The sequence below is a fragment of the Lentzea sp. NPDC059081 genome (genome assembly GCF_042738015.1).
Classification (GTDB): domain Bacteria; phylum Actinomycetota; class Actinomycetes; order Mycobacteriales; family Pseudonocardiaceae; genus Lentzea.
Genome location: NZ_JBHYGW010000019.1, coordinates 1 through 57,314, shown reverse-complemented (window position 1 = coordinate 57,314; position 57,314 = coordinate 1). Strand labels below are relative to the sequence as shown.

Here is a 57,314-nt window from a genome sequence, read left to right as displayed (position 1 = left end):
CGGCTGATGGTGCACGTGAACCGGCCGCACCGGCAGTACGAGTGGATCGTCACCGACTCCGACGACGTCGCCGAGGCGGCCAGGGTCGTCGCGGCCTCCGCGGAACCGAACTGGCTCAGCGTGCTGACCGACGCGCGGGACGAGGTGACGGCGGCGATCGAGGCGGCCGGTCTGGTCGTGGCGCGGCCCGACGAGACGTTCATGCGGCGCTCGCTGGCCGACCACCCGGTGGCCGGCCCTCCCGCGGGCTACGAGGTCGAGGTGACCCGCGGCCCGGTCGTCGGCGTGCGGGTGGTGCGGGACGGCGAGCAGGCGGCGAGCGGCCTGATGGCGGTCGTCGGCGAGAACGCGGTGGCACACCGGATCGAGACCGCGGAGGCGCACCGGCGGCGCGGGCTCGGCAGCGTCGTGATGGGCGCGCTGGCGCGGGAGGCGGTGGACAACGGCGCCAAGACCGGGTTGCTGTTCTCGTCGACCGACGGCGTGCACCTGTACAGCAGGCTCGGCTGGGAGCGGATCTGCGGGCTCGTGGTCGCGCGGAACGAGGTCAGCGCGTAGAAAACGCCCCCGGCGGTGTGCCGGGGGCGTTTCGCGGTGCGAGATCAGGAACGGGGCGCGTTGCCCGCCTGGTCGGTCAGCATGCGCAGGCCGGAGATCAGGCCACCAGCGAGGTCGCCCTCCTTGAAGGACGCCACCATGCTCATCACGGCGAGCTTGGCGCCGCGGTCGGGGAGACGGCGGTGCGACTCCTCGCCCGTCACGACCTCCACGACGCGCTCACCCGGCGACACGGCCACGAGGACGTGGTGCGACGGGCGGTCGGTGGAGCCGTGCAGCTCCTCCGCGCGCTCCCGTGCGGACGAGCCGAGCTCGCCCAGGTACACGCTGAAGTCGAGGCCGGTCGTGCGGCTGGAGAGCGTGAGCGCCTCGTCCAGCTGCGCGAGCTGGGTCGGCGTGAACGGCAGCTCCGGCGCGTGCGGCTCGTACATCTTCGCCGCGGACACCCGGCCGCTGTTCGTCACGACAGCACCGAGCGGCAGCGTCGCGGGGTCGACGACCTCGATCGCCTTACCAGTTGCCACGGGCACCTCCCTTGGCGGTCGAACCCGAGGCAGCGGGCTCGGCGGCACCGCGGTGGTCCGCGCTCAACCCGGCAGGGTTCGCGCTCCACCACACCGGGGCGTAGCCCCACTCCTGGCCGGGCCGGTACCGGGGGATCCGGGTGGCCTTTGGCCTCACCGTCAGCAGCGTGATCACGCCGTAGATCGCCAGCGGGATCAGCGCGAAGACGAGGACGGTCTCCACGATGGTCACGGCGGGTACGGTAGCCGAACTCAGCCGCGCGCGAGCGGCCGGGCCAGCAAGATCGAGGCCAATCCCACGATCGAGCCCGCCACGACGTAGACCGCGCCGAGCGACGTCGCCGCCGCGAGCGGTCCGGCGAGACCGGCGCCCAGCGGTGCGAGACCCCACGCCAGGACCCGGTAGGCGCTGGTCACGCGGCCTATCATCGGCCTGGGCGTGAGCCGTTGCCGCCGGGTCGCGGACAGCACGTTCCAGCCGGCCGACGCCAGCCCGCACAGCAGGCACGCGACGACCGCGGCCCCGACCAGCGGCACGAGCCCGAACATCGCGAACGCGGCGCCGAGCAACGCCAGGAACCCGACCATCACCCGGCCGGCACCCCACCGGGACGCGAGCCGCGGGGACAGCCAGGCTCCTAGCAGAGCACCGGCCGCCATGCACACGACAAGGCCGGGAACCACCGGTTCGGCGAGGCCCAGTACCTGGATGGAGTAGAGCGCCAGAACGGCGTTGATCGCGGCCGCGCAGAAGGCTGTGATTGCAACGGCAACTACCAGTGACCGCAGCCCCGGAGTGGACACCAGGAACCGCGCCCCCTCCAGCAGCTGCCCGCGAAGATCGCTCCGCGACCGGGCCGGCGCGACGTCCGGGACCCGGGACACCAGCACCGCGGCGATCACGAACGACGCAGCGTCGAGCGCGAAGCAGGCCGCCGGCTCCCACCAGAAGAGCACCGCGGCGGCCAGTGGCCCCGCGAGGTCCATGCCGATCGTCTCGACGGCGACGAACCGCCCGTTGGCCGCCTCCAGCTCCCCCGCCCCCGCCAGTTCGACGAGCAGCACCTGCGACGCCGAATCCGCGAACGTCTCGGCGGAGGTCAGCACGAAAGCCGTGGCGCACAAGACGACGACCGTCGCGTGTCCGGAGTGGACCGCCAGCGCGAGCGAACCGGTCACCCCGGCGCGCACCCAGTGCGCCGCGACGACCACGGTCCGCGGTCTCCACCGGTCGACGAGCGCGCCTGCGGGCAGCGCGACGAGCAACCAGGGCAGCGTGAGGGCCACGGCGACCGCGGACACCGCGAGCGGGCTGCGGGTGCTCGCGGCGGTGAACAACGGCAACGCGACGACGCGCACGCCGTCGCCGACGAGCGAGACGGCCCAGGCGGCGGTGAGCCGTCTGAACCCCCGCCCCCGCACGCCTTCGGCGGTGTGACGCATGTCATGTTCCATCGAAACGGAGACTACAGAGCGTGTCCATACCGGCCAGTAAGGGCAATGAGCGCTCTCGTGCGGCGCAGCGGTTACGCCCGGTCAGGCCTCACCCGGTCGGAGGCGAACGGGTGCCGGTTTGGGGTCTTGTTCCCGGAACACCCACCTCTTAGCTTTTCACCTATACGGGTCTTGCGCACCCGCCCCGAACGAGCTGGAGGACACAAAATGTTCACGATGACCCGCCCCCAGGCCGTGACCTTCACTCTTCCGAGCTACAAGGACGATTCAGTGCGTATCACTGCCAGTGACTCCGTCCGGATCACGGCGGACGACTCCGTTCGGATCACGGCCCGCGATTCGGTGCGCATCACGGCGGCCGACTCGGTCCGCATCACCATGGCAGACTCCGTCCGCATCACGGCGAGCGATTCGGTCAGGATCACGATGACCGACTCGGTGCGCATCACTGCGCGTGAGGACTCCGTGCGCATCACCGCGCGGCAGGACTCGGTCCGGATCACGGCGCGTGAGGACTCGGTGCGCATCACCATGGACGATTCGGTCCGGATCACGGCGCACGACGACTCGGTGCGCATCACCGCTCAGGACGACTCGGTCCGCATCACGATGGACGACTCCGTGCGCATCACCGCGCACGACGACAGCGTCCGCATCACGGCCCACGACGACTCCGTGCGCATCACGGCACACGACGACAGCGTCCGCATCACGGCCCAGCGCGACGACTCGGTCCGGATCACCGCGCACGACGACAGCGTCCGCATCACCGCGCAGGACGACGACTCCGTGCGCATCACGGCGCGCCGGAGCGACTTCTCCCTCGCGGCCTGACCACCGGCGAAGCGGCAGATCAGGCCGCGGGTTCACCCAGGTACGGCAACCACTGCGGATCAGCCTCGGCCACGCCGGCGAGCAACCGCCAGTGCGGGCCGCGCGGCGCCGCGGGAACGACGCGCAGCCGCCAGCCCAGTTCGGACAGCAGCTTGTCCGCCTTGCGGTGGTTGCACTTCGCACAGCAGGCGACGCAGTTGGTCCAGGTGTGAGGTCCCCCACGCGAGCGCGGCACGACGTGGTCGATCGTCTCGGCCCGCCCGCCGCAGTAGGCGCAGCGATAACGGTCGCGGTGCATGAGCCCGGCACGGGTCATCGGCACGCGGCCGCGATAAGGAACGCGCACGTAAGTGCTCAGCCGGATCACGGACGGCACGAGCACCTCGGACTTCGACGAGTGCAGCACGAGCCCGGAGGCGTCCCCGTGGACGACCTCGGCCTTGCCGCACACCACCAGCACGACCGCCCGGCGCAGTGACAAGGCCGTGAGCGGCTCGAACGTGGCGTTCAGCAGCAGTACTTTGCGTCTTCCCCAGGGGAAAACCGCCGGCGTCGGACCGGAACCTCCCCCGTCTCGATCCCCATCCGGCACAGCCCGCAGCTCGGGCTGGTTTCGGCATGGGGGGACCGTCGGCGCCCTCTCGCCTGGAGGCGAGCCGCCGATAGGGGTCGGTTGTCGGTCTGGCACGCGACCACCTCCACCGGTTCAGCCATAGGAGACCACACTTACCAGGAAAAAATCACGTGTGATAAGTGACGCGTCATGGATGTGTGATCAAACCAGGGGTGAACCTGCTCCCTATCGGGGATCGTTTTCAACAGCCGCTACCCTTGACAAGGTGACAGAAGCCCCTTCCACGCCACTGCCCGCGACGGTCTCGTACCCGGTCGCCGAGCGGTTGAACCTCGTCGAGCAGATCCACGGGCGCACCGTCGCCGATCCCTACCGCTGGCTCGAGGACGCGGCAGACCCCCGCACCGAGGAGTGGTCCCGGGCGCAGGACGTGCTCGCCCGCTCGTGGCTGGACGCGATGCCCGGCCGCGACCGTCTCGACGGCAGGTTGAGGGAGCTGATGCGCACGGGTTCGGTGTCCACGCCGACCTGGCGCGCCGGCAGGGCGTTCTTCACCCGCCGCGGCCCCGAGCAGGACCACCCGGTCATCGTGGTGCGCGAGGCCGACGGCACCGAACGCGTGCTGCTCGACGTGAGCGCGCTCGACCCGTCCGGCAGGACCACCCTGGACAGCTGGTCCCCCAGCCTCGAGGGCACCCGGCTGGCCTACCAGGTGTCCGTGGGCGGCAACGAGCACTCGCTGCTGCACGTGGTCGACGTCGAGTCCGGCGAGCTCGTCGAGGGCCCGATCGACCGGTGCCGCTACTCCGCGATCGGCTGGCTGCCCGGCGGCGACGAGTTCTTCTACGTCCGCCAGCTCGACCCGGCCCTGCTGCCCGAGGACGAGAAGCTGTTCCACCGCCGCGTGTGGCGCCACCGCGTCGGCACGGACCCCGAGACGGACCTCAACGTCCACGGCGACGGCCAGGCGCACACCTTCTACTACACGCTCAACGTCTCGCACGACGGCCGGTGGCTCGTGGTGAGCGGTGCGCCCAGCACCATGAAGCACGACTCCGTGTGGATCGCGGACCTGCACGGCGACGCGGCGCTCAAGCCGGTGATCCTCTCCGACGCGGGCGTGCAGTGCTCCGCGTCGGTCGCCCGCGACGGCCGCCTCTACCTGCACACCAACCACGGCGCGCCCCGGCAGCGGCTGTGCGTCGCCGACCCCGCGAACCCCACCGAGTGGACCGAGCTGATCGCCGAGGAACCCGACTCGGTGCTCGACGGCGTGCGCTGGCTGAACGGCGACCTCGCGGTGCTGCGGACCAGGCACGCGGTGTCCGAGCTGCACCTGCACGACGCCGCGACCGGCGCGCACAAGCGGGAGATCCCGCTGCCCGGCACGGGGTCGGTGCACGGCATGTCCGTCGTGGACCCCCGCACCGGCCACGACCAGGACACCCTGTGGTTCGGGTGGACGGACTTCGTGACCCCGCAGTCCGTCTACCGGTTCTCCAACGGCGAGACGGCGCTGCACGAGGCGGCGCCCGGCCGGGTCGAGCTGCCCGCGGTGACGACGCAGCAGATCGCGTACACGTCCAAGGACGGCACGACCGTCCACATGTTCGTGGTCAGCGGCGAGCAGAAGCCCGACCTGCCCCGCCCCGCGCTGCTCACCGGCTACGGCGGCTTCGCGATCGGCCGCGGCCCCGGCTACAGCGCCACCACCCTGGCGTGGGTCGAGGCGGGCGGCGTGTGGGTGCACGTGTCGTTGCGCGGTGGCGACGAGGAGGGCGAGGACTGGCACGTCGCCGGCATGCGCGCCAACAAGCAGAACGTGTTCGACGACTTCCACGCGGCGGCCGAGCGGCTGATCCGCGACGGGTGGACCACGCCGCAGCAGCTGTCGATCATGGGAGGCTCCAACGGCGGCTTGCTCGTGGGCGCCGCGCTGACCCAGCGGCCGGAGCTCTACGCCGCGGTGGTGTGCTCAGCGCCACTGCTCGACATGGTGCGCTACGAGAAGTTCCTGCTCGGGCGGCTGTGGGCCGACGAGTACGGCAGCGCAAGCGTTTCCGAGGAGCTGGGCTGGCTGCTCTCCTACTCGCCTTATCACCAAGTGGTAACGGACGTTGAGTACCCTTCCGTGTTGTTCACGGTGTTCGAGTCGGACTCCCGCGTGGATCCCAACCACGCCAGGAAGATGTGTGCCGCGTTGCAGCACGCGTCGTCGAGTGATCCGGCCAAGCACCCCGTGCTGATCAGGCGCGAGACCGAGGTCGGTCACGCGGGCAGGTCGGTCAGCCGGACGGTGTCTCTCGCCGTGGACCAGCTGACGTTTCTCGCGAATGCCACCGGCATGGAGTTGTAGTAGGAGGGCACGACCACGTGACGAGTCCCGTGGATGACGTCGCCAACAAGACCGCGCAGGCGGTGGGCTTCTTCGAGAAGTACGGCCCGATGATCCTCGCGGGCGCGATCAAGATCGTCGTGATCCTGATCGCCGCCTTCGTGCTGCGGGCCGTGCTTCGCAAGATCATCGACCGGATCACCATCCCCGGCAAGGAAGGCAAGAAGCCGGGGCTGCTCAAGCCGCTGCGGGAACGCGCACCGCAGGCGCTCGGGAACCTCATCTCCGAACGCCGCGAGCAGCGCGCCCGCACGATCGGCTCGGTGCTGAAGTCGATCGTCACGATCCTGATCTTCGGGATAGCGTTCCTGGAGATCATGATCGTGGTCGGGCTCGACATCACGCCCGTGCTGACGTCCGCGGGCATCCTGGGCGTCGCCATCGGCTTCGGCGCCCAGAACCTGGTGAAGGACTTCCTGTCCGGCATGTTCATGCTGCTGGAGGACCAGTACGGCGTGGGCGACGTCGTCGACCTCGGCCCGTCCATCACCGGCACGGTCGAGGCGGTCGCCCTGCGCACCACCACGATCCGCGACACCGGCGGCACGGTCTGGTACGTCCGCAACGGCGAGATCCTGCGCGTCGGCAACTCGTCGCAGGGCTTCGCGGTCGCGGTCGTCGACCTGCCGCTGAGCTACGGCGCCAACCTCGCGGAGGCCACCGGCGTCCTGGAGCGCCGGGCCGCCCAGGTGGCCGAGAAGGAGCCGCTCAAGTCGGACATCACGGCGAAGCCCGACGTGCTGGGCGTGGAGAAGTTCACGCCGGAGGGCATCACGCTGCGGGTCACCGTGAAGACGCGGCCCGGCCGGCAGTGGGCGGTGCAGCGCAACCTCCGTGCCCAGCTCATGCCCGCGCTGGAAGAGGCCGGGTTCACGGCCAAGTAGCCCAAACACGGATGCCGGGTGAGTTAGAACACGCATTCGAAGCGGTGATCACCCGGCGTCCTGCCAGTTCACCCGCCTATGGCAGGGCCAACACCCGGGGTGGTCTGCACGCGCCCACCCGCGTGAGTCAGGATGGTCGTGTGGGAAACCCCGTGAGCTTCTTCGAACAGGTCGGTGGCGAGGAGACGTTCCACCGCATCGTCGCGCGCTTCTACCAAGAGGTGAAGTCCGACGACGTGCTCCTCCCCCTGTACCCCGAAGAGGACCTCGGACCTGCGGAGGAGCGGCTGAGGCTGTTCCTGATGCAGTACTGGGGCGGACCCCACACCTACTCGGACAACCGGGGCCACCCGAGGCTGCGGATGCGCCACGTGCCGTTCAAGATCGGTCCGATCGAACGGGACGCGTGGCTGCGCTGCATGAGGATCGCCGTGGACGAAGCCGGTCTGGACGAGGCCCACCGCAAGCAGCTCTGGGACTACATGGAGATGGCGGCGAACAGCTTGATGAACAGCTGGTCGTGACCACCCATCACCCGTTCGGGTCCTTTGGCAGCGAGACGAATGGCAGGATGACCCCTCGTGCGACGATCCTCCGACCTCACCCCCGAGATCGCCGAAGAGGCCGCCTGGTGGCGTGACGCCGTCTTCTACCAGGTGTACGTGCGCTCCTTCGCCGACTCCGACGGCGACGGTGTCGGCGACCTCGAAGGCATCCGGTCCCGCCTCGGCTACCTGGAGCTGCTCGGGGTCGACGCCCTCTGGCTCACCCCGTTCTACCGCTCGCCGATGGCCGACCACGGCTACGACGTGGCCGACCCGCGCGACGTCGACCCGCTGTTCGGCGACCTGGCCGCGTTCGACCGGCTGGTGGCGGACGCGCACGAGCACAACATCCGGGTGACCGTCGACCTGGTGCCCAACCACTCGAGCGACCTGCACGAGTGGTTCCAGGAGGCGCTGCAGGCCGGTCCCGGCAGCATGGAGCGGTCGCGCTACATCTTCCGCGAGGGCCGCGGCTTCGACGGCTCGCAGCCGCCGAACAACTGGGTCTCCGTCTTCGGCGGCCCCGCGTGGACCCGCGTGCCCGACGGCCAGTGGTACCTGCACCTGTTCGCGCCGGAGCAGCCCGACCTCAACTGGGAGCACCCCGAGGTCCGCGCCGACCTGGAGCACACGCTGCGGTTCTGGCTGGACCGCGGCGTCGACGGCTTCCGCATCGACGTGGCGCACGGCATGGCCAAGCCCGAAGGCCTGCCGGACATGGAGATCAGGGTCCAGGCGCCGGGCGTGCTGTCCGACGACGCGCACGACCCGCGCTTCGACAACGACGGCGTGCACGAGATCCACCGCATGATCCGCAAGGTCATGGACGGCTACCCCGGCACCATGGCCGTCGGCGAGATCTGGGTGAAGGACGACGAGCGGTTCGCCGCCTACGTCCGTCCCGACGAGCTGCACCTGGGCTTCAACTTCCGCCTGGTCGAGGCGGCCTTCGACGCCGACGCCGTCCGCGGGGCGATCGAGCACTCCCTGGCCGCCGTGGCCCTGTCCGGCACCCCGGCCGCGTGGACGCTGTCGAACCACGACGTGGTGCGGCACGTGACGCGCTACGGCGGCGGCGAGCTGGGCGAGCAGCGGGCCCGCGCGATGGCGCTGGTCGAGCTGGCCCTGCCCGGCGTGATCTACCTCTACAACGGCGAAGAGCTCGGCCTGCCGAACGTGGAGCTGCCGGACTGGGCCCTGCAGGACCCGACCTGGGAGCGCTCCGGCCACACCGAGCGCGGCCGCGACGGCTGCCGCGTGCCGATCCCGTGGGAAGGCACCACGCCCCCGTTCGGGTTCTCGACGGGCGCGAACACCTGGCTGCCGCAGCCGAACGAGTGGGGCCACCTCACCGCGGAGGCGCAGCTGGAGGACCCGGGCTCGATGCTGTCGCTGTACCGCGAGGCGCTGGAGCACCGGAAGTCCCACGCGTCGTTCGCCGGCACCGAGCTGGAGTGGTACGGCGCGCCGGCCGGCTGCTTCGCGTTCCGGCGCAAGGGCGGCGGGCTGATCTGCGCGCTGAACACCTCCGGGGCGTCGGTGCCGCTGCCGCCCGGTCAGGTGCTGCTGTCGTCGGGGCCGATGGACGGCGAGCAGCTGCCGCCGGACACTGCGGTCTGGCTGGTCTGAGGTCGGTGCTGCGGGCGTTGCCTACGCCCGCAGCTTCTCCTCCGCCGCCAGCAGCGCCCCGAACACCAGCACCAGCGCGGCCACCTGCGCGATGGCGAGCCACAGCCCGATCGGCACCGTCGCGAGCGCCGCGACGGCCGCGATGACCCGGAACCGGTTGCTGCCGATCCTCAGCCGCCACCGGAAGTAGATCTCGCCGACCAGGAAGATCGCCGCGCCGCCGCCCAGCGCCAGCGCGCCGCTGAGGTACAGGTGCTCGGTGGCGTGCCCGATGGTCTTCTTCACGCCGACGGCCACGACGACGATCCCGAGCAGGATCGGGGCGTGCGCGAAGCCGAACGCGGAGAGGGCCGCACGCGCGCGGTCGGGTGCGGACATGGCGGCGAGGCTGTGTTCGGCGCGCAGGTCCTGTTCGCGGCCGAAGTAGCACCACCAGAGCGCGTAGACGAGCGCGAGGCCGAGCAGTGCGGCGACGACCAGTTGCAGGCTGAGCGGCAGGCCCGTCGCGCCGATGCCGATCGCGATGATCGACTCGCCGAGCGCCACGATGACCACGAGGCCGTGCCGTTCCACGAAGTGCGCCGACCTGATCCGGAACTCGCCGTGCCGCCGGTTCACGTACGGCGAGACGACCATGAGCACCACGGCCGCGGCCCACGCCGCCGCCCGTCCCACCGGGGGCAGGAAGCCGCCGGCGAACACCAGGCCGGCCGAGCCGAGGTTGAACGGCGCCAGCCTGGCCATCGCCGCCGCCGAACCCGGTCCGCCCGCCGAGATGAACAGGCCGGAGTGCACCAGGTTCACGATCAGGTAGCCGATGCCGAACGCGACGCCGGCGGCCCCGAAAGCGTTGGGGATCGCGAGCGCGATCACGAGGAACCCGCCCATGCCGGCCATCAGCAGCAGCCGCCGCGGGGTGGTGCTGGGCGGCACGGAGTTCGTGAGCCAGACGTACCCGAAGTACATCCACAGGATCACGAACAGCATGATCACGACCTGTGCGAACCCGAGCGGCGACGTGTCGTCGGCCAGCGTGCGGGTCAGCTGCGTGATGGTGAAGACGAAGACCAGGTCGAAGAAGAGCTCCAGCGTCGAGACGCGGTACTCGGCCTCTTCGTGAGCCTCTCCGGCTCTGTGCGTTTCGGCGGACACGCGCGACATGGTGCCACGCGCATCCGCTTGCGGCGCAGGGTTTTCCCGAACGGCGAACCTGCAGCTAGCTCCAGGTTCAGACGATCAGCGGCAGCATCGAGTGGCGGCGGCGCACGACCGCGCCGAACTTGGCGTCGATCCGCAGCCACGAGTCCGTCGCCGTCACGCGCACGTCCCCGTCCTCGGCGAGGAAACCCATGCCCGACAACGCGAACAGGCACCGCAGCGGGATCTTCACGTCCAGCCCGGACCCGGTGACGGTCAGCACCGTCTGGTCGAGCAACGAGGCGGGCGGCGTGCCCTGCGGCCCGGTGTTCTCCCGCGCGACCTCGACGCCCTCGTCCGCGATGTCCGACACGACCTCGACGGGCAGGTGGTCGACGAGCAGCCAGCCCTCGGCGGGCGGCAGCGCCGAACGCCACATCAGGTCCTTGGCCGGTCCGGGGTCGATGCGCTCGTCCCGCATGACCGCGAGCCCGGTCAGCAGCTCGGACCCGGCCACCGTCACGTCGGCCGGATTCGCCTGTCCCGCAACGGTTCGCGTGGCGAGCGTGTCGAACGGCGTGGCAACCCACGCGTCGAGCCGCTCCTCGTCGCGGTTGCGCAGCCGCACGACGGTCTGCGCGTCGAGCCGCACCGCACGGGCCGCGAACGCCCCGAGGTCGTCTCTCTCGGCCGCGTCGGCCAGAACCAGCTCAGGCACCACTACCCCCTGCCCGCCACCCGGCGAGGAAATCGCGCTCGGCGTCGGTCAGCCGACGCGGCCGCGCGGTCGTCACGTTGTACGGCGCCATCAACGTCTCCGCCCTGGTCACCACAGGGCTGTCCGGCTCACGGCTGCCGCGCACCACGTAGTCGAGCGTGAACGACGCGGACTTGAGCTCCCGCACCGACATCTCGACCACGATGTCCTCGCCGGTGAACACGATCGGCGCGAGGTAGTCGACGACGAGCTTCGCCACGACCATGCCCTCGGCCATCTCCTTCACGCCGTGGCGGGACGCCTCGGTGAAGAGCAGCTCGATGCGGGCCTCTTCCAGCAACGTCACCGTGTTCGCGTGGTTGACGTGGCCGAACGCATCCATGTCCGACCACCGCGGCCGCACATTAGTGACGAAGACACCCATGCACGGACCCTACCGCTCACGACCTCGGGAACCTTCACAGGACCTCCACACCAGGCTATTGAATCTCGATAGGTGGCTCTCGATACTCGATGCATGTCACGAGCACTGGTGATCTTCCTGCAGTCCCTGCTCGGTTTCGCGGTCCTCTGCGGACTGTTCGCGCAGGTCGTGGTGATCCCGACGACGGCAGCGGACGAGGTCGAGCTCTTCCCGCCCTACGAGTCCGTGCGGGTGCCGCTCGTCGTCCTGGCGATCGTCTTCATCGCGTGCCTCCAGGTCCTGGCGGTGGCGCTCGGCGCGATGTTGCAGAAGGCGGGCGACGGCACGGTCTTCGAGCCCGGCGCGGTCACGTGGACGAACGTCGCGATCGGCGCCATCGCCGCCGGCGGCGTGGTCCTCGCCGGACTGTTCGTCTACATCACGTTCGGCGACATCCCCTCGCCCACCGACGGCATGGAGACGCTGGGCCTCTGGATGGGTGCGGCGGCGGGAACGGTCGCCGCGGCCGGCGTTGCGCTGCTGGTGGTCGTCGGACGGCACTGGCTGCGCCGGGCGATCGCGCAGCGCGCGGAACTCGAACAGATCGTCTGACGTTCTACGGACACCGGGGCGCCGCGAAGGGGATTTCGCGGCGCCCCGGTCTGTTCCTCCGACTAGCGCACCATGCTGCGCACCTGGCGGGCGGCGACGGAGAGCGTGGCCAGATCCAGCTGGTGGACCCGGTTGATCTCCTCCAGCGCACCGCGCGAGCGGGCCAGGCGGGACGCGTTCGCCTGCTCCCACTTGGCGATCTTCTCGGTCGCCGTGTCGTCCTCGTCGCTCGCCCGCAGCACGTCGACCGAGATGGCCCGCAACGACGAGTAGAAGTCGTCGCGCAGGGCCAGCCGTGCCAGCGCGTGCCAGCGGTTGCCGCGTTCCAGGCTCGTCACCGAGTCCAGCATGTGGTCGATGTCGAGGTGGTCGGACAACGCGAAGTACAGCTCTGCCGTCTCGCGGTGCGTGCGCTCCGGACCCGCGCCGCCGGTCGGGCCGAACTCGCGTTCGGCCAGCTCGGCGATCTCGGTGACGTCGAGCAGGCCGTACATGTAGAGCAGCGCCGCGACCTTGCGCGCGAGCTCGGCCGGGACGCCCTGTTCGACGTACCGGTCGGCCTTGCCCGCGACCACGGCCAGTTCCTTGCCCTGCAACAGGTCGAAGGCGTACGGGCTGAGCTCCTCGACCACGCCGCGGAAGCGGTTGATCGTGGAGCCCACGGCGAGCGGCTGCGGACGGTTCGACAGCAGCCAGCGCGACGCGCGGTCGAGCAGACGGCGGGTCTCCAGGACCATGTTGTCCTGGACGTCCGTCGGCACCACGTTGTCCAGCGCCTCGATCTCGCGCCAGATCGACGGCAGGTCGAAGACCTGGGTGACCACGGCGTACGCGCGGACCGCGTCCGTCGCCGACGCGCTCATCTCCTCGGCGAGCCGGAACGCGAACGAGATGCCGCCCCCGTCGACGACCTCGTTCACCACGACGGTCGTGATGATCTGGCGCGCCAGCGGGTGGTTCGGGATCGCCGCGCCGAACCGTTCGCGCAGCAGGCTCGGGAAGTAGTCCGGGAGCTTGCGGGTGAACGTGTCGATCGTCGGGATGTCGCTCGCGAGCAGCTCCTCCTTCAGCGTGAGCTTGGTGAACGCGAGCAGCGTGGCGAGCTCCGGCGAGGTGAGACCCTCGCCGGCCTTCTCCAGCGCCTTGAACTCCGCCGCGCTCGGCATGGCCTCCAGCTTGCGGTTGAGCGCCCCGCGCGCCTCCAGGTCGGCCGTGAGACGCGCGTGCACCGACAGCATCGGAGCGGCGTGCGCCCGGCTGACGCCGAGGACGTTGTTCTGCGAGTAGTTGTCCGCCAGCACGAGCTCGCCGACCTCGTCGGTCATCTCGGCGAGGACCTCGTTGCGCTGCTGCTGCTCCACCGAGCCCTCGCGGACCAGGTGGTCCAGCAGGATCTTGATGTTGACCTCGTGGTCGGAGCAGTCGACGCCGGCGGAGTTGTCGAGCGCGTCGGTGTTGACCTTGCCGCCGGTGCGCGCGAACTCGATGCGGCCGCGCTGGGTCAGCCCCAGGTTGCCGCCCTCGCCGATCACCTTGACGCGCAGCTCGGCGCCGTCGACGCGGATCGAGTCGTTCGCCTTGTCGCCGACGTCGGCGTGCGACTCGGTGGACGACTTCACGTAGGTGCCGATGCCGCCGTTCCAGAGCAGGTCGACCGGCGCGAGCAGGATCGCCTTCTTGAGCTCCGGCGGCGACAGCTTCTGCACGCCCTCCGGCAGCCCCAGCGCGACGCGGGCCTGCTCGGAGATCGGGATCGACTTGGACGTCAGCGGGAAGATGCCGCCGCCCTCGCTGATCAGCGAGCGGTCGTAGTCGTCCCACGACGAACGCGGGACGTTGAACAGCCGCACGCGCTCGGCGAACGAGCTCGCCGCGACCGGGTCCGGGTCGATGAAGATGTGCCGGTGGTCGAACGCGGCCACGAGCCGGATGTGCTCGGACAGCATCATGCCGTTGCCGAACACGTCACCGGACATGTCGCCGATGCCGACGACCGTGAACTCCTCGGTCTGCGTGTCGACGCCGAGCTCGCGGAACGAGCGCTTCACGCTCTCCCACGCGCCCTTGGCCGTGATGCCCATGGCCTTGTGGTCGTAGCCGATCGAGCCGCCGGACGCGAACGCGTCGCCGAGCCAGAAGCCGTAGCTCTGGCTCACGCCGTTGGCGATGTCCGAGAACGTCGCCGTGCCCTTGTCCGCAGCCACGACCAGGTACGTGTCGTCGGCGTCGTAGCGCACGACCTGCGGCGCGGGCACGACCTCGTTGTTGATCAGGTTGTCGGTCAGGTCGAGCAGGCCCGAGATGAACATCTTGTAGCAGGAGATGCCCTCGGACATGAAGTTCTCGCGGTCGATGCCGGGGTCGCCCGTGGGCGGGACCGGGCGCTTGACGACGAAGCCGCCCTTGGCGCCGACCGGCACGATCACGGCGTTCTTCACGGCCTGCGCCTTGACCAGGCCCAGGATCTCCGTGCGGAAGTCCTCGCGGCGGTCGGACCAGCGCAGACCACCGCGCGCGACGCTGCCGAAGCGCAGGTGCACGCCCTCGACCCGCGGCGAGTACACGAAGATCTCGAACTTCGGCCGCGGAGCCGGCAGGTCCGGCACGGCCTGCGGGTCGAGCTTGACCGACAGGTACGGCCGGGCGTTGCCCTCGGCGTCGCGGAAGAAGTAGTTCGTCCGCAGCGTGGCGTTGATCAGCGACAGCAGGCTGCGCAGGATGCGGTCGGCGTCGAGGCTCGTCACGTCGTCGATCAGCTTGCCGATCTCGGTGACCATCGTGTCGGTGTGCGCGGCGCGGGTCGCGTCGCCGAGGGCCGGGTTGAACCGGGCCTCGAACAGCGCCACCAGCGCGATCGCCACGCTCGTGTGGCCGAGCACGGCGTCCTCGATGTAGTCCTGCGAGTACGGCGTGCCCGCCTGGCGCAGGTACTTCGCGTACGCGCGCAGCATCGCGGCCTGCTGCCAGGTGAGCCCGGCCTGCAGCACCAGCGAGTTGAACCGGTCGACCTCGGCCTCACCGCGCCAGACGGCGGCGAACGCGTCCTGGAACCGCACCCGGACGTTGTCGAGGTCGGCCTCGGACAGCTGCGCGAGCGCGGCCTTGTCGATGCGCAGGCCGAAGTCGTAGATCCAGCACTGCACGCCGTCCTCGCGCGCGATCTCGTACGGGCGCTCGTCGACCACGATCACGCCCATGCGCTGCAGCATCGGCAGCACGTCGGACAGCGTGATGCCGTCGCCCGTCACGAAGATCTTGAAGCGCCGCTCCCCCGGCTCGGCGTCCTCCGGCACGTAGAACACCATGTCGAGGTCGCCCTCGGCGAGCGCCTCGATGCGCCGGTAGTCCTCGAGACCCGTGGAGGCCGGGAAGTCCTCCTTGTAGGCCTCCGGGAACACCGCGGCGAACCGCTGGCCCTGCTCCGTGGCGGACTCGGCACCCAGGTCGTCGCCCCCGACGGCTTCGACCATCCGGTCGTCCCAGCTGCGGATCGCCTCGGCCAGCTTGGCCTGGATCGCGTGGACGTCCGGCTCCATCGTGCGCGCCGGGTCCGTGTGCACCGTGAAGTGCACGCGGGCGAGCGCCGACTCGCCGATCCGCGCGCTGTACTCGAGGTTCAGGCCGCCGAGCTCGGCGAGCAGCACCTCCTGCATCGCGAGGCGGCTCGTCGTCGTGTAGCGGTCGCGCGGCAGGTAGACCAGGCACGAGTAGAAGCGGCCGTACGGGTCGCGGCGCAGGAACAGCCGCAGCCGCCGCCGTTCCGCGAGCGCGATGACGCCCGTCGTCGTCTGGTAGAGCGTCTCCGCGTCCACCGAGAACAGCTCGGTGCGCGGGTAGTTCTGGATCACCTCGAGCATCCGCTGGCCCGAGTAGGACTGCAGCGGGAAGCCGGCGCGGTGGATCACCTCGCGCACGCGGCGTTCGATGACCGGGATGTCGAGCACGTCCTCGTGCAGCGCCGTGGTGCTGAAGATGCCGAGGAAGCGGTGCTCGCCGGAGACGTTGCCCTCGCCGTCGAACGTCTTCACGCCCACGTAGAAGGGGTAGACGCTGCGGTGCACGCTGCTCTGCGCGCTCGCCTGCGTCAGCACGAGCAGCTCGGGGCTCAGCGCCTGGGCGCCGTTGTCCGGCCCGGCGGTGAGGCTGCGGGCGGCGAGGCTGTCCTGGCGCAGCACGCCGAGACCGCTCGCGAGCACGGCCCGCAGCGCGGGTTCGCCGTCCTCGGTCACCAGCTCGTACTGCCGGTAGCCCATGAACGTGAAGTGCCCGTCAGCGAGCCACTGGAGCAGCTTCGCGCCGTCCGTGGTGGCCTCGGACGAGTCCTTCTCCAGCTCGTCGGCCAGCTGCAGGGCCGTGGTGACCATGCGATCGGTGTCCTCGACGACCTCGCGGACGTCGGTCAGCACCGTCTGCAGGCGGGTCTCGAGCTCGCGGGCCCGGTCGGGGTCGGTGATGAGGTCGACCTCGACGTTCATCCACGACTCGGCCAGCGCGTCGGCCGGCGGGTCGGCGGGGTCGGCGGTCGGCAGCACCTCGGTGCGCTCGCCGGTCACCGGGTCGCGGCGCACGACGACGATCGGGTGCACGACGCGCTGGACCTGCACGCCACCGCGGGTGAGCTCGGACGCGACCGAGTCCACGAGGTAGGGCATGTCGTCCGTCACGACCTGCACGACGGTGACAGGACACTGCCACCCGTCGGCCGCGCGCGTCGGGTTCAGGATGCGCACCGCGGCGCGTCCGGGGACGCGGCTCTCGGCGAGCTGGTAGTTCGACCGCACCGCACCGACCAGGTCCACCGGGTCGTCGTCGTTGACTTCCTCGGCTGGGACGTGGCGGTAGAACAGGCGGATCAGGTCAGCGAGTTCGGGGGCATTGGCGGCGGCCCGTTCGATCAGCTCGTCACGGACCTGCTCAGGACTGGCCGTCGGACTCCCGTCGGCCGCGGCAGGTACCGCGGGGAGGTCGTCGGTTCGGGTCGGGGCTCCAGTCGAGGTCATCTTCAGGCGACTCCACGCTATCCGGCACCTCTGTGTGCCGGGTCCGCCTCCACCCTAGATGGGACGGAGGCGTTCGCCGGACACCGGAGGGGCACTGACGGACCACTGAATCGAGGGCTGAATCGAGTCACTTCATCAGTGGCGGCAACACGTTTCGCATAGTGGACGCGGCCCGGCGTCCGCCGGCTCCGACGAGCGAGCCGCACCGGAAGTTCAGCCGATCCGTGGCACACCAGCGATCAGGGGCCCGGCGTCGTCGTGACCACCGGACCGTGTCGAACACCTACCCGCCCGCCACCGGTCGATCACGCACCGGCGGACGGGTTGGGCAAGGCTTGAGGTGTGGCGCTGGCCACCCTCACACCCCGGGCAGCGTCCAGCCCGGCGGCCCGTCGAACCTGACCGGACGAATCGGACCGGTCGTCTCGTTGTCCGACGCCGGGGCGACGGGAACGATCGGGCCGGTCTTCTCCTGGTCCGTCTCCGGCGCCGGACCGGCCGGGGAGCCGGGGAGAGGCGCGGGCACGGGCTGGAGGCCGGGGAGAGAGGCCGGCACCGGCCGGGGGCCGGTGAGCGGTGCGGAAGCGGCGGGATCCACCTTGGCGGTCGGGCCGAAGTGGTCCGACAGGACGTAGGGCGCCGGCTGCACCCCGAACTGGCTCGCCCCGAAGTAGAAGTCCGACGGGGCCTCGGCCGCGGGCCGGCGCAGGCCGAACGGATCGCTCGGCCGGACGGGCGGGTCGGCGCTGACCGGCTGCTCGGCGGACGGCGCGACCCTGGCCGCGAACGGCGAGGGCGGCGGTGGCTGTTCCCCGGCCGGTTCGGGCAGCGGCGCCTGGTCCGCGAACGGCGTCGGCAAGGCCGGCTGGTCCGCGAACGGGCCGGCCGGCGACGGCTGCTCCGCGGGAGCCGCCGGGATGCCGGACTCCGGGGTGACGGCCTCCGGTTCCGCGGCCGACCACTCCGGGACGCTGAGGTCCGCCGCGTCGACCTGCTCCTCGTCGGAGCGCCGGCCCGTCTCGTAGGCGACCAGCGCCTCGGCGAGCAGGTCGGCGAGGCTCAGCTCGCTCGGCCTGCGCCGGCTGCTCGGCCGGCCGGTGGGCGTGTCGGTCTCCCCGTTCGGCGGGGCGCCGGCGAGGCTCGTCGCCTCGTCCGGCCGGGCGGCCTCCAGCGGCGTACCGGTGGCGTCGGGCGCCGGATCGGGTCGTGCGGCCGGGTCGGCAGGCACCTGCGCCCCGAACCCGGGCTGGGTGCCGAAGCCCGGCGACCCGAACGCCGGGGTCCCGAAGGTCTGCGTGCCGAAGCTCGGCTGGGCACCGAACCCGGGCTGCGCGCCGAACCCGCCCGCACCGCCGAACGCCGACGGGCCCGCGTGGCCGCTCTGCCCCGGCTCACCCGTGGCCTGCTGGTCCGGCGCGCGGGACAGGCGAACCGGCACCGTGGGCACGTCGGCCGGGTCGTCGTCCACATCCGCGGAGCTCAGGAAGGTCGTCGACATCAGGTCCGGCTCCGGCGACCGCGGAACCTCGTCCGGGACCGGCACCGCCGGGATCGGGCCGGGGAGCGGCGGCAGCGGCTCGCGCTCGGGTTCCGGCTCGGGAAGCGCTTCCGGCTCCGGCGCCGGGACGGACACGAGCGGCCGCGGGGTGCTGAAGTCGAGTGAGCTGAAGTCGAGGTCGGGGAGCTTGCGCTCGTCGGGGTCGACGGCCGCCGGGAAGCCCTCCGCCGGGGTGTGCAGCGGGTAGGCGGGCTCGTCCAGGTGGGGACCGAAGTCCGGGGCCGCCGGCGGGCGCGCGAACGCCGCCGACAGGCCTGCGCGGCTGGACGCGTCCGGCGAACCGAAGTAGCTCGGCGGCGCGCCCGCGTCCGTCGAACCCGGCCCCGCCGCCGTGGCGAAGTAGCTCGGCAGCTGCGGTTCGGAGCTCTCGGAGCCGGTGGCACCGAGGTCGTTCCGCTGCTCCTCGCCCGCCCGGTCGGCGTCCGCCCGGTCGGCGTCCGAGCCGGCGAAGAACGAAGGCGAGGACGGGGAGTCCGCGCTCGGGTCGTCCTGGCGGAGGCGGGACGGCGGTTCCACCCGCCACGACGGGGTCTCCTGCTCGGACCCGGTGTCCCTGGCCCGGCGCCGGCCGCCCGCTCGCAGACCCTGCGCCTTCAGCATGTCCAGCACGCTCTCGGGCTGGGCGCGCGCGGCCTCGGCCTTCGCCGTCTCCTCGCGTTCGGCGGCCTGGCGGGCGACCTCCAGGTGTGCCGCCTCCTGCCGCGCCACGTCCCTGCGCACCGCCTCGAGACGGGCGGCCTCGCGGCGTGCCTCCTCTTCGCGGGCGGCTTCCAGGCGCGCGGTCTCCTGCCGTGCCGCCACCTCGCGGGCGAACTCCTGGCGCACCGCGTCCTGGCGGGCGGCCTCCTGGCGGGCCGCTTCCTCGCGCAGGGCCTCCTGCCGGGCGGCTTCCTCGCGCAGGGCGGCCTGGCGCGCTGCCTCCTCGCGAGCCGCCTCCTCGCGGAGAGCTTCCTGCCGGGCGGCTTCCTGACGGGCGGCCTCGTCCCGAGCGGCTTCCTCGCGAGCGGCCTCCTCGGCCGCCCTGGCTTCCCGTTCGGCCTGGGCGCGCTCCTCCTCGATCTGGCGGCGGGCCTCGCGTTGCAGCTCCATGAGCTGCTGCTCGACCTTGCGCTTGCGCACCTGTTCCGGCGTCAGCTGCTCGTCGCCGGCGGGCGGGGCCTGACCGGCGGGCCGTGCCTGCTCGACCGGTGCCGGCTGCTCGACGGCGGGCGGCGACTCCACCGGTGCGGGCGCCTCGGCGGGAGCATCGGTGATGACGGGGATCTCGGCGATGGTGGTCGGTGTGTCGTCGCCTATCTCCCCCGCGGCCACTCGGGCGGCGCGGCGGCGGCCGCTGACCATGGCGCCCGCGGACGCGATGAGGCCGGACGCGGGGACGGTGCGGTCGGACGACGAGGATGCTGGTGGCGGTTCCACGGGCTCCGGGGTCTTGTCTTCTGGTTCGCCGAACGGCTGGACCAAGCGCCACCGGTCGGCGGCGTGTTGTCGCGCTGCCGACAAGCCTTCCACGGTCATGTCCTCGGCCGCGCGGCGGACCCGGTTTGCTTGGAGGCCATCGCCTTTGCGCACGTGGACGGGTCGCCATTGGCGCAGCTGCTGCTTCAGGACGGCGGGCAGCACGCCGTCGCTCGCGACGGGCATGCCCTCCACGGGCCGCAGCAGACTCGCCAGCTGCTGGTGCAGATCCGCCGGCTGGCGGTGCACGCCGGAGAACTCGGCGGCGAGCCGGGCGCGCACGGCGTAGACGGCGCGGGCACGGCGGCGTTCGGCGGCGTGGGCGGAACGCAGGTTCGCGAGCGCGTCGGCCAGCTCACCGGACACCTCGTGCACGTGGGCCAGCGCTAGCAGGCTTTCCGCGAGCAGGGTGTCGAGCTGGTGGCGTTCGGCGCTCGCCGCCGCCTCGCGCAGCATCTCCCTGGCCACCACGACCCGGCCCGCCGGCAGGTGCACGCGGGTGGCCAGCGCCAGGCGCAGCCAGCCGGCCGTGGACGCCGACGGCGCCCGGACCGGGAGGTCGAGCAGCGGGGTGGCGACGCGGCTCGCGTCGAGCAGGCGGTTCGCGTCCATCAGCGCGAGCGCGAGCTCCAGCGTGAGCCGGCCAAAGCCCTGGCCGCTGTCCGCCGCCGGGTCGGTGAACCTGCTCAGCAGGTCGAGGCCCTCTCGGGCGGCACCGATCGCGGCGGCGATGTCGCCCCACCGCCGGTGTTGAGCCGCCTGCACGGCGCGGATCAGGCCGCGCAGCAACAGGCGGGTGTCGTCGTCGAGCGACGTGTCGGCCACGTAGAGCTGGTCCGCCTCGGCGAGAGCCCGCGTGGGCTCGTCGCCGCGGCCGACCGTCACGAGGCATTCGCTGGCCTGCACCAGGGCCGAGGCCCGCAGCTCCGCGGGCACGTCCGGTGCCTCCAGCACGGGGGCCACCGCGGCGAACCCCGTCAGCGGCGCGCCCACGGACCGGGCACACCGCGCGAGCTCGACCCGCAGCAGCCACCCGGTCTCGTGCTCACCGGCGGCCTCGGCCGCCTTCAGCGCGTCGATCGCCCGGTCGGCGACGCGGACGCCGCGGCCCACGCGGTTGCCCGCGAAGACCACCAGCGACTCCGCCCGCAGGCGGTCGGCTTCGTCGCGGCGGGCGGTGGCGAGCGCGAGTGCGCGCTCGCCGAGCACCAGAGCGAGCTCCGGTGCCCGCCAACGCAGCCGCCAGGCGGGCACGACCAGCGTGCTCACCTCGGCGTCCGCCTGCGTCTCGCCCCTCGCCGCCACGACGTCGCCGTTGCCCTCTCAGTCCCGTGTCAGCTTGCGGTACGTGACACGGTGCGGCCGAGCGGCGTCGGCGCCCAGGCGCTCGAGCTTGTTCTTCTCGTAGCCCTCGAAGTTGCCCTCGAACCAGTACCACTTCGACGGGTCCTCGTCCGTGCCCTCCCAGGCGAGGATGTGCGTGGCGACGCGGTCGAGGAACCACCGGTCGTGGGAGATCACGACGGCGCAACCGGGGAACTGCTCGAGGGCGTTCTCCAGCGACCCCAGCGTCTCGACGTCCAGGTCGTTGGTCGGCTCGTCCAGCAGGATCAGGTTGCCGCCGAGCTTGAGCGTGAGCGCGAGGTTGAGGCGGTTGCGCTCACCACCGGACAGCACGCCCGCGGGCTTCTGCTGGTCGGGGCCCTTGAAGCCGAACGCGCTGACGTACGCGCGGGACGGCATCTCGACGTTGCCGACGTGGATGTAGTCGAGCCCGCCGGACACGACCTCCCACACGTTCTTCTTCGGGTCGATGCCGCCGCGGTTCTGGTCGACGTAGGACAGCAGGACCGTCTCGCCGACCTTCACGCCGCCGGCGTCGGGCTGCTCGAGACCGACGATGGTCTTGAACAACGTCGTCTTGCCGACGCCGTTCGGGCCGATGACGCCGACGATGCCGTTGCGCGGCAACGTGAACGACAGCCCGTCGATCAGGACGCGCTCGCCGAAGCCCTTCTTCAGCTTGTCGACCTCGACCACGACGCTGCCCAGACGCGGGCCCGGCGGGATCTGGATCTCCTCGAAGTCGAGCTTGCGGGTCTTCTCCGCCTCGGCCGCCATCTCCTCGTAGCGGTCGAGACGCGCCTTGGACTTCGCCTGACGGGCCTTGGCGCCGGAGCGCACCCAGTCGAGCTCGTCCTTGAGGCGCTTCTGCAGCTTCTGGTCCTTCTTGCCCTGGACCGCGAGCCGCTCGGCCTTCTTCTCCAGGTAGGTGGAGTAGTTGCCCTCGTACGGGTGCGTGCGGCCGCGGTCGATCTCGAGGATCCACTCGGCCAGGTTGTCCAGGAAGTACCGGTCGTGGGTCACGGCGAGCACGGCGCCGGTGTACTGCGCGAGGTGCTGCTCCAGCCACAGGACGCTCTCCGCGTCCAGGTGGTTGGTGGGCTCGTCGAGCAGCAGCAGGTCGGGCTTGCTCAGCAGCAGCTTGCACAGCGCGACGCGGCGGCGCTCACCACCGGAGAGCTTGGTGACGTCGGCGTCCGGCGGCGGGCAGCGCAGGGCGTCCATCGCCTGCTCCAGCTGGGAGTCGAGGTCCCACGCGTCGGCGTGGTCGAGCTCCTCCTGGAGCTTGCCCATCTCCTCCATCAGCTCGTCGGAGTAGTCGGTCGCCATCAGCTCGGCGATCTCGTTGAAGCGGTCGAGCTTCACCTTGATCTCGCCCAGGCCCTCCTGGACGTTGCCGAGGACGGTCTTCTCCTCGTTGAGCGGCGGTTCCTGCTGCAGGATGCCCACGGTGTAACCGGGAGACAGGTACGCCTCGCCGTTGTTCGGCGTGTCCAACCCCGCCATGATCTTGAGCACGCTCGACTTGCCGGCGCCGTTGGGACCGACCACACCGATCTTCGCGCCGGGGTAGAACATGATCGTGACGTCATCGAGGATGACCTTGTCACCGTGCGCCTTGCGCACCTTTTTCATGGTGTAGATGAACTCGGCCATGGCGGCGATCGTAGAGCGGTGCCCAGAGGCTCCTGACCTCGGTCGCCGACTAGCAGCCGTCCACCCCCGGATCGAGCGTCACGCGACTCGGTGACCTGCCCGTTCCGTTCGAACGTGAACGACTCTCGGCGATCGGTCCTCGGCGGCCCCGACCTACGAGCTTCCCTCCTTCTCGCTTCGCAGTGCTCACATCTTCTCCGGCGGCACCGCCGGAACGGGGGGTTCCCGGATTTCCCGTGCGCGGGTGCGTCCGAACGGCGCAAAACTCAGAACGGCGCGGTGTGCGCGACCGGTTCCTCGCCGACCCGCGGTTCAACGACGGGAGCGACGCCGAGTGACTGCACCCGCGTCAGATCCAGCCCGACGTGGAGCGCGTCCAGGTTGAGCGCGATCTTCTTCGCGTCGTCCTTCTCGTAGTGCCGCAGGCGCAGCTTGCCCTGGACGATCACGGGATCACCTTGGGACAGCGTCGTCTTCACGCTGTCGGCGAGCTTGCGCCAGCAGGAGACGCCGAGCCACAACGTCTCACCGTCCTCCCAGTCGCCCAGCGCCGTGTTGTACCGGCGCTCGGTCGAGCTCAGGCGGAAGAACGCATTGCTCCTGCCGTCCTCGCCGTGTTTGTACGACACGGTGCCCGCCACAGTTCCAACGACCGTGACCAGCGTGGAATTCCAGGACATCGGGTTCGCCTCCGGGGGTTCGAGGGGTGCCGGTCCAGCTTGGCCGGGAGGCGGGTGGCGGGGGCCGGGCGGAGCGGGATCTGTGGATTACTCGCGGGTTGTGGACAGGTCGAGATCTTGAAGCCCCTGATCCACCGGAATTGTCGGACCCGCGTGCTAATGGCGCGCTCGAGCGAGCCAAGTGAGTGAGCGCCCACTCATTGACATGAGTGAGTACTCACTCATACAGTGGCGGACGTGTCAGAGGAACCACGCCGCCGCCGCGCCCCCGCGATGAGCCCGGAAGACCGCCGCGAGGCGATCGTCCAGGCGACGCTGCCGCTCGTCGTGAAGGACGGCGCGAACGTCACCACCAGCCAGATCGCCACCGCCGCCGGGATCGCGGAAGGCACGGTGTTCCGCGTCTTCAAGGACAAGGCGGAGCTGCTCGACGCGTGCATCCAGCGCGCGCTGCACTCGGACGAGGAGGTCGCGCGTCTGGAGGCGATCCCGTCGGACGTGCCTCTCGAGGAACGGCTCACCTCGGGTGTGGCGACGTTCAGCGGTTACCTCGACCGCATGTGGGGCGTCATCGGCGCGCTGCGCGAGTCCGGCTACCAGCCGCGCGACGAGGACCACCAGAAGCACAAGGGACCGCCCATCGGCATGCAGCAGCTGTCCGACGCCGTCGCGGGCCTCTTCGGCGACGCGGATCTGCGCGTCAGCCCCGACCTCGCCGGACGGATGCTGCTCGGCGCCGTCTTCACCAACCGCATGGGCTCGGGCTTCGGCCAGACCGTCGCCGAACCCGCGGACATCGTGGAGCTGTTCCTGCACGGAGCACTCAAACCAGGGGGATCAGATGACTGAGCTCATGATCGAAGCTCACGACGTGAGCAAGAAGTTCGGCGACGTGAACGCCCTCGACGGCGTCAGCGTCACCGCGAAGAAGGGGTCCGTCCTGGGCCTGCTCGGCCACAACGGTGCCGGCAAGACGACGTTGGTCAACCTCCTCACCACGATGCTGCCGCCCACCAGCGGCACCGCGAGGGTCGCGGGGTTCGACGTCGTCAAGCAGGCCCACGAGGTCCGCAGCCGCATCGGCCTGACCGGCCAGTTCGCCGCCGTCGACGAGCAGCTCAGCGGCCACGACAACCTGGTGCTGATCGCCCGCCTGCTCGGTGCCAGCCGCAACCAGGCCCACCAGCGCGCGGACGACCTGCTGGAGCAGTTCGACCTCACCGACGCCGCCCGGCGCAACGCCAAGACCTACTCGGGCGGCATGCGGCGCCGCCTCGACCTGGCCGCCTCGCTGGTCGGCAACCCCGAGGTGCTGTTCCTGGACGAGCCGACCACCGGTCTCGACCCGGCCAGCCGCCTCGCGATGTGGGAGATCGTCGAGAAGCTCGTCGCGGACGGCACGACCGTCCTGCTCACGACGCAGTACCTCGACGAGGCCGACCGGCTCGCCGACTCGATCACCGTGCTGTCCCACGGCAAGGTCGTCGCGTCCGGCACCTCCGCCGAGCTCAAGGCGCAGGTCGGGCAGCGCACGGTCACCGTGACGCTCGACTCGGCGTCCGAAGTGGACCTCGCCCTGAAGGCCATCGGCGGCGTCGGGCTCCACCCCGTCGCGGAAGGGCTCACGCTCACCACGCCGGTCAGTGCGTCCCGCGACCTCGCCACGGTCGTACGCGCGTTGGACGACAACGGCTTGGAGGCCCACGAGATCGGCCTCAAGGAGCCCACTTTGGACGACGTCTACCTGACTCTCGCCGCGAACTAGGGGGAAACATCATGGCGACTTTGACTTGGCACGGCAGCAGTTACCCGACGCAGGTTCTCGTACTGACTGGCCGTTCTCTGCGCGCACTGCTGCGCACGCCCGCACTCGTCTTCTTCAGCGTGCTGCAGCCGTTGATCATGCTGACGCTGTTCAGCCAGATCTTCGGCAGCATCACGTCGACGGCGAACTTCCCGCCGGGCATGAGCTACATCAACTACCTGCTGCCCGCGATCCTCGTGAACACCGCGATGCAGTCCTCGCTCGCGTCCGGTATCGGGCTCGTGCAGGACATGTCGAACGGTGTGCTGGCACGGTTCCGGTCACTGCCCATCCGCCCGAGCACGGTCCTGTTGGCGCGCAACCTGTCCGACGCGGTGCGCACCGGCTTCCAGCTCGTGCTGATGATCGCGTTCGGCGTGCTGGTGTTCGGGTTCAGGCCCGACGGCGGCGTGGTCGGCACGGTGGCCGCACTCGGCCTCGCGCTGGTCGTGGGCTGGGCGCTGAGCTGGGTGTTCATCGCGATCGCCGCCTGGGTCCGCAAGGCGGAGCTGATGCAGACCGTCGGCTTCCTGGCGATGTTCCCGCTGATGTTCGCCTCCAGCGCGTTCGTGCCGATCAACGGCCTGCCGGGCTGGCTGCAGGCGATCGCGAAGATCAACCCGCTGACCTACGCGGTCGACGCCGCCCGCAGCCTGGCGCTGGCCCACCCGGTCACCGGGGTGGCGGGCGCGCTGGTCACCAGCGGCGTGATCGCGGCGATCGGAGCGTTCTTCGCGGTCCGCGGCTTCCGCCGGCCGTTGTCGCTCTAATCCTTTCCAGCCATCTTCCGCAGCATCGCGTTGTAGGCCTCGAGGTCGGCGTCCCCATCGGCGTCGGCCTTGCGGTCCATCCGCTTCGCGTCGCGGGTGTCCTGCCGCGCCCACTGCGCCAGCAGAGCGACCATGACGACCAGCAACGGGATCTCGCCCGCCGCCCACGCGATGCCACCGCCGAGCCGTTGGTCCTCCAGCAGGTTCTGCACCCACGGCAACGCCAGGCCGCGGTAGAACTGCTCGCCGATGATGTTCGTGGAGCTCATCAGGATCACGCCGAAGAACGCGTGGAACGGGATCGACGCGAACAGCAGCCCCAGCCGGCCGAGCGGCGGCAGCTTGTTCGGCGACGGGTCCACGCCGATCACCGGCCAGTAGAAGACGTAGCCGGCGAGGATGAAGTGGGCGTTCATCGCGATGTGCGCCCAGTGGAACGGCAGCGCGGCGTCGAAGAGCCCCGAGAAGTACAGGGCGTAGAAGGAGCCGACGAACAGGCCCAGCGCCACGAACGGGTTCGTCAGCAGGCGCGCGAGCGGTGAGTGCACGAACGCCAGCACCCACTCCCTCGGCCCCGGCACCTCCTTGCTGACCGGCAACGCGCGCAAGGCCAGCGTGACCGGTCCACCCAGGACGAACAGGATCGGCGTCAGCATCGAGAGCACCATGTGCGCTTCCATGTGCACGCTGAACATCGCTGGCGAATAGCGGCCCATGCCGGACGAGGTCGCGAAGAGCAACGAGAAGCAGCCGCACAGCCACGCCGCCGTACGACCGACCGGCCACTTGTCGCCGCGCTTCACGAGCCTGCGCACACCCAGCACGTAGAGGAGCGCGAACGCCAGCGCCGCCGTGCCGAAGATGAGGTCGAACCGCCAGTCGAACAGGATGCTCGCCAGCGTCGGCGGTCCGTCGAGGTCGTAGCCGATGGCGATCTCCACGCGGCTGGGCAGGTCGAGGCTGCCGCCCGGTGGAGGCGTGCGGGCCAGCGCGACGGCCAGTCCGATCGTGAACATCATCAGCAGCACTTCGAGGCCCGCGAGCTTGAGCAACGCGTGCGGCTTGCCGTCGGCCACGCCCTTCACGCCGCGTTCGCGCTGGAAGTAGCCGAACACGCCGAGCAGCAGCAGACACGCGAGCTTGCCGAGCGTCAGCAGGCCGTAGGTCGACGTGACGAGGTCGGTGGGGGTGATGCGCACCAACGCGTTGACCACGCCCGAGACCGCCATGACGATCCAGCACACCAGCGCCAGCTTCGAGAACCTCGCCGCGGCGAGAGGCAGGTGCGCGCCGCCACGCCTGCCGTGCGCGAGCAACGCGATCAGGCCGCCCACCCACAGCACCGCGGCGACGAGGTGGAACAGCAGGCTGTTCGTCGCCATGTCGTGCGAGCCGCCGGACGACGAGTGTCCCGTGACGGCGACCGGGACGAGCGCGAAGATCGCCAGGAACAGCAGGACCGTCGTCCATCCCCACGACAGCACCAGACGGCACGCCACCGCGAGCAACGCCACGAGGATCGCCGTCAGCATCCACGCCTTCGACTGCTCCAGGAGCATCGCCGTCGCGATCATCTGGCTGAGCGTGAAGGACGTCACCGAACGGTCGATCGCGGCCGCTGTGTTGAAAGGCACAGACAACACCGCGCCCACGAGCCAGACCAGCGCGAACCATCCGGCGGTGCGCATCGCGGCGTAACCGTCCGCCGCGAGAGTGCCGGATTTCTGCGGTGGCACGAGGAACGCCGCCAGCAGCAACGAGCCGATGGTCACCACCGCACCGGTCTCGGTCAACACGCGCACGACCAGCAGTCCTGCCGGAGGGTCGGCGGAAAGCGCGCTGAACGCGACGGCGGCGAGAGCCGCCACAGCGAAGCCGATGACGACGAGGGGCACCAAACCCGTTCTGGTGGAGCGTTCGATTGGCACGACCCGGAGCCTACGACCCTCTAGGGTTGCGCCGTGTGAGACGTTCTCTCCTCCCCCTGCTCGTCCTTCTCGCGTTAACCGGGTGCAGCTACCGCGTCCAGGGCGAACCCATCGCCGCGCCACCTCCGCCGCTGGCGATCGAGACGCCGCGCAAGACCGCCGGCGTCGATCCGTGCAAGCTCGTGACGGAGAAGGACCTCAAGCCGATCGGGACGCTCCAGTTCGTCCCCGCTCCGCGCGTCGAGATGCCGAACTCGTGCCTCTTCACGCTCAAGGAGAACGCGTTCGTGCTGGTGGCGGTCCCGTACCGGTCGTTCGACGAGTCGAAGCGCATCCAGAGCAAGGGCCAGGAGGTCCAGACCGGCAAGCACGCCACCTGGCTCAGCTGCGGCAAGCAGGAGAACGAGATGGTGTGCACCGCCACCATCGCCGTGACGCGCACCGAGTCGTTGATGGTCGCCATCGGCATGGGCGGCGGCGTCTCGGAGGCCAAGGCACGCGACACCCTGGAACCGCTCAGCCAGGAGGCCCTCAAACGCGTGCCGGCCGCCTAGCCGCACGCCGGGCCAGCCAGGCCGACGGGATGATCAGCGCGGCGACCAGCGCCACGAACCCGAGCGACAGCACGAGCGAACTGACGTGCGCGAGCCCGCCCACGATCGGCGGGCCCGCGAGGAAGCCCGTGTAGGCGATCGTCGTCACCAGGCCGAGCTCGCGTTCGCCACCGCTGCCGTCCGCGCGCTTCCCGACCTCGCTCGCGAGGTCCATGACCACCGGGAACGAGTACGCGAGCCCCAGCCCGGCCAGGCCGAACCCGACGTACCCCGCCACCGGGACGGGAGCCAGGACGGCCAGCGCCAGCCCGGTCGCGGCCAGGCCACCACCCGCCGCGAGGAGCCGGTGCGGCCCCAGCTTGCGCTGGACCGGCTCGCCGAACCACCGCGCGAGCGCCATCGCGACGGAGTAACCCGCATAGGCGTACGCACCGGCCGCGTCGCCCGTACCTCGCTCACGCACCATGAACAGCGCAGACCAGTCCGCCGCCGCGCCCTCCGCGATAGCGCTGCACAGCGCCACGCACGCCAACAGCCAGAGAACCGGGCTCTTGAGCACGTTGGTGCGTTCGATGACTTCTTCCCTATGACGCTCCCCCACACCGCCGGGGATCTTCTTCGCGATAACCGCTACTACGAGAACGCCCACCAACGCCGTGATGAGGAAGTGCCTCATCGGCGTCCACTGCACCTGCGCGGCCGCGGCGCTGCCCAACGACCCGATAAGGCCGCCGACGCTGAAGCCCGCGTGGAACTGCGGCATCAACGGCCGTTGCAACTCGCGCACGACGACGACTGCGGCCATGTTCATCGACACGTCCATCGCGGCGATCGACGCACCTAGTGCGACCAGCGTCAGACCAAGCTGCAACGGCGACTGTGAGAGCGCGAGCACGGGCAGCATCAACGGACTGAGCAAACTGCTCGCTATCAGTACCCCGCGCGACCCGTATACGGCGCAGACCCGTGCCGCCAACGGCGCGGTGAACGCCAGTCCCGCGCTGGCCCCGAGCAGCGCGAGACCGAGACTGCCCACCTCCGCGCCGACCTGGTCGGCGAGCGCGGGCACGCGGGCGGCCCAGGTACCGAAGACACCGCCGTTCAGTAGGAAGACGATGAACGTGGCCAGGCGTCGTGACATGCCCCCAGCATGACTGAAGCGCTTCAGCCCCGCCAGCGTATTACGTGCGATCCCTCGAATACGATGCTGACCGTGGACTCCGATCGCCGACGCAGGCCGACGCTGGACACCGTCGCCGCAGCCGTCGGGGTCTCCAGGGCAACGGTGTCGAACGCGTACAACCGCCCCGACCAGCTGTCGTCGTCGCTGCGCGAACGCATCCTCGAAACAGCGCTGTCCCTCGGCTACACGGGCCCGGACCCGGTCGCCCGATCGCTGGCCACCCGCTCGTCCGCGGCCGTGGGCTTCATGCTGCCGCAGGGCCTCTCCGGCGCCTTCTCCGATCCGGCGCTCTCGATCGTGCTCGACGGCCTGGCCTCGACCGTCGACGGCCACGACCACAGCCTCGTCCTCATGCCGGGCGACGCGACCGGCGGCCCACGGCCGTCGATCGTGACGCGCGCCCAAGCGGACGTGATGGTCGCCTACTCCCTGCCCGACACCGCCCCGGCCCTGGCCGCCGTAGCCGCCCGAGGCCTGCCGCTGGTCGTCATCGACCAGCCCGTACTCCCCGGCTCGGCCCGCGTGGAGGTGCAGGACTACGCCGGCACGTGTGCCGCGGCGACCCACCTGCTGGAACTGGGCCACACCACGTTCGGCGTCCTGTCCTTCGCCCTGCACCCGGACGGAGCATCCGGCCCGGTGTCCCCCGACCGCCGTTCGGCCGTCCCGTTCCGCGTGAGCCGCGACCGCCTCGGCGGCTACCTCGACACTTTGGCAAAAGCCGGGGTGAAACCGGACAATGTTCCGGTGTGGGAGGCCCGCGGCAGTGATCGCGAACTCGGACGTCTAGGCGCGCGGTGGTTGCTGACCCGCACGCCACGCCCGAGCGCCCTGCTGTGCACGTCGGACCAACTGGCCTTCGGCGCCCTGCAAGCCGCCAGGGACCTGAATCTCACCGTGCCGGCGGACGTGTCCGTGGCGGGCTTCGACGACGTCCCCGAAGCGGCCTACAGCGACCCACCGCTGACTACCGTGCGTCAACCCCTGGCCGACAAGGGCCGCAGAGCGGGCGAGCTGGCGCTGAAGTTACTGGCCGGCGGGAGACCACCGAGGCCGACGAGACTCGACGTTTCCCTCGTGAAGAGAGCCTCAACGGCCCCTCGAACGTGATCCCCATCACGTTTAGACTGTTTTCGTCACCCATTTGGACGTAGGGCGGAAACGGTCGATCGACTCCGGACGATGTGTCCGGTGGGGGCACCGGTGGCCACGAATCGTGGCTGCCTTCGCACCCCTCCAGCCTCTGTAGCTCAGTGGAGAGAGCGAGGGACTTCTAATCCCGAGGTCGCAGGTTCGAATCCTGCCAGGGGCGCTGGAACAGATGGCCGCTGATCTGCATCGACAGGTCGGCGGCCATCGTCGTTCCTACGCACTGACGGCTGCCTGCCGCTGCCCCTCCAGAACCGCCTGAACGCTCTCTGCAGCGGCCCGCTGCAGTTCCGTGTCCAGCTGCCGGTCCTCCATCGCGTCGAAGGCCATGAACGGCGCCAGCCGGAGTAGGCGCTTCAAGAAATCGCGAAGTACGTCTCGTTCCTTCGCGCCGGCTCGATCCAGGCCCACCCATACCCGCAGGATTGCTTTGACCACGTACGGGCTTCCGCCCAGTGCCCTTCGACGGGAGTAGATCTGGTCGAACGCCGCTTCGCCCAAGATCGTCAACGCCGAGTAGGGCCTCGGGTCATTCGGATCGTGGACGAGGTGCGCTCGCCACCACAGTCGACCGAAGACGTGGCGGGTGATGTCGGAGCCTTGCACGTTGTCGGAGTTCTGCGACTGCGTGCGCCAGTACGCGACGTCCGGGAGCAGCACCAGGGAGAGGAAGGCCCAGATGTCGCCGGACGCCGCTTCTGCGGGTACCAGACCCATCTCGCTGTGCAGCATCTCGGCCAACGCGAGGTCGAACGCGGTCTTGGCGGCTTGATCCGATTTGGCAGGAAAACCCGCCTCCGCTGCCAACGCCACGACCTTCGTCCGAAGCTCGGCAAGATCGGCGGGACTTACCCGGTCACCTCCCGTGGCCACGAACACCGCCGACAGGTGAGAGGTGCCGTGGCGAGCCGTGAGGTCGGGCAAGTCCAGGTCGCGGTACTCCTCGAACAGGGACTTCGCGTGCCAGGGCAGCAGGCGGGGGTAAAGCCGGCTCATCACGCCTCCTCGAAGAGACTCACGGCAGCCTGGACCTCGGTGGCGAAGAGGTTCGGCGACTGCTCACGCCGTTGACGCAGATGCTGGACGGACGTGTACGGGAACAGGTTGGTCACCAGGCTTTGCAAGGTGGCGCCCAAGCTGTCCTCCGCGTAGTCGGCCTCCAAGGTGAAGTCGGAGTCCGCCAGTGCGTGCTCGATCATGGTTCTGGCGATGTCGGCATAGGCGGCGGACAGGTACACCTTGTCGATCGGGCGAGGCGTCGCGGCGTTCTGGAAGGCGGTGACGACTGCCTTCTTCTGCTCGTTGATGAGCAGAAGAAGAGCTCCCATGGTGGCGGTGTTCAGTTCTCCGCTGAGCTGGACGTGCCACGCGGACTCGGCAGGAAGCTGGGTGGACCCGAAGTCGACCACGGCGATCGGGAACTGCGGCGCGTCGCCTTGGAGGTGCAGTGTGCGCCTGTCCGTCCACAGCACCGATCCACCACGACGTGGGGCGGCGATCGCGCTGGTCTCCACCGGCTCCGCGAGAACCAGCTGGGTGTCGAGTGTCAGCTGACCTCCCAGCTGGGTGCCGGGCAGCTCGATGTCGAGCTCGACCGTGTGGGCACCTCCACCGGACAACGGGATGCGCTTGGCCGTTCCTCGCAGACTCGACCCCTTCGCCGTCCACACGACCACCAGCGACAACTTCACATCGGTTGTCAGTCCGGTCGATGCGTACACGGCGTCGAGATCGACGTGGACCTCGTTCTTGAGGCGGAGGCTCGTCTGGTAGTCCCAGTCGGGCAACGCGTCCGGCAGCTCGAAACCCTGCCCGTCGACCACGAGGAGCCACTGCTGCGCTTTCACCGCCTCGTCGCCCGGCGTGCGGTAAGGAAGTGCTCTGCGGCTCACCTCGAGACCTCCGCTCGCTTCACCGCGACACCGATCTCCGTCACCGTGTCAGGCGCGGGAACGACCAGGAGACGCCAGATGTCCGGTCCTCCCGAGACGACGAGAGCGTTCGTCCGATCGATCAGCCCACGCTCGTTCTCCCAGCCGAAGAACTCGGGCTGGGGCGCTCCGATGGGCGGATCCGTCTCCCGCACCCCGTTGCCGGGAAGAAGGATCGACAGCTGGGGTGCCACCAGCTGTGTCCCCGGTACGGGCAACCGGAACTCCTGCACCAGGACGACCTGCCCATCACGGTCCTCGTAATAGGGCTCGGCGATGTACTGCACCTTCGGGCGGGCAGCGGGGGCCTGCGGTTTGGGCGACGCGGGAAGGGTGCCGGCCAGGGATTGCCAGTCGGGCCGCTCGTCCTGCGCATTCGCGTCGAACGGCAGCTCGGTCCGATCAGCGGAGATGCCCTGCTCGCCGGTCTGATGACCATCCCACGGTCGCACGTCGGGTACCGGGGTCGGACTCTGCGGCTGAGCCGCGCTCACGAAGGGCTCGGACTCCTCTGGTGCCCACTCGACGTCTTCGTCCTCCGTCGACGCCAAGGGGCCTGTCTTGGGCTTCCCGAACCGGACACCGCCGCCGATTCCCCACGCTCCGGTGACGAGGCTGGAGAACTCTCGGCTCGCCGCGCCCAGGGGGACCTCCACTCCAGGCGACTTGACCTTGTCGTTGATCTCGACGAGTGCGTCGAGCTTCTCCTTGAGCCGTGTGAAAGTCACCTTGACGTAGGTCTTGTCGCGCCCCTCCAGCGATTGCCACGCCCACGCGTCGTGGGTCGGCGGTTCGGAGGCGGCGAACACCGAGTCCATGTCCTCCGTCGCGCGGAACACGCCGGCGTAGGACATGTACTCCGCGGAAGGTTTCGGACCTTGGTGATAGGTCACGACGAGCTCCGCCGTTCGCATCAGGCAAACGTGGTGCACCGTCTTGTCGATCCCCATGCCGGCCGCGGCGGCCGTGGGCTCCACGGGCGGAGCGAGGCGCTTCTCCAGGCCGAGCCTGCCGAGCACGCGCTTCGGGCTGTAGGACTCCAGCACGTGACTCTTGTCCGAGGAGCACATGTTCTCGTAAGCCTCGACGAAGATGTCGATCGGACGGGTGTTCCTGGGATCCGGGACATCCACCTCGGAACCCTGATGGCGCACGGAGAACGTCATCGGTGGACGCCCGCCCGCAGGTGTCAGCATCTTCGGCCACAGGTTCCACAGGATCGCGTCGGCCAGGTAGCTCGTCGCCTCGCGCGGATCCCGGTCGCCGAGCTCGGGGTCGATCACCACGATGCTGGTCCCGGTCTCCTCGGCCTCGAACGCGCGCAGGCCGAGCCGGTGGGCCATGACCTCGGCGTCCGGTCCGGTCAGCGGTTCGATGACATCGCCGTCGTTGTTCCCCCACCAGTGACGGCCGGTGTAGCGCGTCGCGTCGTCACCTTTGCCCTTCACGTGGCTCTGCCAGAGCGCGACTCCGATGAGACGGGTCTCGAATCCTTCCTCCACGCGACAACGGGTGTGCACCAGCACGGCGCCGGACTTCGCGATGAGGTAGAAGATGCCCTTGCCGAATCCGTAAGTACCGCCGCCGAGGGCGGTATCACGTGGCTCACCGATGTTGCGGACGAACGACACGAAGTCGTGGTCCTGGGTGACCGCGCTGTCGGCTCGCGTCGGCCCACCAAGCCCGCTGGTGCCCCGATCCGAGATCGTCAGGATGTCGATGGTCGGCGCCGACACCGACGCCCGGAGCGGGAGATGTTCGGTCTGGGGCGCATCCCTCAGCAGCTCCTCCCGCCAGACCGGGGCGTGAGCAGCTCCGACCGTCTGGTACTCGATCCGGTAGTCCACCGTGCGGTCGGGAAGTCGGGCGTCCCAACTGTTCTGAGCCGACTCGCGCACCAAGACCGTCAGGAGGTCCAGCTCCGGACGGCCGAGCTGGTTGCGGATTCCTTCGGCCGCACTCGCACCTTCAGGCGGAAAGGGTTGTGAGTACCACGCGGCGTTGTTCATCAGTTCCCCCGAATGATCTCGGCAAGACGATCGTCGATCTGCGACTTGTCCAACGGCTGCGTCGCGACAGCGTCCAGGTCGACGGTGTAGTGGACGTCCCGGACCGACTCCGGAACCGAGTCCGAGCGAACCCGAGGAAATGAATCGGCGATCTCGTACCACCGTTCCTCGTGAACGGTGAACCGAACGTCGCGGTAGAGATCGGCGTCCACGGGCCTGTACCCGACCATCGCCAACTTCGTGAAGAACCCGCTCTCGTCATCCGCCAGCCGTCGGATCTGGTCGAGCAGTTCCAGCAGCCCCGTCCCCTGCCCTTCTGAACGGGCGAGCCTGAACCACACGAGGTGGAGGTCACCTCCCTTGGGCACCTCCAGTTGCGCGGTCCCGTGAACGCGGAACCGGCGTTCCTCCTGAGCCAGCGACGACTTGACCTCGATGGCGTGCGCTCCCACGAGAACGTCGTGCTTGGCACCGGTCGGGCCGAGCCACCAGTCGGTGGCGGTCGGCCAGGACTCCAATAGGCGGCGAAGCACGAGGAGCTCGCCGAACAGTCCTGCGAGCTGTTCGGAGCCGAGTTCGGAGGACGACTTCTGAAACAGGGCCCGCCAACGGTCCAGAACCGAGTACAGAGCCTTCAGCGGACGGTTCGGCGTAGCCGTGACAGCGTGAAGCACGTCCTCGCACAACCCGGTGAACACATCGTTCAGATCGGTACGCGCGCAGCACAAGTCGGCGTAGCGAACATACGTAACGTCATCTTCGAGGGGTCGCTCACGCAGGCGCAGGGCCGATCCATCGCCTCTTGTCCGCACGTGCTGCTGCGAAGACAGCGGTACGAGCAGATGGCGACGGCCTTCGTGGTCCACTGCCACGTTGAGCCGTCCGCTGCCCGACACGACCGGGAGCGCGGAGGTCCGAAGCCTGTTCGGCGCGGAAGCAACGTCCTGTTCGAGCTCGTTCCAGTGTTCGTCCAGCAGGTTTCGGAGACGGTCGGCCATCACCTCTCCTCTTCGTCCAGGCCGGTGAGGTCCTCCTCCTCGATGTCGACCTTCGACAGGTCCGCACTGACGTAGGTCCACTTGACGGCGTTGTCCTGGCCGCTCGGCTTGGGGAACACCAGGCCGACCCCGATGGCGTCTTCCTCCAGCCCGAGAGGTTCGCGTGTCGGTTTGTGGGGCATGGAGTTCTTGTCGATCGCGTAGAGGACGAGAAGGCCGGTCGACGGCAGTTGAGCACGACGCAGATCTTCGATACGCCGTTCGGTCAGGCTGCTCTTGCTCGAATCCGTCCGCAGGTCGATGGCCGCGTCCCTACGGCTCATCAGCGTCTTGATGTCGACGGTTCCGTCGATGACCTTGCTCGGCAGCCGGGCACGGGTGTTCTGTCCGACGCACACATCGGGCGCGAACGCGAACGACCTGGTGTCCGGCCTGTCCAGGGGGTTGCCGACGATCGCCACGTTCCACCAACGCAGTGCAGAAGCCGCAGTAATCCGCTTCTTGATGTAAGCGGTGATCAGCCCGGCGTCACACTCCTGCGAATTCTTGTGGAACTCGTAAGCTGCCAAGAAGTCCAGGATCCGTTCGTGAGAGACGTCCCTGAACAGGAAACGTCCGTCAGGCAGACCGGGGTCTCGAACGACCTGGTCGTGGATCGCGCCTGCGACAAGATCCCGTGCCGCTCGCTGGTTGTTCCTCAGCCACTCGGGATCGGTCTTGAAGTACCTGGTCTGGATGCGCAGCCCGCCATAGGCGAACTCGGCCTTGACGGCGTCCTTCATCTTCGCGGCGGCCGTCACCCTCAACTTCGGGTGGGTCCTGAGGCGCACCGCGAACTGCATCGGCGTCTTGTCCTCGACCATGTAGACGTCGATGTCCCGCCGCATCTCGTTCTCGACCGTGGCGAGATGGCGGAACCAGTCCCGAAGTTCGTCGGTCATCCAGATACGGGGCAGGTCCGCGTATCCGTTGCGATAACCGAACCAGCGTCCCATCTGCAGCAGCGTGTCGTACGCGGAGACGGCGCGCACGAAGTAGCTCACCGCCAGCCCTTCCAGGGTCAGGCCTCGGGACAACGTGTTCCCGCCGACCGCGATGGCGGTGACCGGCCCGCCTTCGTAGTCGAGCCTGTCCTTGCTGCTCGAGTTGTCCATGACGATCCGGCAGGACCGGATGGACTCCGCCAGAGCGTGTTCGATCTCGCCGAACTCGAGTGTGCGTTCCCCGAACAGCGCGGCGTTGACCCTGCTCGTCTCCTTCTCCCACAACGTCCGGAACTCGTCGAGCAGATCGCGGTCTCCCGACTCGACAGCTCGAAGACATTTCTCCCTGAGCCCTCGAAGCGGCGGACCGAAACTGTTGTGCACCGAGGTGTTCACGCTCGTGTGGATCAACATGGTGCAGTGGGCCTTGCCCGTGCCCCGCACCCGTCGAGCGGCTGTCGTCAGCCAGAAGTAGAGGATCGCGTCGCGGAGGCTTCCCGCGATGGTCGGCATGAACCCGTCGACATCGGTCTTCGACGCAGGCCGGACGAGGTGCACCTCGTCGTCGGGCACATCGCGGATCATGTCGTGGCCGTCGAAGACGTCTTCCGGGTCCTCACCGTCCAGCGCGTCACGGCCGAACAGGACCTCGGTGCCGAAGTGGCCTTCCGGCTGCGGCAGGTTGACGATGAAGTCCCTCGGGTACAGATCTTCCGGCACCGACGGGTCGATCAGGAGGTTCGCGAACGGGGTGGCCGTGTAGCCGACGTACGCCGACTTCGGCAGACGGTTGAGGATCCGGCAGATCAGCGGGTTGATCGTGCCGGTCGCCACGGTCGCCTGATCGGCTTCGTCGTCGATGATCAACGCCGGGCAGTCGCGCAGGTGCCCCGACGCGGACGCCAGCCACTGGTCGAACTTCTCCAGAACGGTCCGGTTCTTCTTGATGACGCACAGCACGTGCTGCTTGTTGCCCGTGGCGAAGTACCCGGCGGCGTTCGCAGGCGGGTAGAAGTCCTTGTCGGGGTCGGTGAGCTGCATCCAGCCCGACGGGTTGGGCTCGACCAGCTGTTGCTCCAGCCGGAGTTGCGTTTGCCTGCGCAACCCGTTGTGAATACCGGCGAGCACGATGAACAGCTTGTACCCGCGGTCGGCGGCTTTGGCCATGACCGCGGTGAAGTTCGTTGTTTTGCCTGATTGAACGTATCCGACCACCAACCCGCGGGTGGAGAACGTCTTCTCCTTCGGGTGACTCAGCATGGAGACGACCTTGGTGGACGCCGCGTCGAGATTGTCGATCGACGAGTCGGACCAGCCGTCTTTGCCGAGCAGACCCTTGATGGCGGGCCAGCACTTGTCCTTGGGACGAGGGCCGGTGTACCAGGTGAAGCGATTGCCGAGGACCACCGACCTCGGCTCCTCCCGCTCCTTGATCTTGATCGTCTCACGCTCGTGGCGGTCCCTGACCTGCTGCAACAGCTCCTGACCGACGCTCAGGATCTCCATCTTCTTGATCGCCTCGTCCGGCGTGCCGGACTCCAGCAAATCCAAGAAGACGTCGTACACCTGATCGAGCTTGGACGACACGGATCCTCCACGGTGCGGGCAGAACGCGTTTCTGGAGGCACTTTTGAGCGAATTCGCTCCATACCCCCGTCATCTGCCAAGTAACATCTACGATCGCACAAGTCGATCCATTCGTTACTCGAATCGCCACCGTCCGGCGGAACTGGGCTCAGATGGAGTACGTGTCGATACCGTCTGCGATCCGAGACCACGCCATCGGGTGCGTGACAACGCCTTTCCGCCGGCCTACGTGCGAACAGAGGTTCGATCAGCCGAGTGAAGACCCAGGTCGCCGGGCATCGCCGCGCGTGAACAATCGAACTCGTGGACAAGATCCGGTTGGGCACCTTTGTCGTGGTCGCGGTGCTGGTCGTGCAGACGGTGGCCAGCCTCGTGTGGCGTGCCGATGCGACGCTGACCGGCATTGCGCTCGCGTTCAACGCAGTCGCCGCTGTGTCCACGGCGCTGTTCGTCAAGAGGGGCGGGCGGGCTGCGTGGGTTGTCGGTGGGTGGTGTGCCGGGTTCTTCGGGTGGCACGTGGTCGGGCTCGGTGAGCTGGCCGGGTGGTGGACGACCGGGCTGGACGCAGCGTTCCTCCTGGGCTCGTCGTACCAGCTGTCGGTCGTCTACCAGGCTGTTCTGGCCACGGCCTGCGGGTTTGCCGTGCACCTGTTGTTGCCGCGGCGGTCAGCGCCAGGCGTCTAGGGCGCCGGCCACGTAGGTGTCGAAGTCGGTGGGCCGACGGCCCAGCAGGCGGCTCACGTCGTCGGTCGGGGTGGCCAGCAGGCCTGTGCGCATGGCGTCGTACATGCCGTTGAGCTCGGTGGCGTCGTCTTCGGAGAGGCCCTCGGCCAGGAGGAAGTCGCGGTACTCGGCCGGGGTCAGCCTGGCCAGGTCCACCGGGCGGTTCAGGGCCGTGGAGATCTTGCTGACGGCTGTGGCGAACGTGAGGGTGTCCGGGCCGGTGAGGTTGTAGGTCTGGCCCTCGTGGCCTTCGGTGGTGAGGGTCAGGGCCGCTACTTCGGCGATGTCGTGGACGTCGACGAACGGTTCCGGGGTGTCGTCCACGGGGAGTGCGAGGCGGCCGGCTCGGATGCCGGCGTGCCAGAGCTCCTCGGAGAAGTTCTGAGCGAAGTTGTTGGCGCGCAGGATGGTCCAGGGGACTGAGGAGTTGCGCACTGCTTCCTCAGCTGCGTGCATGCCGGCGAAGACGGTGGACGGGAACCTGTCCAGGTTTCGGCCGGAGAGCAGGACCAGGCGTACGCCTGCGGTTTCAGCCTTGCGGACGAACGGGGCGGCAAGTGCTGGGTCGTGCGGCGCGATGACGTAGGCCGCGGTGGCGCCGGAGAGAGCCGGCTGCCAGGTCGACTCGTCGGACCAGTCGAAGCGGACGGCGCTGGAGCGGGAGGCGGCCCGGACTGCGGCGCCGGTGTTCTTGAGCGCGTTCACCACGCGGCGGCCCGTTTTGCCGGTCGCGCCCAGGACGAGGATCTCTTGTGTCATGGCCTCCACTGCACCTCAAGTGGGCTGTCGAGGGCATGGGTGAGCGTTCAGCACAGCTGTCCGATCGTCCCGGACGTATGTTGGGAAGCATGGAGCCGTTCGACGAACTGCTGCGCGGGGTGCGCGCGGATGGCGCCGGCGTGCGTCGGGTGGAGGTTGCCGGGACGCGGGTGCGGGCCGGTCTCACGTTGTACGCGGTGGTGTCCGGCGAGATCGCTGTGCTGGACGCGACCGCGGGTCCTGGGGACGTGCTGGTGGTGCGGGATTCCGTTGCCGTGCACGGGAACGCGTCGGTGGTCAGCGGGACGTATGACGTGCTGGGGACCGTCGCTCGCCGGTTGACGGAGGTGCTGCCGGACGCGCTGGTGGCGCCGGGGACCGATGGGTGTGCGGAGTTCTACGGGACGTTGGGGGACGAGTCCAGCGTGGTGGCGGACCGGCTGCTGGACTGGCTGATGGTCTGCGCGCTGCGGGAGTGGTTCGACCGCGAGCACGACGAGGGCTGGCTGGCCGCGCTCGCGGACGAGGTGGTGGGGCCGGTGCTGCGGGCGATGCACGACGATCCCGCGCGGGCGTGGACTCTGGCGTCATTGGCGAAAGAGGCCGGGGTGGCGCGGACGACGCTCGCCGGGCGGTTCTGCCGGTTGGTCGGAACGCCGCCGCTGACCTACCTGACGGAATGGCGGATGGCGCTCGCGGCCGACCTGCTGGCGGAGTCGTCGGCGACGGTGGCCTCGGTGGCGCGGCGGGTCGGGTACGCGGACGCGTTCGGGTTCAGCGCCGCGTTCAAGCGCGTGCACGGCTTCAGCCCCAGCGAGTGCCGCACGAGGTGCGCCGTGAGCGCGTGACGTCCACGCAGCATCGAACGAAGTCGGTGACGGCGTCTCCCGCGTCTGGCTGCCACGCGACGGCGATCTCGCTGGGACTCACGCCCGTCACCGGCACATAGACCACGTCCGGTCGCGCGTAGAAGTGCGGCGCGGACGCCGGTACCAGCGCGATGCCGTGCCCGCTCGCCACGGCGCCCAGGAACTCGTCGGGCTTCTCCACGACGGCACCGATGCACACCTCGCGTCCGTCCCTTTCGGACAGAGCGAGCCAGTGGTCGCGCCACGCTCCCTTCAAAGCCGGGGCGACGACGACCGGTTCGTCCCACAGCTCGGGGAACGCGATCTCGGCGCGACAGGCCAGCGGATGTGCGGAAGGCAGTGCCACGCAACGACGTTCGCTGAACAGCACCCGCACCTTGCACCCCTCTTCGCCGAGGAAGGGCAGGCGCAGCAACGCGACCGGCACGTCCGCGGTGGCCAGGCCCGCCGACGGGTCCGACCACGGCGCCTGTTCGAGGTCGACCCGCCACCCCGGTCTGACTTCGCCGAAAGCACTGACGATGCGTTGCGTGGCGTCGCCGGCCGCACTGGCCAGGAACCCGACGCGCAACACCCTGGCCGCACTCCGCGTCTCGCCGACGGCGGCGTCCCACCCGGCGAGCACCGGCGGGACCCGCGCGGCGAAGGCACGGCCTGCGTCGGTCAGCCTCATCCCGGTGCTGGACCTGGTGAAGAGCCGCACGCCCAGCTGCGACTCGAGGTGCTTGAGCTGCTTGGTGAGCGACGGTTGCGACACGAACAGCCGGTGCGCCGCGCGCGTGAGGTTGCCCTCCTCAGCGATGGCGGCGAAGTACCGCAGCAGCCTCGTGTCGACGTCCATCGGGTCAGGTTAGGAGATCGGCATCAACCACAGGTGAGCCCGGCGTCAGTCAGGAAGCGTGTAGCAGTACCTGGTCGGCGTCAGGCGGTCGTCCTCCGGACTCCAGTCGGACCACACCCGAAGCTCTCCTCCGGACAGGTCCCAGCCGCCGAGGCCGTCGTTCACGGCGTGAATGCGGTCCACCACAACGAGATCTGTGGGGTGGTTCCGCGCGTGGCGCACCTCGTTGACGGTCAGTTCGATCTCGGCGCGCCACGAGGTGCTGCCCTTGACCTCGACGTGACGTTCCGGGCCGATCCCCAGCACACGCAGGTCGTAGGGCTTGCCGAGCTCGTCGATCTGCGTCGCGCCCAACCCGAGGTAGTGCTCCTTCGCCATGTCGACGGAGTAACGCTCGACCGCCAGCCTCAGTGCGACGTCCTGCAGGCGCCCGAGGGTCGACGGTTCCCGCGGCGCGTCGCGCTCGAACGCCTGCCGGATCTCCTCCACCTCGGTCAGCTCCGGAATCGCGTGCACCAAGGCCGCCGGGAACTTGGTGAGGTAGGCCTGCGCGGCTCGCACCTCGTTCGAGCGGTAGAAGATGAACGGCAAGTACAACGACTCGCCGAACCGCTCCTTCAAGCCCGCGAACACTTCTTCGAGCACGGGGCGCAGCTCGGCCACCCTCGCCCGGTCCAGCGGTCGTTCGAGGCGGTTGAAGCCACCGCACCGCATCCGCCAGCCGCGGCCGATCGTCGGGATGCCACGAGCTCGGCCGTACGTGCCGCGCGCCTGCCAGACGTAGTCGTCCTCTTCCGCCAACGGACCGGTCACCACCGACCAGCCGGCCAACGCGGGGCGGCCCAGCAAGGTGCGGTGCCAGTGGAACACGACATCGCCCGGACGTAGCTCGGTGACCAGCGAATACGACCACTCCTCGATGCCACGGGCGTTGCGTTGCGGCGCGTTGACGTCAACACCGGGGTCTGGACGGTCGGTGACCTCCATCCAGTACCGCTCCGCGGGATCGCCCGCCCACCAAGCGTTGATCTTCACCACTGCATGGTGCCGCAGCTGCTGCGGTACGCCAACGGCTTATGGCACGCCGTAGGTCACGGATACGGCCACCCGTTGGGCCTGCACACCTTGCCGTCCTGCGGGATGAACGCCCCCTGCGGCACGCCCCCGGTGATCCGCACGATCTCGTCGTTCGACACGCTGAACGTCTGCTGCATCATCACCGGCGCCGGCCCGCCCGCCGCGCCGCACGGCTGGTGGCCCTGGCCGAACGCGTGGCCCACCTCGTGGTTGACCATGTACTGCCGGTATGAGGTGAGGTCGGGCAGGAACGCCACGGCGCCGCGGAACCAGCGTGCGGCGTTCAGCACCACGAAGCCGCCGTCGCGGCAGGAGACGTCGACCGGGATCTCGAAGCCGCACACGGCTCTGGCGGTGTGCTGGGACGCGAGTCTGATGCGGACCGAGGCCGGGCCGGAGACGCGCTGAACCGCACGGGCGCCACGGGCGGTCCAGCCGCGCGGGTCGGTGAGGGTGGCGTCCACGAAGGCGGCGAAGGCCTGGTCGTCGACGGTGATGCCGTCCTCGACCTCGACGGCGTAGGTGCGCAGCGGGCCGGTGCCGACCACCGGGCCCTCGCCGGGGACGACGTGGAACGTGCCCGTGCCCGTCTCGGGGAAGGTGGGGCCGTCCGGCAGGTCCGAGCTGGAGGCGTACACACGCGGCGCCGAAGACGGGACGGCGGACGACGAGGACGAGACGACAGGCGCCGAAGGTGTCGTGGTCGGGGCGGCCGCGGGGGACGTTTCGCCTGCCAGTTGCGTCGCCGTGAGCAGGAGGGCCGTCAAGGCCACGGCCGACAGGACCATGTGCACCTTCATGACGGCCACGCTCGCCGGAACTGATGAAGAACTTGTTTGCGTTCCGCTTGACTGTCGTGAAGGGCTGCATACTGCGAGCTGTGTGCGCCCACATCCTCGTCGCGGAGGACAACGTTCACCAGGCTGAGCTCGTCCGCCGCTACCTCGAGCACGACGGGCACTCCGTGGTGGTCGTCCACGACGGACGGGCCGCCATCGACGAGACGCGGCGCCGCAACCCCGATCTGCTGGTGCTGGACGTGATGATGCCGGTGGTGGACGGCATCGACGTCATGCGCGCGGTCCGTGCCGAGTCGGACGTGCCGATCGTGCTGCTCACGGCGCGGTCCACCGAGGACGACGTGCTGCTCGGGTTCGACCTCGGCGCGGACGACTACATCACCAAACCGTTCCGGCCTCGGCAGATGGTCGCGCGGGTCAGGACGATCCTGCGGCGCGCCGGCAGAGCTCGGGAGACGAACCTCGCGGTGCTCAAGGTCGGCGACCTGACCGTCGACCCGATCCGGCACGAGGTGCGGATCGACGACGAGGTCGTCGGGCTGACCCCGGCGGAGTTCCGCCTGCTGGCCAAGATGGCCGCGCAGCCGCACCGGGTCTTCACGCGCGAACAGCTGCTGGACGACGGGTTCATCACCGCGCGCACGATCGACGTGCACATGATGAAGCTGCGCCGCAAGATCGAGCAGGACTCCCGCCGGCCGCAGCGGCTCCTCACCGTCTACGGCATCGGGTACAAGCTCGTATGAACAGCCTGCTCGTGCGGTTCTTCCTGTTCTCGCTGGTGATCGCGGCCTGCTCGATCGCGGTCACGGCGTGGCTCGCGAGCCAGGCGACGACCGGCGCCATCCGGCAGGAGCAGGGCGAGGCGCTCGAGACGGACGCCCAGATCGTCGACGAGCTGGTGGGGTACGCGGCCACGCACCAGGGCTGGGCGGCTGCCAAGTCCGAAGTGGACGGACTCGCGCGGACGTACGGCCGGCGCATCGCGCTGACCGACCGCAACGGCAGGAAGCTGGTGGACACCGGCGACGAGAGCGCTCCCCCGCTGCCGATCACCCCCAAGGCGCTGGTGGACCCGTTGAACGTCAACGGCGAGGTCGACCGGAGGGCGGTCGGCCCGTTCAAGCTCACCGACGACGAGTTCCGCGAGCTGCACACCTACTCCGAGCGGCTCAAGGCGTGCAACCGGTACATCAAGATCGTGGACGCGCCGAACGGCAGGCCGCGGCTGGCCAGCGACGAACCCGGCCGGCTCTCCGTCTGGGACGACTGCAAGGTGGGCGAGCAGCTGTACGAGCTCACGTCGACCGAGATCGCGGCCTACGGCCAGCTGCAGCAGTTGTTCGTCGACTGCCTGAGCCGCGTCCACCCCGGCGCGAGGATGCAGGGCAAGGGGCAGACGCCCCCGACGCTCGACTGGGAGATCACGACGGTCCTCGACTCGACCCCCGAAGCCGCGAACTGCATGGACAGCGCACGCCGCGACCAGCTGCGGCCCTACGTCGCCGAGCCGGTGCAGCTGTTCCTCACCTCACCGACCGGCGGCGAACCGCTCCCGATCGACCTGTCGACCACCGGCAGCACCCGGATCGCGTTGGTGGCGCTGGGAATCCTCGCGCTCGCCGGGTTCGCGTCGTGGATCACCGCGACCCGGCTGGTGCGGCCGATCCGAGCCCTCACCGCCGCCACGAAACGCACGGCGGAAGGCGACCGCACGGCACGGGTGGACGGCGGCGCGGGCGAGATCGGTGAGCTCGCCCGGTCGTTCAACGCGATGTCGGCCAAGCTCGCCGAGACCGAACGCCAGCGCCAGGCCATGGTCAGCGACGTCGCGCACGAGCTGCGCACGCCGCTCGGCAACATCACCGGCTGGCTGGAGGCGACGCAGGACGGCCTGGCCGAACCGGACCCGCACCTGGTCGGGATGCTCCTCGACGAGTCGCTTCTGCTGCAACGGCTCGTGGACGACCTGCACGACCTGGCGCAGGCCGACGCGGGCACGCTGCGGCTGCACCCCGAGCCGATCGCGCTCGACGACGTCGTCGACCAGGTCGTCACCGCGCAGCAGAACCGCGAGATCCTGCTGCGCGCCGAGACCACGCCGGTCCACCTCACCGCCGACCCGGTGCGGCTGCGCCAGGCGCTCGGCAACCTGGTCGCGAACGCCGTCCGCTACACCCCGCCGGGCGGCGAGGTCGTGGTGAAGCTGTTCCAGGACGGGGAGAACGCCGTCCTGGAGGTGCGCGACACCGGCACCGGCATCGCGCCGGGCGACCTGCCTCACGTGTTCGACCGGTTCTGGCGCGCCGACAAGTCCCGCAGCCGCAGCACGGGTGGCAGCGGGCTCGGGCTCGCGATCACCCGCCACCTGGTCGAGGCGCACGGCGGCACGGTGTCGGTCACCAGCGTGCTCGGCCGGGGTTCGACGTTCCGGATCACGCTCCCGGCACGAGCCCCAGCAGGTCCATGTTGATCATTCCGGCCGCCTGGGCGCCCTGGGCGGCGGCGACGATGACGATCGCCGTCGGGTCCGTGACGTTGCCCGCCGCGTAGACGCCCGGAACGCTCGTGCGCCCCTTGTCGTCCGTGCGCACGAACGGACCGGCCATGGTCTCGACGGTCTCGGCGCCCAACGCGAGCAGGAGCTCGTCGCGCGGCTTGACCGGCGCCGAGTACACGAGCGCGTCGGCCGGGACGCGGTCCGAGCCGGAGATCACCGCGACCAGCCGGTCGTCCTCGACCTCGATCCCGTCGACGGACGGGACGTGCGCGACGTCGGCCGACCACTGGCGGACCAGCGCGACCTTCATCTCCTCGCCGAACACCACGAGCTTCTGGTCGCGGACCTCGTAGCCGTGGCAGTACGGGCACCCGAAGACGTCCCGGCCCCAGCGTTCACGCAGGTTGTCGGGCACCTCGTCGACCATGCCGGTCGCGAACAGCAGGCGTTGGGCCGTCACGACACGTCCGGACAGCTCGACCGAGAACCCGCCATCGGTCCGTGACACGGCGCGCACGTCGTCGTTGACGATCTCTCCGCCGTAGCCCTCCACCTCGGCGCGGCCGTGCTTGAGCAGCTCCAACGGCGACAGCCCGTCGCGAGAGAGGTAGTTGTGCATGTGCGGGGCAGGCTTGTTGCGCGGCTCGGCGCCGTCGACCACGAACACGCTGCGGCGCGCCCTGGTCAGCATCAGGCCTGCGCTCAGCCCGGCCGCTCCCCCACCGATGATCACCACTTCGTAGTTCATGCCGCAACACTGCGGTCGACAGCCCGATTTTGGCAAAGTAAGTTGCTGTTATGGCAACAACGGTGGGGCAACGGCTCGCGGCGCTCCGGGCGGAGCACGACCTGACGCTGGCGGCGTTGTCCGAGATGACGGGCATCTCGAAGTCGACGCTGTCGCGGCTCGAGACCGACCAGCGCAAGCCGACGCTGGAGCTGCTGCTGCCGTTGTCGAGGACGTACCAGGTGACGCTCGACAACCTGGTCGGCGCCCCCGAGGTCGGCGACCCGCGGGTCGCGATGAAGCCGCGCCAGCTCGCCCACGGCCGCGTCGGCATCCCGCTGACGCGCTCGATCGGGCCGCTGCAGGCGTGGAAGATGATCCTCACCGACCCCGAGCTGCACGAACCGCGCGTGCACGAGGGCTACGAGTGGTTCTACGTGCTCAGCGGGCGGATTCGGATGCGGCTCGGCGACAGGGAGATCGTGCTGCGCGCCGGCGAGGTGGCCGAGTTCGACTGCCGCCAGCCGCACAGCTTCAGCAGCGCGGACGGCAGGCCCGCGGAGATCATCAGCCTGTTCGGCAAGCAGGGCGAACGCATCCACACCCGCGCGGCGCCACCGAACAGGCCGGCGCTCGACAGGTCATAGTGGAGGCATGTGCCGAAACATCCGCGTGCTCCACAACTTCGAACCGCCGGCCACCTCCGACGAGGTGCAGGCCGCGGCGCTGCAGTACGTGCGGAAGGTGAGCGGGGCGGCCAAGCCGTCGGCGGCGAACCAGGCCGCGTTCGACCAGGCGGTCGCGGCCGTGGCGGCGGCGACGCGCGACCTGCTGGAGGCGCTGGTCACGACCGCTCCACCGAAGGACCGCGAGGTCGAGGCCGCGAAGGCCAAAGCACGGGCCGCGGAGCGCTACGGGCGTTAGCGCGTCACGCGGGTGTCCAGGTACATGCAGATCAGCTTGGCCGCGACACCCGCGGAGCCGACGATGAACGCCTGGTCGGGGCCGAGGGTCACGGCGATGGCCCAGAGCAGCAGGACGATCAGCGTGCAGATCACCGTCATCTGCACCGCGTGCGGCCAGTGCGCGGGGTGGACCAGCCACCCGCCCGACCACCGCGGCTGCGGAACCTCCACGTCACCCGCTCTATCGGGTGAACGCTCCGCCTTGACCGCCATCGTGCTCCTTCGCCGAAATTCCTCCTGCCGAACTCCATTCTCCCGAGTTGATCTTCTACAGAGGGTGACTCACCTGGGTCTTGCGGTGAGCGTTGCGTGAGCGTCGGCGAACGGCAGACGAACGGTCATGCGCATGATCGGTCGCCAGGGGGTCACCGTCCGCTTACAGATTGAGGCGTAGGTCGCAACTCTGCGTGTCACCGTTCGAGTGAACGGTCAACGCTCTGTGACCACTGAGCCGATCGGAGCAGCACCGTTTTTGTCAGACCTCTCGGATAACGTCAGGTGAAGAAGGCGGTACGAGGGGAGAAAGCGTTGCCGGACAACAACGTCAGCGTCACCGCACTGTCGTTCACCGAGTACGTCATGAGCGGCCAGCGTGGACGCATCAACATCGTGTCGGAGCAGCGGGGGATGTACCTGACCTCCGATCCCAGGGTCTGCGGGTTCTACAACCCGATCCGCGACGCCATGCGACGAGCGGTCAACTCGACCGAACCCGAGCTGGAGCTCAAGAAGGCGGTCATGAACGCCAACCGCACCGGCCAGCCGCGGGCGTTCGAGGAGATCGCCGACGGCTTCCTGCCGTGGCTGGCGTCGTTCAAGGCGACCGGCGTCCCGGTGGAGCCCGCCACCTACCGCGCCGGTGAGCTCACCCTGAAGGTCCGGCCGCACCTGGGCCTGCGCAAGAAGGACGGCAGCACCTACGCCGTGCTCGTGCACACCAAGGAACTGCCGTTGACCAGGGAGGCGGCCAACGTCGGGCTGCGCATCCTGCAGCACACCATCGCGGAGACGCTGCCGGGCGCCACGCCGATGGTGCTCGACGTGCGGCGTGGCAAGGCGTACCAGATGCCGGCGCGGACGAACCTCGGGAAGCTGGACGTGCTGATCGCCGCGGAGGCGATGGGGTACGTGACGCACTGGAAGCTGTCCGGCCTGTTCGAAGCGGTCCAGGTCGGATAGAGGAAAGGTGACGACGCGGCCCGTCTGGGGGGTCGGGCCGTGTCGTCGGCACAGGACGAGGGGGACCTTTGTCGCGGAGCGCCGAGCTGCTCGCGTTGGTGAAGCGGGAACGGAAACGCGAGCACGAGCTGTCCTGGGCCGACGCCGAGGAGCACGTGGGGTTCGAGTTCCCCGGCGACTACAAGGAACTGTTGTCAGCGGTCGGTAGCGGCACCTTCGACCACGTCGTCGAGGTGACGTCACCCGTCGCGGACGAGGACTCGCTCGACGGCTTCTTCGGCGACGTGCACGAGTCGCGGGAGTTCGACGGCCTGATCCCGTGGGGCCGAGCCGGGAGCTGCACCCTGTTCTGGCGCACCGACGGCAAGCCGGACGAGTGGACGATCGCCTTGTGCGATGCCGAGTTCTCCGAGTGGGAGAGCTACGACGGACCGATGACCGCGTTCCTGCACGACCTGCTGACGGGGAAGTTCACGACCGCGCTGGTCGAGTTCACGCCGGGACGCGATCCCGGGTTCTGGCCGGGTTAGCAGGTCTGCAGCATCGAGGCCAGCGCGTCGTGCTCAGCCTGGTCCGCGGTCAGCTTGTACGTGATCTTCACCGCGATCCAGTGCTGCGCGTAGGTGCACCAGTACGTCTGCACCGGCGGCTTCCACTTGGCCGGGTCCTGGTCGCCCTTGCCGCGATTGGTCTTCGCCGTCACGGCGAGGAGCTGGATGCCGCCGAGGTCGTTGGCGAACGCCTTGCGCTGGTCGTCGGTCCACTTGTCCGCGCCGGACCGCCACGCTTCGGCCAGCGGGACGGTGTGGTCGATGTCGACCTCGCCCGCGTCCTTGATCACCACGTTGTCGTAAGGACTGTTCCAGGTTCCCGAAACCGCCTTGCAGTCCTTGTCCGACTTCACGTCGGCGCCCTGGCGCTGCAGCACGATCTCCCTGGTGTCGCAGGAGTTCCCCTGCGAGGCCCAGTGCGGGAACCGGTCGCGGCTGTAGCCGGTCATCTTGCCCTCCGGCGCGATCTGCACCGCGGCGAGATCGGACGAACCGGTCGGAGCGGCGCCGGTCGGCACCGGCGTCGAAGGCGGGTTCTCCTTGCCGGACTGGAGTTCCGACAGATACCAGCCGAGTGCCACGAGCAGCACGAAGACCACCAGTGACGTCACCGCCGCGCGATTCATGCGCCCATGATCGACCATCCTGATCACGGACCGGTCACCCGGCCCGTGATCAGCGTGTCGAAGTGATGACGACTACTGGGGCCGCGAGGTGAGGTAGCCGCCCATGTTCTTGAAGTACTCGTGCGCCTTCAGCTCCACGCCGTCGGCCGTGCGAACCTTCTTGACCAGCAACGCCTTGCTCTGCCCGCGCCTTGCCTCGGCCCCCGCGACGATCGCCACGCCGTCGCCCTCGCGGTAGAAGATCCGGCCGGGAGTGCCGCCGTAGACCTCGGAGGAGACGTCCGCCTCGATGATCTCCAGCCGCTGCCCGCGGTGGAAGCAGAACGCGCTCGGGTACGGCGCGCACTGCGCCCGCACCAGCCGGTCGAGCTCCTCGGCGGTCCAGGTGAAGTCGATCCGCAGGTCCTCCTCGGCGCGCTTGTGGAAGAACGAGGCCTGCGACCGGTCCTGCTTGATGAACTCCGTGCGACCGGACGCGATCTCGGCGAGGCCGTCGACGGTGATGGGACCGAAGAGCGCCAGCGTCTTCTCGAACAGGATCGCCGTCGTGTCGCGCGGGCCGACCGGAACCGAGCGCTGCAGCACGATGTCACCGGCGTCGAGCGTGTCGTCCATCATGTGCGCCGTCACGCCGACTTCCTTCTCGTCGTTGAGCAGCGCCCAGATCAACGGCGAGAAGCCCGCGTACTTCGGCAGGAGCGAGTCGTGCACGTTCAACGTGCCGTGCTTGGGCAGCGCGAAGACCTGCGGCGGGATCCACGTCCGCCAGTTGCAGGCAACGATCACGTCGGGGTCGGCGGCCTTGAGCGCGTCGAGCAGCTCCTGGTCCTCCGGGCGCTCGCGGACGATCACGTCGACGCCGTTCTCCCGGGCCAGGTCCTCGACCGAATCGCTCCAGACCTTCTCGTACGCACCCTCACCCCTGGGGTGGGTCACCACCAGGACGACCTCGTGCTCGGACGCCAAAAGTGCCTGCAGGGTGCGATGACCCCAGGTCTGGAACCCGAACATGACGACCCTCATGGGGGTGCCCTCCTTCACTCCGGTGCGATACGGTCAGGCTAACCTAACTGACGGCTTGCGAAGGAAGCTTAGGCTTCCCTAAGTTAAGTGCTCATGCATCCGATCTACGACATCGTCGGCATCGGGTTCGGTCCCTCGAACCTGGCGCTCGCCATCGCTCTCACCGAGCACAACGAGCAGGCCGAAACCCCTGTCACCGCGGTGTTCCTGGAACGTCAGCCGACGTTCGGCTGGCATCGGGGCATGTTGCTCGACGACGCCACCATGCAGGTGTCGTTCCTCAAGGACCTGGTCACGATGAGAAACCCCACCAGCGGGTTCTCGTTCCTCTGCTACCTCCGGGACCGCGGCCGGCTCGTCGACTTCGTCAACCACAAGAACCTGTTCCCGCTGCGGGTCGAGTTCCACGACTACTTCGAGTGGGCCGCGGCGCAGGTCGACGACCTCGTCTCGTACGGCACGGAAGCCGTTGGCGTGGAAGCGATCCACGACGACCTGTTCGAGGTGACGACGGCCACTGGTGACGTGTACCACGCCCGCAACCTCGTCTTCGCGACCGGCCTGCGCCCGATCGTCCCCGAGGGCGTCGCGCTGTCGGACCGCGTGTGGCACAACAGCCAGTTCCTGCACCGCATCGGCGAGGTGACCGACCCGAAGCGGTGCGTCGTCGTCGGCGCCGGGCAGAGTGCCGCGGAGGCCGTGGCGCACCTGCACCGCGAGTTCCCCGGCGCCGAGGTGTGCTCGGTGTTCTCCCGCTACGGCTACAGCCCGGCCGACGACAGCTCGTTCGCGAACCGGATCTTCGACCCCGAGGCCGTCGACCACTACTTCGACGCCCCGGACGCCGTGAAGCAGCGGCTGATGGCCTACCACCGCAACACCAACTACTCGGTGGTCGACGTCGACCTCATCGCGCAGCTCTACCGCACCGCGTACCAGGAGAAGGTGCTGGGCAGGGAGCGCCTGCGGATGATGAACATGACCCGGCTCGTCGCGGTCGAGGAGTCCGCGGACGGGGCCCGCGCGGTGATCCAGTCACTCGTCACCGGCGAGCAGGAGTACCTCGACACGGACCTCGTGCTGCTCGCGACCGGCTACGACGAAGCCGCGCCCATGCTCGGTTCTCTCGACAAGACCTGCGCACGGGACGAGACCGGCCGTCTGGTCGTGGGTCGCGACTACCGGTTGCAGACGACGTTGCGCGGCGGCATCTACCTCCAAGGCGGCACCGAGCACTCCCACGGCATCACGTCGTCGCTGCTGTCCAACGTCGCCGTGCGGTCGGGCGAGATCCTCGAATCCGTGCTGACCCACACCGCCGTGCCGGTTCTCGCGACGGCGTAATACTCAGCGGGTGAAGCTCGACCTGAAACTGACGGGCTGCCGGGCCCTCACGATGGACCCGGCACACCCCGCCGCGCACACGATCGGCATCTGGCAGGGCCGCGTCGCCGGGCTGGACGAGCAGGTCGAGGACCTGCCGGCCGCCGAGACCCTCGACCTCGGCGGCGCCGTGGTGCTGCCGGGGTTCATCGACGCCCACACGCACCTCGCGTGGAACGGGCGCCGCACCATCGACATCACCGGGCTGCCGACGGTCGCCCTGGTCCTCGACCGGCTCACCGGTGCTCCCGGCACGGGCTGGATCGAGGCCTCCGGGTACGACCGCCGGATCATGGACCGGCCACTCACCGCCGCCGACCTCGACCGGGTCAGCGGCGGGAGGCCGATCTACGTGGCCGACCTGTCCGGGCACGCGTGCGTGGTGAACTCCGTGGTGCTCAGCCAGTTGCCCGGCATCACGAGCGACGGCTGGCTGACCGAGAACGACCAGCTGGCCGCCCGCACGTTGCGGCTGCCGTACTCGCTCGACGAGATCGTCGACGAGCTGCACACCAGCGCACGCCAGGTGCTCGCCGAGGGCGTGACGATGTGTGCGGAGGCGGGCATCGGCGCCGGGCTGATCGCGAGCAGTCCGTTGGAAGCCGCCGCGTACCAACGTGCGAAGCTGCCGATCCGCGTGCAGCTCATGGTGTCCGCGCACGTGCTGCACCCGGTCGCGGCCGATCCGGCGGACGGCATCCCGCGGGCGATCGACCTCGGTCTGCACACCGGTTTCGGTGACGACATGCTCTCGCTGGGCGCGATGAAGCTGTGGACCGACGGCGGCATGATCGCGCGCACGGCCGCGTTGACCGAGCCCTACGCCGGCACGGACAACCGCGGTCAACTCGCCGACACCGAGGAGTTCATGCGCGCGGCGATCGTCGACGGCCATCACGCCGGCTGGCAGCTCGCGATCCACGCTATCGGCGACCGCGCGATCGACTTCACGCTCGACGCCGTGGCCGAGGCCCAGCGCCAACGCCCACGTGCCGACGCACGGCACCGCATCGAGCACTGCGGTCTCGTCCGTCCCGACCAGCTCGGCCGGATCGCCGCCCTCGGCATGATCCCCGTCGTCCAGCCGGCGTTCCTGCACGCCTATGGCGACGACTACAGCGAGATCATGGGCGCGGAGCGGGCGCCGTGGATGTACCGCGGGCGGTCGTTCCTCGATCACGGGATCACCGTCGCGGGCAGCTCGGACCGGCCGGTCGCGGACGGAGCACCGTTGCGCGCCATCGAGTTCATGGTGCGCCGCCGCTCCTCCGGCGGCCGCGCGGTCGGACCGGACGAGGCGATCACCGTCGAGGAGGCGATCCGCGCGTACACGCTCGGCAGCGCCTACGCGTGCCGCCAGGAGGACGTGCTGGGCAGCCTCACGCCCGGCAAGCTCGCCGACCTGGTGGTGCTCGGCGACGACCCGCGCACGAGCGACGCGATCGCGGACATCCCGGTGCTCGCGACGATGGTGGGCGGCGCGTTCAGCTTTCAGCGATCTTCTTGATCGCGGCCAGCCGCCTGTCCCACTGCGAGGCGAGCGAGGCCATCCACGTGGCGGTGGCGTCGAGCGCGCCGGACCGGACGGAGAAGTTGTTCTCCCGGCCGGCGCGCTCGGACGCCACCAGCTCCGCCTTCTCCAGCACCGCGAGGTGCTTCACGATCGCCTGCCTGCTCACCGGCAGCTCCGCGGCGAGCGCCGAGGCCGACACCGCGCCCTTCGCCGCCACCAGATCCAGGATCCGGCGGCGCGTCGGGTCGGCGAGCGCGGCCAGGACGTCGTCAACCTGACTCACCGCACCCACCACCTCTTGCAACCCCTCGGTTGCAGAACAGGCTACTGCAGGTGGAACGTCGCGGCCAAGGTGGTGAGCCGGTCGGCGATGTCGGCGTGGACGTTCGTGCGCCGCACCCAGTTCTGGCACCCGCTGGACGCCGACGGCGCCGCACCGAGCGGCGACACCGCGTCCGTGACGCCGTACTCCAGCCGGTAGGCGAGGACCGCGATCGCCGACTCCAGCCAGAACGACGGGTCCGGCGTGGGGATCTCGCCGAGCCCGACCCGGAACCACACGGGCATCCGCGCGTACTGCCCGAGCGCCTCGGAGATGCGCCGCGCGGCCGCGTCCTTGATCTCGCCGCGGGCCTTGTCCCCCTCGAGCACGGCCTCGGTGCGCCACTCCTCGCCCGCCGCGTCCTCGTCGGCCGCCAGCCGCTCGGCCGCCCGCTGGGCGCTCGCCTCGTTCGCGTTGATCAGCCACTCCATCTGGCGGACCTCGTGCGACAACGCGTCGCGCTCGAACCGCGGCACCCGCCCACCGTCCAACTTGGACCGCGCGTCGTCACGGCGGGCCTTGAGCCCGTCGAACTCGAGCACCTCCTGCTTGAGCTCGACCCGCGCCGGGTCGGCGAGGATCTCCTGCTCCGCGTCCCACGCCCGGCGCAACGCCTCGACCAGCGGTTCCACGTCCCCCGCCACGGCGTCGAGGTCGGCCAGCGGCCCGTCCCCCGCCCCGGACAACCGCCGCTCCAGCACGGTGAGCCGAGCCGTGACGCGCTCGAGCTCGGCCGTGAGCTGACCGACGTGGCTGATCAACGTGGCGACCTGCGGCTCGACCACGTCGAGCCGTTCCTTCTCCGTGGGCACGCGACCAGCGAACCGGACACCGAGGACCGGCAAAAGCGGGTAACCAGCGATTGCACGCATTAGAGGCCGGGTTCCGCCCGGCAGTGGAACCACCCTCACGCACGGTCACAACAGTGGGTGAACCCGGACAAAACGAGGTATGAATAGAAAATGGCGACCTCCGTTACCGAGACCGAACGCAAGTACGAGGCCCCGTCGGACGCGAGCCTGCCCGACCTCACGGAGATCACCGGCGTGGCCACGGGCCCGGAGGAGTTCGACCTCGAGGCCACCTACTTCGACACCACCGACTACCGCCTGGCCCGAGCCGGCGTGACCCTGCGCCGCCGCGTCGGCGGCGAGGACGAGGGCTGGCACCTCAAGCTCCCGGCCGGCGAGGACAGCCGCCAGGAGGTCCGCGTCCCCCTGGGCCGCGCGGTGAAGACCCCGCCCAAGGACCTCTCCTCCCTGGTCAGAGCCCACACGAGGGGCCAGAACCTGGGCCCGGTGGCCGAGATCAGGACCAACCGCCGCCGCTGGCAGCTGACCAACAACACCGGCAAGCTGCTCGCCGAGGTCGTCGACGACGTAGTCACCGCCCAGACCATGGGCAGCTCGACCACCACGACCTCCTGGCGCGAGATCGAGGTGGAACTGGGCGAGGCGGGCAACCGCAAGCTCCTCGACACCGTCGAACGCCACCTGGGCGACGCGGGCATCACCCCGTCGTCCTCGAAGTCCAAGCTCTCCCAGGTGATCGGCGTGAAACGGGACGCCGTCCCCGCCGTCACCAAGAAGTCCACGGCAGGCGAAGTGGTCCTCGCCTACCTCCACGAACAACGAGCGGCCCTGCAAAACCAGGACCCGCGCGTCCGCACCAACGAACACGACGCCATCCACCAGATGCGCGTGGCCACCCGCCGCATGCGCTCAGCGCTCCAAGCCTACGGCAAGCTCGTCGACCGCGAGGCGACCAGAGCCCTCACCGAGGAACTGAAGTGGCTGGCCTCGGTCCTGGGCACCTCACGGGACCTCGAAGTCCTCCGCACCCGCTTCGAGAACGCCCTGCACGCCCTCCCACCAGAACTGGTCCTGGGCGACGTGGCAGCCCGCATGACCCGCCACTTCGCGCCCCTGGAAGCCAAGGCGCACAACGACTCCGTAGCCGCCCTGGACAGCAGGCGCTACTTCACCCTCCTCAACGACATCGACACCCTCCTCACCACCCCGCCTTTCACCAAACAGGCAGCCGGCAAGGCAAAAGACGTCCTCCCCGCCCTGGTCGAAAAGGCCCGCCACCGCCTGGACACGCGAGTGGAAGCCGCCCTGCGGACCACCGACAGCGACGAGCCCCTGCACGAGGCCCGCAAAGCGGCCAAACGCCTTCGCTACAGCGCGGAAGTGGCCGAACCAGCACTCGGCAAACACGCCAAGGCCCTCCGCAAGCGAGCGAAGGACGTCCAAACCCTCCTGGGCGACCACCAGGACTCAGTAGTCGCCCGCCCAGTGCTGCTGGACCTGGGCAGGGGCAACGAGAACGGCTTCACGTACGGCCTCCTCTACGGCCAGGAGGTAGAGCTGGCGCACAAAACAGAAGCAGCACTCCCCGCCCTGTGGCACAAGCTGAGCAAGGAACACCTCTAGCCAACGCCGAAGGCAAGGCACGCGACGGCGAAGCCGAGCCCCAAGCGAAGCCGAAGGCGAGCAGTCTTGGCTTGAAACAGAAGGTTCCGGTGGGGTGGTCCCGTCACGAGCCGTGGCACAGCACTCGCTGCACCTGAGGAGGGGTGTCAACTCGCCACGCTTTT

The 57,314-nt window shown here is 69.4% G+C and carries 51 protein-coding genes and 1 tRNA gene (1 of these 52 running past the window's edge); 24 read left to right on the top strand and 28 right to left on the bottom strand.

Going from position 1 to position 57,314, the window contains the following annotated elements:
- Positions 1-558, top strand: partial view of a GNAT family N-acetyltransferase gene (locus ACFWV3_RS32300; RefSeq protein WP_382416838.1) — the 3' portion only. It extends 78 nt beyond the left edge of the window; 558 of the gene's 636 nt are visible here — the last part of the coding sequence; the start codon falls outside the window, past its left edge; it ends in the stop codon at positions 556-558.
- Between the two features lie 44 nt (positions 559-602).
- Here the strand turns inward: ACFWV3_RS32300 and ACFWV3_RS32295 are convergent, their stop codons facing one another.
- Genes ACFWV3_RS32295 through ACFWV3_RS32285 form a run of 3 tightly spaced genes read right to left on the bottom strand, consistent with a single transcriptional unit; the run spans position 603 to position 2,525 of the window.
- Entirely contained in the window at positions 603-1,082 is a 480-nt protein-coding gene (locus ACFWV3_RS32295) for a DUF5130 family protein (RefSeq protein ID WP_382416836.1), read from the bottom strand.
- The gene (locus tag ACFWV3_RS32290) at positions 1,069-1,314 is read right to left on the bottom strand and encodes a hypothetical protein (RefSeq protein WP_382416834.1); all 246 of its coding nucleotides are present in this window, start codon (positions 1,312-1,314) and stop codon (positions 1,069-1,071) included. Before ACFWV3_RS32290 ends, ACFWV3_RS32295 begins: the two co-directional genes overlap by 14 nt.
- A 20-nt stretch (positions 1,315-1,334) precedes the next feature.
- Positions 1,335-2,525 carry an MFS transporter gene (locus ACFWV3_RS32285; RefSeq protein ID WP_382416832.1) on the bottom strand — a complete coding sequence of 397 codons (1,191 nt, stop codon included), beginning with the start codon at positions 2,523-2,525 and terminating at the stop codon, positions 1,335-1,337.
- A 282-nt stretch (positions 2,526-2,807) separates the two neighbouring features.
- On the opposite strand from ACFWV3_RS32285, the gene ACFWV3_RS32280 reads away from it, so the two are divergent.
- Complete coding sequence (locus tag ACFWV3_RS32280; RefSeq protein ID WP_382416830.1) at positions 2,808-3,371, top strand: DUF2345 domain-containing protein; 564 nt, start codon at positions 2,808-2,810, stop codon at positions 3,369-3,371.
- Positions 3,372-3,390: 19 nt separating this feature from the next.
- On the opposite strand, the gene ACFWV3_RS32275 is transcribed toward ACFWV3_RS32280, so the two are convergent.
- Entirely contained in the window at positions 3,391-4,059 is a 669-nt protein-coding gene (locus ACFWV3_RS32275; protein WP_382416829.1) for an HNH endonuclease, read from the bottom strand.
- 151 nt (positions 4,060-4,210) lie between these two features.
- Between ACFWV3_RS32275 and ACFWV3_RS32270 the strand changes: the two genes are divergently transcribed.
- The 4 genes from ACFWV3_RS32270 to ACFWV3_RS32255 all read left to right on the top strand — a co-directional run bounded on the left by ACFWV3_RS32270 (position 4,211) and on the right by ACFWV3_RS32255 (position 9,398).
- Positions 4,211-6,301, top strand: a complete 2,091-nt coding sequence (locus ACFWV3_RS32270; RefSeq protein WP_382416828.1) for a prolyl oligopeptidase family protein — start codon at positions 4,211-4,213, stop codon at positions 6,299-6,301.
- 89 nt (positions 6,302-6,390) lie between these two features.
- On the top strand, positions 6,391-7,224 hold the full coding sequence (locus ACFWV3_RS32265; RefSeq protein ID WP_330854626.1) for a mechanosensitive ion channel family protein: 834 nt from the start codon (positions 6,391-6,393) through the stop codon (positions 7,222-7,224).
- A gap of 140 nt (positions 7,225-7,364) precedes the next feature.
- Positions 7,365-7,748 carry a globin gene (locus ACFWV3_RS32260; RefSeq protein ID WP_382416826.1) on the top strand — a complete coding sequence of 128 codons (384 nt, stop codon included), beginning with the start codon at positions 7,365-7,367 and terminating at the stop codon, positions 7,746-7,748.
- Positions 7,749-7,805: 57 nt separating this feature from the next.
- On the top strand, positions 7,806-9,398 hold the full coding sequence (locus tag ACFWV3_RS32255; protein WP_382416825.1) for a glycoside hydrolase family 13 protein: 1,593 nt from the start codon (positions 7,806-7,808) through the stop codon (positions 9,396-9,398).
- Between the two features lie 21 nt (positions 9,399-9,419).
- On the opposite strand, the gene ACFWV3_RS32250 is transcribed toward ACFWV3_RS32255, so the two are convergent.
- From ACFWV3_RS32250 to ACFWV3_RS32240, 3 genes are all read right to left on the bottom strand, one after another.
- Entirely contained in the window at positions 9,420-10,550 is a 1,131-nt protein-coding gene (locus ACFWV3_RS32250; RefSeq protein WP_382416823.1) for a low temperature requirement protein A, read from the bottom strand.
- A gap of 76 nt (positions 10,551-10,626) precedes the next feature.
- Positions 10,627-11,253, bottom strand: a complete 627-nt coding sequence (locus tag ACFWV3_RS32245) for a hypothetical protein (RefSeq protein WP_382416821.1) — start codon at positions 11,251-11,253, stop codon at positions 10,627-10,629.
- Complete coding sequence (locus tag ACFWV3_RS32240) at positions 11,246-11,677, bottom strand: acyl-CoA thioesterase (RefSeq protein ID WP_382416819.1); 432 nt, start codon at positions 11,675-11,677, stop codon at positions 11,246-11,248. Before ACFWV3_RS32240 ends, ACFWV3_RS32245 begins: the two co-directional genes overlap by 8 nt.
- Before the next feature lie 93 nt (positions 11,678-11,770).
- On the opposite strand from ACFWV3_RS32240, the gene ACFWV3_RS32235 reads away from it, so the two are divergent.
- Positions 11,771-12,268, top strand: coding sequence for a DUF2975 domain-containing protein (locus ACFWV3_RS32235; protein WP_382416817.1), 498 nt, complete (start codon positions 11,771-11,773; stop codon positions 12,266-12,268).
- A gap of 62 nt (positions 12,269-12,330) precedes the next feature.
- On the opposite strand, the gene ACFWV3_RS32230 is transcribed toward ACFWV3_RS32235, so the two are convergent.
- From ACFWV3_RS32230 to ACFWV3_RS32215, 4 genes are all read right to left on the bottom strand, one after another.
- Positions 12,331-17,268: an NAD-glutamate dehydrogenase gene (locus ACFWV3_RS32230; RefSeq protein WP_382416815.1), complete on the bottom strand. Its 4,938-nt coding sequence runs from the start codon at positions 17,266-17,268 to the stop codon at positions 12,331-12,333.
- A 358-nt stretch (positions 17,269-17,626) separates the two neighbouring features.
- A complete protein-coding gene (locus ACFWV3_RS32225) occupies positions 17,627-21,586 on the bottom strand; it encodes a hypothetical protein (RefSeq protein WP_382416813.1) in 3,960 nt (1,319 codons plus the stop codon).
- 18 nt (positions 21,587-21,604) lie between these two features.
- Positions 21,605-23,281 (bottom strand): energy-dependent translational throttle protein EttA, encoded by a 1,677-nt coding sequence (gene ettA / locus ACFWV3_RS32220; protein WP_330854615.1) that lies wholly within the window; start codon positions 23,279-23,281, stop codon positions 21,605-21,607.
- Between the two features lie 266 nt (positions 23,282-23,547).
- Entirely contained in the window at positions 23,548-23,961 is a 414-nt protein-coding gene (locus ACFWV3_RS32215) for a single-stranded DNA-binding protein (protein WP_382416811.1), read from the bottom strand.
- Between the two features lie 237 nt (positions 23,962-24,198).
- Between ACFWV3_RS32215 and ACFWV3_RS32210 the strand changes: the two genes are divergently transcribed.
- Genes ACFWV3_RS32210 through ACFWV3_RS32200 form a run of 3 tightly spaced genes read left to right on the top strand, consistent with a single transcriptional unit; the run spans position 24,199 to position 26,535 of the window.
- Complete coding sequence (locus tag ACFWV3_RS32210) at positions 24,199-24,810, top strand: TetR/AcrR family transcriptional regulator (RefSeq protein ID WP_382416809.1); 612 nt, start codon at positions 24,199-24,201, stop codon at positions 24,808-24,810.
- Positions 24,803-25,726, top strand: a complete 924-nt coding sequence (locus tag ACFWV3_RS32205) for an ATP-binding cassette domain-containing protein (RefSeq protein ID WP_382416807.1) — start codon at positions 24,803-24,805, stop codon at positions 25,724-25,726. The genes ACFWV3_RS32210 and ACFWV3_RS32205 overlap by 8 nt, the downstream gene beginning before the upstream one ends.
- Before the next feature lie 11 nt (positions 25,727-25,737).
- The gene (locus ACFWV3_RS32200) at positions 25,738-26,535 is read left to right on the top strand and encodes an ABC transporter permease (protein ID WP_382416805.1); all 798 of its coding nucleotides are present in this window, start codon (positions 25,738-25,740) and stop codon (positions 26,533-26,535) included.
- Here ACFWV3_RS32200 and ACFWV3_RS32195 read toward each other — a convergent pair.
- Positions 26,532-28,463, bottom strand: coding sequence for a cytochrome c oxidase assembly protein (locus ACFWV3_RS32195; RefSeq protein ID WP_382416803.1), 1,932 nt, complete (start codon positions 28,461-28,463; stop codon positions 26,532-26,534). The genes ACFWV3_RS32200 and ACFWV3_RS32195 overlap by 4 nt on opposite strands.
- 35 nt (positions 28,464-28,498) lie before the next feature.
- Between ACFWV3_RS32195 and ACFWV3_RS32190 the strand changes: the two genes are divergently transcribed.
- Positions 28,499-29,017 (top strand): hypothetical protein, encoded by a 519-nt coding sequence (locus ACFWV3_RS32190; protein ID WP_382416801.1) that lies wholly within the window; start codon positions 28,499-28,501, stop codon positions 29,015-29,017.
- On the opposite strand, the gene ACFWV3_RS32185 is transcribed toward ACFWV3_RS32190, so the two are convergent.
- Positions 28,995-30,158, bottom strand: coding sequence for an MFS transporter (locus tag ACFWV3_RS32185; protein ID WP_382416799.1), 1,164 nt, complete (start codon positions 30,156-30,158; stop codon positions 28,995-28,997). The genes ACFWV3_RS32190 and ACFWV3_RS32185 overlap by 23 nt on opposite strands.
- A gap of 72 nt (positions 30,159-30,230) precedes the next feature.
- On the opposite strand from ACFWV3_RS32185, the gene ACFWV3_RS32180 reads away from it, so the two are divergent.
- Together ACFWV3_RS32180 and ACFWV3_RS32175 are read left to right on the top strand one after the other, a co-directional pair.
- A complete protein-coding gene (locus ACFWV3_RS32180) occupies positions 30,231-31,310 on the top strand; it encodes a LacI family DNA-binding transcriptional regulator (protein WP_382416797.1) in 1,080 nt (359 codons plus the stop codon).
- A 129-nt stretch (positions 31,311-31,439) separates the two neighbouring features.
- Positions 31,440-31,512: transfer RNA gene (locus ACFWV3_RS32175), tRNA-Arg, on the top strand.
- A gap of 53 nt (positions 31,513-31,565) precedes the next feature.
- On the opposite strand, the gene ACFWV3_RS32170 is transcribed toward ACFWV3_RS32175, so the two are convergent.
- The 5 genes from ACFWV3_RS32170 to ACFWV3_RS32150 form a co-directional block, all read right to left on the bottom strand.
- Positions 31,566-32,345, bottom strand: a complete 780-nt coding sequence (locus ACFWV3_RS32170; protein WP_382416795.1) for a DUF6339 family protein — start codon at positions 32,343-32,345, stop codon at positions 31,566-31,568.
- Positions 32,345-33,241: a hypothetical protein gene (locus ACFWV3_RS32165; protein WP_382416793.1), complete on the bottom strand. Its 897-nt coding sequence runs from the start codon at positions 33,239-33,241 to the stop codon at positions 32,345-32,347. Before ACFWV3_RS32165 ends, ACFWV3_RS32170 begins: the two co-directional genes overlap by 1 nt.
- Positions 33,238-35,178: a hypothetical protein gene (locus ACFWV3_RS32160; protein WP_382416791.1), complete on the bottom strand. Its 1,941-nt coding sequence runs from the start codon at positions 35,176-35,178 to the stop codon at positions 33,238-33,240. Before ACFWV3_RS32160 ends, ACFWV3_RS32165 begins: the two co-directional genes overlap by 4 nt.
- A 110-nt stretch (positions 35,179-35,288) precedes the next feature.
- Positions 35,289-36,287, bottom strand: a complete 999-nt coding sequence (locus tag ACFWV3_RS32155) for a PD-(D/E)XK motif protein (RefSeq protein ID WP_382416789.1) — start codon at positions 36,285-36,287, stop codon at positions 35,289-35,291.
- On the bottom strand, positions 36,287-38,857 hold the full coding sequence (locus ACFWV3_RS32150; protein WP_382416787.1) for a Z1 domain-containing protein: 2,571 nt from the start codon (positions 38,855-38,857) through the stop codon (positions 36,287-36,289). The genes ACFWV3_RS32155 and ACFWV3_RS32150 overlap by 1 nt, the downstream gene beginning before the upstream one ends.
- A 303-nt stretch (positions 38,858-39,160) precedes the next feature.
- Here ACFWV3_RS32150 and ACFWV3_RS32145 point away from each other — a divergent pair, with 303 nt between their 5' ends.
- Complete coding sequence (locus tag ACFWV3_RS32145; RefSeq protein ID WP_382416785.1) at positions 39,161-39,541, top strand: hypothetical protein; 381 nt, start codon at positions 39,161-39,163, stop codon at positions 39,539-39,541.
- Here ACFWV3_RS32145 and ACFWV3_RS32140 read toward each other — a convergent pair.
- Positions 39,524-40,339, bottom strand: a complete 816-nt coding sequence (locus tag ACFWV3_RS32140) for an NmrA family NAD(P)-binding protein (RefSeq protein WP_382416783.1) — start codon at positions 40,337-40,339, stop codon at positions 39,524-39,526. The genes ACFWV3_RS32145 and ACFWV3_RS32140 overlap by 18 nt on opposite strands.
- Positions 40,340-40,428: 89 nt before the next feature.
- On the opposite strand from ACFWV3_RS32140, the gene ACFWV3_RS32135 reads away from it, so the two are divergent.
- On the top strand, positions 40,429-41,187 hold the full coding sequence (locus tag ACFWV3_RS32135; RefSeq protein ID WP_382416781.1) for an AraC family transcriptional regulator: 759 nt from the start codon (positions 40,429-40,431) through the stop codon (positions 41,185-41,187).
- Here the strand turns inward: ACFWV3_RS32135 and ACFWV3_RS32130 are convergent.
- The 3 genes from ACFWV3_RS32130 to ACFWV3_RS32120 are packed head-to-tail and all read right to left on the bottom strand — an operon-like array spanning position 41,144 to position 43,926.
- Positions 41,144-42,049, bottom strand: coding sequence for a LysR family transcriptional regulator (locus ACFWV3_RS32130; RefSeq protein ID WP_382416779.1), 906 nt, complete (start codon positions 42,047-42,049; stop codon positions 41,144-41,146). The two genes, ACFWV3_RS32135 and ACFWV3_RS32130, sit on opposite strands and share 44 nt — an antisense overlap.
- A 45-nt stretch (positions 42,050-42,094) precedes the next feature.
- A complete protein-coding gene (locus ACFWV3_RS32125) occupies positions 42,095-43,084 on the bottom strand; it encodes a protein NO VEIN domain-containing protein (RefSeq protein ID WP_382416777.1) in 990 nt (329 codons plus the stop codon).
- Positions 43,085-43,140: 56 nt separating this feature from the next.
- Entirely contained in the window at positions 43,141-43,926 is a 786-nt protein-coding gene (locus ACFWV3_RS32120; RefSeq protein WP_382416775.1) for a DUF3152 domain-containing protein, read from the bottom strand.
- 80 nt (positions 43,927-44,006) lie between these two features.
- Here ACFWV3_RS32120 and ACFWV3_RS32115 point away from each other — a divergent pair, with 80 nt between their 5' ends.
- Together ACFWV3_RS32115 and ACFWV3_RS32110 are read left to right on the top strand one after the other, a co-directional pair.
- Positions 44,007-44,672: a response regulator gene (locus tag ACFWV3_RS32115; protein WP_382416773.1), complete on the top strand. Its 666-nt coding sequence runs from the start codon at positions 44,007-44,009 to the stop codon at positions 44,670-44,672.
- A complete protein-coding gene (locus tag ACFWV3_RS32110; protein WP_382416772.1) occupies positions 44,669-46,399 on the top strand; it encodes a sensor histidine kinase in 1,731 nt (576 codons plus the stop codon). Before ACFWV3_RS32115 ends, ACFWV3_RS32110 begins: the two co-directional genes overlap by 4 nt.
- Here ACFWV3_RS32110 and ACFWV3_RS32105 read toward each other — a convergent pair.
- Positions 46,362-47,174, bottom strand: a complete 813-nt coding sequence (locus ACFWV3_RS32105) for an NAD(P)/FAD-dependent oxidoreductase (RefSeq protein ID WP_382416770.1) — start codon at positions 47,172-47,174, stop codon at positions 46,362-46,364. The genes ACFWV3_RS32110 and ACFWV3_RS32105 overlap by 38 nt on opposite strands.
- 50 nt (positions 47,175-47,224) lie before the next feature.
- Between ACFWV3_RS32105 and ACFWV3_RS32100 the strand changes: the two genes are divergently transcribed.
- Positions 47,225-47,800, top strand: a complete 576-nt coding sequence (locus ACFWV3_RS32100; protein ID WP_382416768.1) for a helix-turn-helix domain-containing protein — start codon at positions 47,225-47,227, stop codon at positions 47,798-47,800.
- A gap of 7 nt (positions 47,801-47,807) precedes the next feature.
- On the top strand, positions 47,808-48,077 hold the full coding sequence (locus tag ACFWV3_RS32095) for a DUF2277 domain-containing protein (RefSeq protein WP_382416766.1): 270 nt from the start codon (positions 47,808-47,810) through the stop codon (positions 48,075-48,077).
- Here ACFWV3_RS32095 and ACFWV3_RS32090 read toward each other — a convergent pair.
- Complete coding sequence (locus ACFWV3_RS32090; RefSeq protein WP_382416764.1) at positions 48,074-48,289, bottom strand: hypothetical protein; 216 nt, start codon at positions 48,287-48,289, stop codon at positions 48,074-48,076. The two genes, ACFWV3_RS32095 and ACFWV3_RS32090, sit on opposite strands and share 4 nt — an antisense overlap.
- A gap of 327 nt (positions 48,290-48,616) precedes the next feature.
- Here ACFWV3_RS32090 and ACFWV3_RS32085 point away from each other — a divergent pair, with 327 nt between their 5' ends.
- Together ACFWV3_RS32085 and ACFWV3_RS32080 are read left to right on the top strand one after the other, a co-directional pair.
- Positions 48,617-49,297, top strand: coding sequence for a hypothetical protein (locus ACFWV3_RS32085; RefSeq protein WP_382416762.1), 681 nt, complete (start codon positions 48,617-48,619; stop codon positions 49,295-49,297).
- 68 nt (positions 49,298-49,365) lie between these two features.
- Positions 49,366-49,827: an SMI1/KNR4 family protein gene (locus ACFWV3_RS32080; protein WP_382416761.1), complete on the top strand. Its 462-nt coding sequence runs from the start codon at positions 49,366-49,368 to the stop codon at positions 49,825-49,827.
- Here the strand turns inward: ACFWV3_RS32080 and ACFWV3_RS32075 are convergent.
- Positions 49,824-50,474, bottom strand: a complete 651-nt coding sequence (locus ACFWV3_RS32075) for an HNH endonuclease family protein (RefSeq protein WP_382416760.1) — start codon at positions 50,472-50,474, stop codon at positions 49,824-49,826. The two genes, ACFWV3_RS32080 and ACFWV3_RS32075, sit on opposite strands and share 4 nt — an antisense overlap.
- A 72-nt stretch (positions 50,475-50,546) precedes the next feature.
- The gene (locus tag ACFWV3_RS32070; protein ID WP_382416759.1) at positions 50,547-51,497 is read right to left on the bottom strand and encodes a methionyl-tRNA formyltransferase; all 951 of its coding nucleotides are present in this window, start codon (positions 51,495-51,497) and stop codon (positions 50,547-50,549) included.
- A gap of 93 nt (positions 51,498-51,590) precedes the next feature.
- On the opposite strand from ACFWV3_RS32070, the gene ACFWV3_RS32065 reads away from it, so the two are divergent.
- Together ACFWV3_RS32065 and ACFWV3_RS32060 are read left to right on the top strand one after the other, a co-directional pair.
- Positions 51,591-52,841, top strand: coding sequence for a lysine N(6)-hydroxylase/L-ornithine N(5)-oxygenase family protein (locus ACFWV3_RS32065; RefSeq protein WP_382417014.1), 1,251 nt, complete (start codon positions 51,591-51,593; stop codon positions 52,839-52,841).
- A gap of 10 nt (positions 52,842-52,851) precedes the next feature.
- Positions 52,852-54,387, top strand: a complete 1,536-nt coding sequence (locus ACFWV3_RS32060; protein ID WP_382416757.1) for an amidohydrolase — start codon at positions 52,852-52,854, stop codon at positions 54,385-54,387.
- Here the strand turns inward: ACFWV3_RS32060 and ACFWV3_RS32055 are convergent.
- Together ACFWV3_RS32055 and ACFWV3_RS32050 are read right to left on the bottom strand one after the other, a co-directional pair.
- Positions 54,365-54,676: an ArsR/SmtB family transcription factor gene (locus tag ACFWV3_RS32055; RefSeq protein WP_382416755.1), complete on the bottom strand. Its 312-nt coding sequence runs from the start codon at positions 54,674-54,676 to the stop codon at positions 54,365-54,367. The genes ACFWV3_RS32060 and ACFWV3_RS32055 overlap by 23 nt on opposite strands.
- Before the next feature lie 41 nt (positions 54,677-54,717).
- Complete coding sequence (locus ACFWV3_RS32050; RefSeq protein WP_382416754.1) at positions 54,718-55,527, bottom strand: hypothetical protein; 810 nt, start codon at positions 55,525-55,527, stop codon at positions 54,718-54,720.
- Between the two features lie 150 nt (positions 55,528-55,677).
- On the opposite strand from ACFWV3_RS32050, the gene ACFWV3_RS32045 reads away from it, so the two are divergent.
- A complete protein-coding gene (locus ACFWV3_RS32045) occupies positions 55,678-57,150 on the top strand; it encodes a CHAD domain-containing protein (protein ID WP_382416753.1) in 1,473 nt (490 codons plus the stop codon).
- The last annotated feature ends 164 nt before the right edge of the window (positions 57,151-57,314 follow it).

What these genes read in the sequence shown, in the direction of transcription:
- ACFWV3_RS32285 (WP_382416832.1), bottom strand. Translation starts at nt 2,525, where the DNA reads ATGCGTCACACCGCCGAAGGCGTGCGGGGGCGGGGGTTCAGACGGCTC.
- ACFWV3_RS32265 (WP_330854626.1), top strand. Translation starts at nt 6,391, where the DNA reads ATGATCCTCGCGGGCGCGATCAAGATCGTCGTGATCCTGATCGCCGCC.
- ACFWV3_RS32240 (WP_382416819.1), bottom strand. Translation starts at nt 11,677, where the DNA reads ATGGGTGTCTTCGTCACTAATGTGCGGCCGCGGTGGTCGGACATGGAT.
- ACFWV3_RS32235 (WP_382416817.1), top strand. Translation starts at nt 11,771, where the DNA reads ATGTCACGAGCACTGGTGATCTTCCTGCAGTCCCTGCTCGGTTTCGCG.
- ACFWV3_RS32230 (WP_382416815.1), bottom strand. Translation starts at nt 17,268, where the DNA reads ATGACCTCGACTGGAGCCCCGACCCGAACCGACGACCTCCCCGCGGTA.
- ettA (WP_330854615.1), bottom strand. Translation starts at nt 23,281, where the DNA reads ATGGCCGAGTTCATCTACACCATGAAAAAGGTGCGCAAGGCGCACGGT.
- ACFWV3_RS32215 (WP_382416811.1), bottom strand. Translation starts at nt 23,961, where the DNA reads ATGTCCTGGAATTCCACGCTGGTCACGGTCGTTGGAACTGTGGCGGGC.
- ACFWV3_RS32205 (WP_382416807.1), top strand. Translation starts at nt 24,803, where the DNA reads ATGACTGAGCTCATGATCGAAGCTCACGACGTGAGCAAGAAGTTCGGC.
- ACFWV3_RS32200 (WP_382416805.1), top strand. Translation starts at nt 25,738, where the DNA reads ATGGCGACTTTGACTTGGCACGGCAGCAGTTACCCGACGCAGGTTCTC.
- ACFWV3_RS32185 (WP_382416799.1), bottom strand. Translation starts at nt 30,158, where the DNA reads ATGTCACGACGCCTGGCCACGTTCATCGTCTTCCTACTGAACGGCGGT.
- ACFWV3_RS32170 (WP_382416795.1), bottom strand. Translation starts at nt 32,345, where the DNA reads ATGAGCCGGCTTTACCCCCGCCTGCTGCCCTGGCACGCGAAGTCCCTG.
- ACFWV3_RS32155 (WP_382416789.1), bottom strand. Translation starts at nt 36,287, where the DNA reads ATGGCCGACCGTCTCCGAAACCTGCTGGACGAACACTGGAACGAGCTC.
- ACFWV3_RS32140 (WP_382416783.1), bottom strand. Translation starts at nt 40,339, where the DNA reads ATGACACAAGAGATCCTCGTCCTGGGCGCGACCGGCAAAACGGGCCGC.
- ACFWV3_RS32135 (WP_382416781.1), top strand. Translation starts at nt 40,429, where the DNA reads ATGGAGCCGTTCGACGAACTGCTGCGCGGGGTGCGCGCGGATGGCGCC.
- ACFWV3_RS32130 (WP_382416779.1), bottom strand. Translation starts at nt 42,049, where the DNA reads ATGGACGTCGACACGAGGCTGCTGCGGTACTTCGCCGCCATCGCTGAG.
- ACFWV3_RS32120 (WP_382416775.1), bottom strand. Translation starts at nt 43,926, where the DNA reads ATGAAGGTGCACATGGTCCTGTCGGCCGTGGCCTTGACGGCCCTCCTG.
- ACFWV3_RS32110 (WP_382416772.1), top strand. Translation starts at nt 44,669, where the DNA reads ATGAACAGCCTGCTCGTGCGGTTCTTCCTGTTCTCGCTGGTGATCGCG.
- ACFWV3_RS32105 (WP_382416770.1), bottom strand. Translation starts at nt 47,174, where the DNA reads ATGAACTACGAAGTGGTGATCATCGGTGGGGGAGCGGCCGGGCTGAGC.
- ACFWV3_RS32100 (WP_382416768.1), top strand. Translation starts at nt 47,225, where the DNA reads ATGGCAACAACGGTGGGGCAACGGCTCGCGGCGCTCCGGGCGGAGCAC.
- ACFWV3_RS32095 (WP_382416766.1), top strand. Translation starts at nt 47,808, where the DNA reads ATGTGCCGAAACATCCGCGTGCTCCACAACTTCGAACCGCCGGCCACC.
- ACFWV3_RS32075 (WP_382416760.1), bottom strand. Translation starts at nt 50,474, where the DNA reads ATGAATCGCGCGGCGGTGACGTCACTGGTGGTCTTCGTGCTGCTCGTG.
- ACFWV3_RS32070 (WP_382416759.1), bottom strand. Translation starts at nt 51,497, where the DNA reads ATGAGGGTCGTCATGTTCGGGTTCCAGACCTGGGGTCATCGCACCCTG.
- ACFWV3_RS32065 (WP_382417014.1), top strand. Translation starts at nt 51,591, where the DNA reads ATGCATCCGATCTACGACATCGTCGGCATCGGGTTCGGTCCCTCGAAC.
- ACFWV3_RS32045 (WP_382416753.1), top strand. Translation starts at nt 55,678, where the DNA reads ATGGCGACCTCCGTTACCGAGACCGAACGCAAGTACGAGGCCCCGTCG.